Raw genomic sequence first — 57,060 nt, 5'->3', positions numbered from 1 at the left:
ACACGGTGGCGATGCTGGCCGCGGCGGGGGTCGCCGCCCTGATCGCCTACGACTTCCTGGGGGTGCACGCGCTGCGCTGGCGCGGGGTCACCATGGACCGGATCTGGGCGCTGACGCTGGTTCTCGGCGGCCTGTTCGTCCTGTGGTCGGTCCGTTAGGGAGCACTCTGTGACCGACACGGCAGTCGGCGCGTCCTGCCTGGTCACCGGCTTCGAGAACGGTGCCCGGCCCCCGATACGGAGAAGATGCCCGTATCGTCTGAAATCTGGTGAATTCCGTAGGAGTTGACCACTCTGAAGCCCGCGTCGGCAGCCGACAAGCGCGGCCCGGCACGAACGTGGAGGAGCGAGGGGCATGACACACAGAGCCGTACGGCCCGAGCGCCGGTGGTACAGGCTGGCCATCGCCGTGGCCGTCCTGGTCGTGCTGGGCGTCATCGCCGCCGTGGGCGTTCGCTGGCTGTCCCGCAACAGCGACGCCTTCCCCATGTCGACCCCCTGGGGCCCCGACTGCGCGGTGTGGACGGGCGAGGAGCAGGTCCGGCTGGACCGGGACCAGGCCCGGCGGGCCACCACCGCGGCCGCCGTCGCCGTACAGGGCGACGGCGCCCCGCTCGGGGCGCCCGACACCAGCGACATCCCCGATGCCGTGATGACCCTCCTGGAGGAGGGGCCCGAGGAGGACGCCGGACCCTCGCTGACCTGCCGGTCCACCAAGAACCCCGGGCTGGAGGTGCAGGAGGACCTGGAGCCCTCCGGCCTGACCGCGCGCGCCCAGCGCCTCAAGGACGGCCTGGACGAGCACTTCTCCGACCTGAGCCTCGGCGGCTACCATCCGGGCGGCTACGACACCGGGCACGGCGAGGACTCCGCGCACTACGAAGGCCGCGCCATCGACATCTTCTACCGGCCGGTCAACGAGGAGAACCGTCGTGAGGGCTGGGTGATGGCGCACTGGCTGATCGCCCACGCCCCGGACTACGAGATAGACGTGATCATCTTCGACGACAGGATCTGGAGCACCTACTACCCGTCGCTGGGATGGCGCGACTACGAGGCCGCCGACCCGGACAACGAGATCCTGAGGCACCTGGACCACGTACACGTGGACGTGCAGCGCGGCCTGGAGGCCTCGGCCGAGGGTTAGGCCGTGTCCCCGCCACGATCTGCGCGCGGTGGCCGCTCACGCGAGCGGAGCCGTCCCCAACAGGAGGGCCGTCCGCTCGTAGACGAGGCGGGCGAGCCCGTCGTCGCCCGCGAGGGCCGAGGGCGACCCGGGACGGGAGTCGCTGAAGGACCCGCCGTTGGGCTCGGGAGGCGTGTCCGCCACCGCCAGCGCCAACGGTGTCCGCGCACCCTCCCCGACGGTGCGGGACCAGGGGCGCGTCAGCGGGGCGGTCAGCCGCATGAGTCCCCCGGCGCTGCGGTTGACCGCCGTGCCCCGGACCATTCCGGGATCGGCGTTGTAGGCGCGCATGCCGGCGGGCGGGCGGCGCGCGAGTTCGCGGGTGGCCAGCAGGCTGAGGAGCTTGCTGGTGCCGTACACGTGAATCCGGGAGTAGAACCGGTGCCGCCACGAGGTGCCGGCCACGTCGGGGTCGGCCGGGTCGAGGCGGCCGCGGTGACGGCGGCGACCGGGCCGCCACCGCGGCCGCCGTCCCCGGACCGCGGCCCCTCACTCCTCCAGGCGGAACCCCACCTTGAGACCCACCTGGAAGTGCGCGACGTCGCCCTCCTCGATGTGCCCCCGGATCTCGGTGACCTGGAACCAGTCGAGTTCGCGCAGCGTGGCCGAGGCCCGGTCGATGCCGTTGCGGATGGCCTGGTCGATCCCCTGCGGCGAGGTGCCGACGATCTCCGTGACGCGGTAGGTGTTGTGGGACATGTGGGACCCCCTGCGTAGTCGTTTACACGGTCGCGCACGGCGCGACCCCCGATTCCTGCTCTCCCCGCAATCCCACACGGCCACACGGAAGCGCTCTCCGTCCACCCGCCCGGCGCCGTGTGAGCGGGGCCGGACGCTTTGCCGTGTGTCGACGGAGACCAGGGATATGCGTGGGATTACTTTGACCCAGGAAACGTGTGTTACCCCGCGGAACAGAGGGGCACATGTTATGGGCGAAATGTCAGATGAGTCCTGGACTGGGACCTAAGACCCTGCATCGGTGGGACCCTCCCGAGACAACGTTGTAACTGACTCTTGACGTACACCGGGGGGCATCGGTGTACATTGGTTTCTAGCGCTTCGGTCCCCCGTCGAAGCGCGGGTGCGATGTTTCGAGCCCCCGTCGAAACATCGCCTGCGACGCCGGGTGGTTTGCCCCCGTAGCCACCCGGCGTCGCCTTGTGTTCGGCCCAGGTCGCCTTTCCGGTCGACCTGCGGAGAACACCGGCTCGTGCCCGTGGCTTTACCATGGGGACCGTTTCTTCGACTGGGGGGTCAGCATTGGGTAAACCGGACGACCGGCCGCGCTGCTCACGGCGCGACTGCCGTGCCGAGGCGACGTGGGCGCTGGTGTGGAACAACCCCAAGCTGCACACTCCCGACCGGCGCAAGGTGTGGGTGGCCTGCGACGAGCACCGGGAGTACCTGTCCAACTTCCTGGGCATGCGCGGGTTCCTGCGCGAGACCACGCCCATGGACGAGTTCGAGGGCTGACCGGAGCCGCAGGAGCGCTCCCGGCCCGCGGAGCGGTGGCGGGGACGGCCGGAGACCGGGTCTTCCCTTCCTCCTCCGTCCCCGCCGACTCCTGTCGCCCCTACTCCACGGCTATCCGCCATGCCTCCACGCGCACCGCCCCGTGTCCGAGGTCGCCCGCACGGGAGAGCAGCTCCGGCCAGGCCCCGGACCACTCGGTCTCGGTGCCCGCCCGCTCCACGATGCGCAGGCCCACCAGGGCCACCGTCTCCCCCACGGCACCGTCCGTCCGGGCGGCGGTGTCGAAGACGTGGCGCACCACCTCCTCCAGCGTCTCCAGCGGCACGCGGTCCCCGCGGAAGCCGACCATGGACCGCACGAGCCTCTCCGTCCTCCACGTGAGGGCGGGCCGCCGGGCCATGAGACGGGCCGTGAGCAGGATCAGTCCCGCCAGCGACCGGGCGTGGGTCTCTCCCGCGGCCCCGATCCCGGCCCCGATCATCCGGCGGACGACGGCGTCCGCCTCGACGAGGTACTCGTCCCTGGAGGCCAGCAGGCCGAGCACGCTCCTTCGCTGTTCCTCCAGTACGCGGGCGCCGTCCCCGCCGACCGCCGTCGAACCGTGCAGAAGCCGGAGCACCCTCCTCACCCGCCGGTGGGCTGAGTCTCCCCGCTCCCGGTGGGACCGGCGCAGGGGTACCCCGTGCTCGGGGCCGGGGACGGCCGCCAGGAGCCGGCCCAGTATCCCTCTGATCCGGTCGGCGCCCTTCCCCGCGAGGACGAGCGCGCCGAGGGCCTGGATCGCCTGTTCGCCGTCCCGGTCCAGGTCGCACACGGCCTCGACCACCTCGTCGACGTCGTGGTCGGCCCAGGGCGCCCAGCGGCTCGTCCACCCCTGGAACCGCCAGTGGCCGCGTGACGGGGCGGGCAGCGAGGCCACCATCCGCGCGGCGGCCTTCCGCAGCGGCGGCGGGCAGGCCTGGGGCGGCACCCGCAACAGGGCGAACTGGACCTCCACCTCCGTGAACCCGTGGACGTGCCGGACCAGGGCGGGCAGTGCGGCCGGGTGGTCCAGGGCGCGCATGAGCGCGCCCGCCGCGGCCGCGCGCACGTCCCGGTGCTGCCCTCCACCGGCGTCCAGGACGCGGACCAGGCGCTCGATCCCGCCGGGCGGCCGGTGGTGCTCCAGCAGGCGGGCCGCCGCCTTGCGGACGGTGACCTTGGCCGGACCGTCCAGGGCGCGCGCCAGTGCCGGGCCCAGGCGGGAGGGCGCGACGGCCCTCGCGCACCGGGACATCGCGGGTCCGGCGGCCCGGGACCGAGGACCGTCGGCGTGCGCCAGGACCAGGTCCAGGGCGCGGCCCGGGTCGTCGCCGCGGCCGAGGGCGCTCACGGCGGCCTCGCGCAGGACGGTGTCGGGGCCGTCCAGGTAGGGGGCGATCCGGTCGGCCGTGCCGGGCAGGCTCCCCAGCTCGCACAGGGCGTCCTCGCGATCGTCGAGGGCGAGGGAGTGGTCGTCGGCGATCCCCGCCAGGTGGTCGACGACCCGGGCGCGCAGCGGCTCCGGCCAGTCCCGGGCCACACGGCGGTCGGTCCGGGGCACCCACGCCCGGCCGTCGGCGGACCGGTGCTCGGCGGCGTCGAGGGCGGCGCGGAGCGCGGACGGCGTGTGGTGGCGGGCGAGGACCTCCCACACCCGGGGGACGCGGGCGGCGGCCTGATCGGCGTCGAACAGCGCCAGTGCGTCGGCGCGGGCGTCCCGACCTGTCAGGTACAGCTTCGCCGCCTCTCCGGCGGTACCGGTCCCTGCGCTGTCGCTGGCTCTGGTGGTGCCGATGTCACTGGTGGTTTTGGCGTGGTGGAGGACGGCGGCCGCCAGGTGCTCCCTGATCTCGGGGACACCGTGGACCCGGCGGCCGAGTTCGCGTGCCAGGGCGACGACGGGAGAGAAGTCGCCCCGGGCGCGGGCCGCGTCGAGCACTGGGGCGAGCCTCCGGTGGAGTTCGCCCTCCGCGCCCCGGGGCAGTACCTGGTCCAGGGTCGGCTCCGAGTCGGAGGAGGCGGGTGTCCGGTGCGGCCCGCTCCACCACGGAGGGCGTGAGCGCGGACGGCCGCGCTCGCCCAGCCCCCGCGCGCCGAAGCGCGTGACCAGGCCGGTGTAGGCCTCCAGCGCCCACTCCACCGCGTCCGCGTCCTCGCGGGTGCGTGGATGGCGCAGCAGCCGGGCCGCCAGGTCGCGCAGGGACCGGCGGGTGCCCGCCGAGGTGTCGCGGGAGCGCAGGGTGTCGGTGAGCAGCCGGTGCAGCGCGGGAAGGGAGGCCTCGGCGAGCAGTGGCGGGGCGACGGAGGCCAGCGCGCACAGCAGGGAGCGGCGGACCGGGTCGCGTTCGGCCCGGGCGCGCTCGGCGCGCCCGGCGAGGACCCGGGCCAGCAGGCGGGGATCGCCGGTGCGTGCGGTGGCCTCCACCAGCCGGGCCAGGCCTCGCGCCCGGCGGTCGGTGTCCCCGGCCGCGGCGGCGTCGTCGAGCGGGCCGGCCGCCTCTCCGTAGGGCAGGTGGGCGATCGCGTCCAGGTCCTTGTGGGGGTCCGCGTAGCGGGCCCTGCGGCCCTGGAAGACGTTGATCTGCGCCAGGGCGCGGCGGGCCCCGGCCTCGGCCCGCTCCCGGGGCAGCAGTCCCAGGTAGGGCAGGAGCGCGAGTGTGCCGTATCCGCTCCGTTCCTGGACGAACCGGTCCAGGTAGGCGGTGCTCATCGGCTGGGGCATGGCCCGAAGGACGGACAGGGCCGACGGAGGGCTGTGGAGCATCTGCTGGAACAGCTCGCGGACGGAACGTCCGCCGCCGGGCAGGGCCGGGTAGCGGAAGGGGTACTGGTGGCGGTCTCCGTCCCGGTACGGGAGCCGCTGGGCGTGCGGGAGGAGGTGGAGCAGCCTCCGGCCACGGGGTTCGAGTTCCTCGACGAGTGCTCCGGTCCCGGCCGGCCGGACCGGGTCGAGTGCCTGGAGGGCGCGCCGCCAGGCGGGCAGCCGCACGGGCAGGCCCCCGTTCTCCGCGCCCAGTTCCCGGAGGTGGCCCAGCAGGACGTCGGGATGGCGGCGGGCCAGGCGGCGCCAGGAGCGCACGGCGTGCAGGAGGTCGGGCAGGTGGCGGACGACCTGTCCGGGTGAGCAGGCGGGCAGGAGCGCGGCGGCCTCGGCGTCGCCGTACTCCGCGCGGACGCGGGGCAGGAGGGTGTCGGCGGCGCCGGTGCGCCGCGCGTGGAACAGGGCGCGGTACAGGGCACGGCGCAGACCGGTGGGCGCGTCGTCCAGAGCGGGTGCGACGGCCTCGCCCGGGAGGTCGCGGACCGCGCGCAGGGCGGCCCGGCGAAGTTCGTGGTCGGGTCCGGCGAGGTGGCGGGCCAGGGTGCCGGTGTCGCGCGCGACCGTGGCCATGTGCACGGCGAGGCGGCCGTGGCCGGAGGTTTCGAGCTGCCGGAGGATCCCGGCGAGATGGGATGTGCCGGCGTGGTCGCGGGCGTAGAGCGCGAGGACGCGCATGCGCCGGGAGACGGCGCCGTCCTCGAGGGAGTGCAGGAGCCGGGTGGCCGACCCGTACGTCGGCGCGGTGGGGCTCAACGGCCCGGGCGGGTTCCGCCCTTCCTGATCGTCATGGCGGACATCATGGACCACCGGACCGCTGCTCGGCAAGCGGCGGCCCGTTTCAGCCGGCCGGGGGCTCCAGCAGGCGGCGGGCGCGGTCGAGGTCCTCGGGGGTGTCGCAGTCGGCCACGGCCAGGTCGTCGGCCGGCGGCACCGCGCGGGGCCGGAGGGGGCCGAGCAGGCGGTACAGGGACCGGCCCCGGTAGTCGGCGAGGGCGGCGCGGACGGCGTCGGCGCGCCATACCCCTGTGAGCCACTGCTCGTGTCCGGTGGAGTCCACGAACACCGCTCCCGCGTCGTCCTCGCTCAGGGCGGCGGTGAGGGCGGCCAGGTGGCCGGTGTCCAGGTGGGGCAGGTCGGCGGCGAGCAGCGCGAACCAGGGAGTGCGCACGTGCGCCAGGCCGGCGCGCAGGGCGGGCACCGGGCCCGAGCCGGGCGGGTCCTCGCGGACGTAGAGCGCGCGGGGGCTCTCCCGGGTCGGTCCGACCACGATCGTCCGGCCCCCGCCGGCGTCCTCCCCGGCCTCCCCGCGGCTGCCCGCGGTGTCCCGCGCGTCCTCGGGCGTCGCGCCGACGGCCGCCGTGCCGGAGGGAGCCACGGTTCCCGCGCCGTGGACGCGGACCGCGTCGGCGTTGTGGGCGCGGACCACGTCGGTGACCCGCTCCAGCAGTGTCCGTCCGGCCACGTCCAGCCCCGGTTTGTCGACGCCGCCCATGCGGCGGCCCGCTCCCCCCGCCAGCACGACCGCGTCCAGGGGGGCGCCCACCTCGCGGACCATGTCACTCATCCCTCCGCCTCGGCCAGTCCGTCGACCACGTCGTCCAGGACGAACCCGCGGTCCTCCATCGGCATCAGCCGCAGTTCCTTGAGCGCGGGCACGGTGTCCACGCTGGTGCCCTGCGACCCCTGGACCGTGCACACCCGCATGCAGTGCTGGGTGGGCTCCCGCCAGAAGTCGCGTTCGTCGATGGGCGCGATGCGGTACACCGTGGCCGGGTACTGGACCGGTCGGCTCGGCGAGTACCACTGCTGGGTGCGCGCCAGAACGAACCCCGTCAGGAGCGAGTCGAACACCCCGCCGGAGGCGAGGTCCCTCAGGGCCTCGCGGTCGCCCTCACGCTGGCACTCCTCGCAGCCGTCCAGCTCGGCCCGCAGCAGCCATCGGGCCCGTGCGTGGCTCACTTCGGAGTTCTTGAGCTTGCTCGGGTGTCGGTGTCCCATGGGAAGAAGGTTACGCAGGCCGGCGAAGACCTCCGCCGGCCCGACGTGTCAGCCCTTGACGCACACCACCTGGCGCAGGCGGGCGACCACCTCGACCAGGTCGGTCTGGGCCTCGATCACCGACTCCAGGTCCTTGTAGGCGGCCGGGATCTCGTCCACCACACCCGCGTCCTTGCGGCACTCCACTCCCCTGGTCTGCTCGGCCAGGTCGGCCGCGCTGAAGGTCTTGCGGGCCTTGTTCCGGCTCATCCTGCGCCCCGCCCCGTGCGAGGCGGAGTTGAAGGAGGCGGGGTTGCCCAGCCCGCGCACGATGTAGGTCCCGGTCGCCATGCTGCCCGGGATGATCCCGAGCTCGCCCTCCCCGGCGCGGATGGCGCCCTTGCGGGTGACGAGCACGTCCACGCCGTCGTAGGACTCCTCGGACACGTAGTTGTGGTGGCAGGAGATCCACTGCTCGAAGCGGGCTCCCGGGACCTGCTCGGCCACGGCGCGGCAGGCCAGGCCCATCATCACGTCCCGGTTGCGCCGCGCGTACTCCTGGGCCCAGAACAGGTCGCGGCGGTAGGCCTCCATCTCCGGTGTGCCGCCGACGAACACCGACAGGTCCCGGTCGGGCAGGTCCTGATTGTGCGGCAGCTTCCGGGCGCGCTCGATGTGGTGCTCGGCCAGTTCCTTGCCGATGTTGCGCGACCCGGAGTGCAGCACCAGCCACACGGCTTCGTCGTCGTCCAGGCACACCTCCAGGAAGTGGTTGCCGCCGCCGAGGGTGCCCATCTGGTGCCGGGCCCTGGTTCGGCGGGAGTGGACGGCGTCGGCGAGGCGGTCGAACCCGGACCAGAACGCGTCCCAGTCCGTGCTGCGCAGGGCGGGAACGGTGGCGGGGTCGACCGGCTCGTCGTGGGCGTGGAAGCCGACCGGGACCACGGCCTCCAGGGCGGAGCGCAGCCGCCCCAGGTCGTCGGGCAGGCGCTCGGCGGTCAGGTCGGTGCGCACGGCGGTCATCCCGCAGCCGATGTCGACCCCGACGGCGGCGGGGCTGACGGCGTCGCGCATGGCGATGACCGAGCCGACCGTCGCCCCCTTGCCGTAGTGCACGTCCGGCATGACGGCCAGGCCGTGCACCCACGGCACGCGGGTGACGTTGCGCAGCTGTTCCATCGCCGCGGCCTCGACCTCGGCGGGCGCGACCCACATGCGGATCGGAACGCGTTCCCCGGCAACCTCGGTGTAGGGCATGTCAGGCCACCTCCCTTTCCGGACCGGGCCCGTGTGTCGTTCGCGGGAGCACGTACGGGTGCCCCGGGGCGTCCGGCCCCCGAGACGTCAAGCCAGAGCGGAGCGGGGCGTGCAACGTGTTTCCGTGGATACCCGGGATCGCGGGAACGCACCCGTCGCGTGGAACGGGCGACGGGAGGGTGCGGGAGGGTGCGGGGGTCGGTGCGGGGTCAGCCGCCGATCGCCGACATGGGCCGGGACGGCTGTAGGAAACTGGGGTCGTTGATGCCGTGCCCGGGCAGCTTGGTGGCCACGGCGGCGGTCCAGCTCCGGGCGATCTCCTCGTCGGTGGCGCCGCCCCGCAGCAGGGCGCGCAGGTCGGACTCCTCCCGGGCGAACAGGCAGTTGCGCACCTGCCCGTCGGCGGTGAGGCGGACCCGGTCACAGGCCCCGCAGAAGGGGCGGGTGACCGAGCCGATGACGCCGACCGTCGCCTGCTCCCCGTTGGGGAAGCGGGCTCCGCGCACGTGGAAGAGCTCGGCGGGCGCGCTGCCGCGCGTCTCGCTGTCGGCGGCGTCCAGGGTGAACTCGGCCTCGAGGGAGGCGAGGATCTCCTCGGCGGTGATCATGGTGTCGCGCCGCCAGCCGTGCTGGGCGTCCAGCGGCATCTGCTCGATGAAGCGCAGCTCGTAGCCCCGCTCGACGCAAAAGCGCAGGAGGTCGGCCGCCTCGGCGTCGTTGACGCCGCGCATCAGGACGGTGTTGACCTTGACGGGGGTGAGTCCGGCGTCGGCCGCACCCGCCATACCGTCGAGGACGTCGTCGAGTCGGCGGCGCCGCGCCAGGGTCTCGAACACATCCGGTCGGAGGGTGTCGAGGGAGACGTTGACGCGGTCGAGTCCGGCCTCGGCCAGGGCGGGGGCCATGCGGGCCAGACCGATGCCGTTGGTGGTCAGGGCGGTCTGGGGTCGGGGCCGCAGCTCGGTCGTCCCGGCGATGAGGCCGGGCAGTCCGCGGCGGAGCAGGGGTTCACCTCCGGTGAAGCGCACCTCGGTGATGCCGAGGCGGGTCACACCGATGCGGACCAGGCGGAGGAGTTCGTCGTCGGTGAGCAGTTCCGGCTTGGGCAGCCACTCCAGCCCTTCCGGCGGCATGCAGTAGGTACACCTGAGGTTGCAGCGGTCGGTGAGCGAGACCCGCAGGTCAGTCGCCACTCGCCCATAGGAGTCGGCCAGCACGGGCGTCACCCTCTCCAGTCCGAGTTGCCGAGCGGTCGTGCACAGAGGCACCTGCCCGGGAGATACCCATAGATAAGCGTAGAAGATCCCCTTTTAACGATGTGTATTTATGGACACACCATATGCCGCAATTCGTTGCTCAACACGAAAAATTTTCGGCATTCGAGGCGGCCGCGTACGCACACGGGCGTGATCGTTACCTCTCCGATGCACGGGGGTCCCTCAGCGCCGCCCCGATCGCGCCGGTCTTGTACGAAGGTCCAACACCGGCCCCGTGCGTACCGGCCCCGCTCCACCGTAGGGTTCCGGGGACGGTCGCGGACCACCCCGATCGTCGCAGACGAGGCCGCGGGCAAGGAGGCGGAACACGGTGATCACCACACGCGAGTGGGCTCTGGCGGGCGGACCCGACGGTTCGGAGAGGCTGGCGGCGCGGGCGTGGGCCCCGACCGGGGGCGAACCGACCTGGCTGGCGGTGCTGGTCCACGGCTACGGCGAGCACCTGGGACGGTACCAGCAGGTGGCCGAGGACCTGGTCGCGGCGGGCGCGGTGGTCTACGGCGCCGACCACCGGGGACACGGGCGCTCCTCCGGCGAGCGGGTGCTGATCGACGACTACGCGGACGTGGTCGAGGACGTGCACCGGGTCATCACCCAGGCGCGCACGGCCTACCGGGCGCTGCCGCTGGTGCTCATCGGCCACTCCATGGGCGGGCTGATCGCCTCCCGCTACGCCCAGACCCGCCCCGACGAGCTCCGGGCGCTGGTGCTCTCCGGGCCCGTGCTGGGCCGGTGGGCCGACCTGGAGCAGCTCGCCGCCGCCGAGGAGATCCCCGACGTTCCCATCGACCCGTCCACGCTCTCGCGCGACCCCGCCGTGGGCGAGGCGTACGTGGCCGACGAACTGGTCTGGCACGGCCCCTTCAAGCGCGCCACCGTGAAGGCCATGCTCGCCGAGATGGAGCGGGGCCTCGCCGCCGGAAGTGTGGGCACGCTGCCGCTGCTGTGGGTGCACGGCTCCGACGACCGGCTGGTGCCCCTGGAGGGCACGAAGGTGGGCATCACCTCGGTCATGGGCGAGGACTTCACCGCACGGGTCTTCCCCGGCGCCCGGCACGAGGTGTTCAACGAGACCAACCGGGACGAGGTGCTCGGCGAGGTGGTCCGCTTCGCGCGGCGGTTCGCCGTGCCGGCCGGAGGGGCCTGAGGGCTTGTGGGGGCGGCGGCCGCCGCCCTCACACGTACAGCTGTCCCCGGGACTGCGCCGGGTGGGCCAGGGTCTCGGCGTAGGCGGCGGCCAGGCGGTCCACGGCGTCGGCGAGCACGTCCGGCGGCTGGGTGTAGGACAGGCGCAGGTAGCGCTCCAGGGTGCCGTCGTCCCCGAACACCGGGCCGGCCGCGGGACGCACCCCGTGCCGGACGGCGGCCGCGGACAGCGCGCCGGCCATGGGCTGGGGCAGCGCCGTCCACAGCACCAGCCCGCCTCCGGGCACGCTGGACCGCCAGTCGGGCAGCCGCTCCCGCAGCGCGTACAGCAGCGCGTCCCGGTTGCGGCGCAGTTGGCGGCTGCGCTCGGCGCGGATGCGCATCACGTCGGCGAGCAGGTGGGTGGCGGTGAGCTGGTCCAGCACCGCCCCGGCGAGGTCGAAGCGCTGCCGGGCGGCCATCAGACGGGTCACCATCGGCGGCGTGGTGCGCACCCACCCCACCCGCAGGCCGCCCCACAGCAGTTTGGCCACCGAGCCCACCGTCAGCACCCGGCCGTCGGTGTCGTGGGCGGCCACCGGCGCGGGCAGGTCTCCGGAGTCGATGGCCAGTTCCGTGACCGCCTCGTCGATGACCAGGTAGCTCTCCGCCCGGCGCGCCTCGCGCACCAGGACGCGGCGCTCCTCGTCGTCCATCAGGGCGCCGGTGGGATTCTGGAAGTCGGGGACGAGGTAGGCCAGGTCGGGCTTCCACCGGCGGAACGCGTCGACGAGGTACTCCATGTCCCAGCCCTGCGGCGTCACCCCGACGGTGCGTATCCGGGCCCCGCCGCGGCGGGCGGCGTCCAGCGCGTGCGGATAGGTGGGCGACTCCACCAGCATCTCGTCACCGGGCCGCAGGAGCAGGTCCAGGGCCAGCGCGATGCCCTGCTGCGCGCCGTTGGTGACGAAGATCTGCTCGGGGGTGGTGGGCAGCCCGCGCTCCACGTAGCGGCGGGCGATGGCGTGACGCAGCTCGGGCAGGCCGTAGGGGTGGTAACCCAGTCCGCCCACGTGCGCGGAGAGCTGCTCGGCGGCCCGGAGCGCGGCGGCGCGCAACCCCTCCACGGCCGGGGGCGCGGCCACGCCCAGGTCGATGTGCTCGGCGGCGGGGACGAACGGCGAGGGCTCGTCGGTACCGGAGCCCGGCAGGACGGTCCAGCTGCCCGCGCCCTGCCTGCTCTCCAGGAATCCGTGGTCGCGCAGCCAGGCGTAGGCGGCGGTGACGGTGTTGCGGCTGACCCCGAGGGCGGTGGCCAGGTCGCGTTCGGCGGGCAGCCGGGTGTTGCTGGGGACCCGTCCGTCCAGGACCAGCCCGCTGACGGCCCGGGAGACGGCCAGGTAGTAGGGGCGCTCCACGGGCGCCTCGCCGATGAGGCGGGCGAGGAGGCGTCCGTTGATCCGCCGGGTGCCGCTCCCCGGACGCTCCGCCGCGCGGTGGCCGCTCTGCCTCGCCATGCCGTCTCCCGCCGCCGTGTCGCGAACCAGGCCACTTGCCCGTGATTGGCACTTCATTCCCAGCGCCGCATCCGCCACGATACCCAGGTGGCTCCCCCGCCGGACTCCGGTGGCCCCATGACCCGGTTCCACGTTCTCCGGACCACGCCTCCCGGCTCCGCGTCCTTCGCGCGGGCCTTCATCCGATGATCCCAGGTGTGAAGGGAACCCCTGTGAACGCACAGCCCCGTCCCGTCCGCGACGCGGCCGCCGAACTGCTGGGCCGGGTGATGATCACCCCGGCCCTGCCCCGTCCCCGGCTGCGCCGCCTGACCCGGCTGTACGCGGGCCTGACCCTGTACGGGCTGAGCGGCGCCCTGCTCGTCCACGCCGAGTTGGGCGCGATGCCCTGGGACGTGCTCCACCAGGGCCTGTCCCGACAGACCGGGCTGTCCATCGGCACATGGAGCGTGCTGGTCGGCGCGATGCTGATGCTGCTGTGGATTCCCCTGCGCCAGAAGCCGGGCCTGGGCACGCTGAGCAACGTGGTCGTGGTGGGCATGACGGTGGACCTGTTCCTGTGGCTGCTACCCGAGACCGACTCGCTGGTGGTGCGGGTGGCGTTGCTGGGGCTCGGGGTGGTGGTGTGCGCGGTCGCGACCGGGTGCTACATCGGCGCCCAGTTGGGCCCGGGCCCCCGGGACGGGCTGATGACCGGCCTGGCCGCGCGGGGGTGGTCGGTGCGCCTGGCTCGGACCTCGATCGAGGCGGGCGTCGTGGCCACCGGCTTCCTCATGGGTGGGACGGTGGGTGTGGGGACCCTGGTGTTCGCTGTGGCGATCGGCCCGCTGGCCCAGGTGTTCCTGCCCCTGATGCGCATGCCCGACCGGGAGTCCGAGACCAGCGGGCTCCCGGACTCCCGGTGACCCCCGGCGGGCCGGTCCGACGGCACGGCTCCCGTTTCCGCACCACCGTCCCGTCTCGTGCCCGGTCCTTGGAATCGCCTACGCCGCCGGGGTTCCGGCCGTCCGACCACCCTGCTCTCAATGGCCGGAAGTTGGCCCGTGACCGAATATTGGTCACCACGTCGTAACTTCTGAACTGACAAACTCCCTCATTTCCCCACATTTCTCCTTGCACATTCCTATGCACGTGCAAGCGCGGTGGCGTGTCTCCCCCCGAAGAGGGGAAGATGGGGACCGCGGTGAACGGAACGGACCGTGTTCGGGACGGTTCCTGGCCACCGGCCTTTTCGCCTGCCCTCACCTGGGCACATAACCGGGTGGAAGGCATGCGGCGGCTGGTGCGGAGGCAGAACGTGGCCCGAACGGCGCCCCTTCCCGACCACGGGTCCGCTCCCGGTGGCGGGCTGGGTGGGAGGCTCCCGGCGGAGCGTGCGCACGGACGTGCGAGCGTCGGACCGCGAGATCGCGGTGCCGACCCACGAGGCGCCGACCGCAGGAATCATGACGACGTGATGGGGGTGAGCCGCGTGCCCGGCTGGATCGAGGACTACGCAATGATCGGCGACATGCAGACCGCCGCGCTGGTCGGACGTGACGGCTCCATCGACTGGGCGTGTCTTCCCGACTTCGACTCCTCCGCCTGCTTCGCCGCGATGCTGGGCGACGACCAGAACGGCAGTTGGATCCTGCGGCCCGCCGAGGGCGCGTCCCGCGCCACCCGCCGCCGCTACCGGGGCGACACGCTCATCCTGGAGTCGGAGTGGGACACCGGCGACGGTTCCGTCCGGGTCATCGACTTCATGCCGCCGCGCGGCGGCGCCCCGCACATCGTCCGCATCGTGGAGGGACTGGCGGGCTCGGTGTGCATGGAGACCACCATGCGCATCCGCTTCGACTACGGCCACGTCGTTCCGTGGGTGCACCGCGCCGGTACCGAACTGGTGGCCATCGCGGGCCCCGACTCCGTCTGGCTGAGCAGCCCCATCCCCCTGCAGGGCCACAACTTCACCCACGACGCCACCTTCACCGTCACCGCCGGCCAACGGGTTCCGTTCGTGATGACCTGGCACCCCTCCCAGGTGGAGGAGTCGGACCACCTGGACGCGGAGAAAGCGCTCTCCCGCACCGAGCGGTTCTGGGAGAAGTGGGTGAACCAGTGCACCTACGAGGGCCCCTACCGCGAGGCGGTCATCCGCTCCCTCATCGTGCTCAAGGCCCTCACCTACAGTCCCACCGGCGGAATCGTCGCCTCGCCCACCACCTCGCTGCCCGAGCACCTCGGCGGGGTGCGCAACTGGGACTACCGCTACTGCTGGCTGCGCGACGCCACCATCACCCTGGAGGCGCTGATCCGCTCCGGGTACAAGGACGAGGCGCTGGCCTGGCGCGAGTGGCTGGTGCGCGCGGTCGCGGGCGAACCCCAGCTCATGCAGATCATGTACGGCATCCGCGGCGAACGCAGGCTCACCGAGTGGGAGGCCGACTGGCTGCCGGGCTACGAGGCCTCCCATCCGGTCCGGATCGGCAACGCCGCCGTGGGCCAGTACCAGCTGGACGTCTACGGCGAGGTCATGGACGTGCTGCACCTGGCCCGCCGCCACAACATCCGCGGCGGCGACTACCTGTGGGGCCTACAGCGCTCCCTGGTCAACTACCTGGAGTGGTGCTGGGACGAACCGGACGAGGGCCTGTGGGAGGTGCGCGGCCCGCGCCAGCACTTCGTGCACTCCAAGGTGATGGCCTGGGTGGCCGCCGACCGGGCGGTGCGCAGCATCGAGGAGTTCGGCAAGGAGGGCCCCATCGAGCGGTGGAAGGCCCTGCGCGACACCATCCACGCCGAGGTGTGCGAGTACGGCTACGACCCCCAGCGCAACACCTTCACGCAGTACTACGGCAGCAAGGAGCTGGACGCCGCGCTGCTGCTCATCCCCGAGGTGGGTTTCCTGCCCTACGACGACCCGCGTGTGGTCGGCACCATCGAGGCGATCCGCAAGGACCTGATGGTGGACGGGTTCGTTCTGCGCTACCGCACCGACCTGGACGACTCCGCGGACAAACTGCCCGGTGACGAGGGCGCCTTCCTGGCGTGCAGCTTCTGGATGGCCAACGCGCTGCTGTCCATCGGCCGCCAGGACGAGGCCCGCGACCTGTTCGACCGGCTGCTGTCGCTGCGCAACGACGTGGGCCTGCTGGCCGAGGAGTGGGACCCGCGCGAGAACCGCCAGGTCGGCAACTTCCCCCAGGCCTTCAGCCACGTGCCGCTGGTGACCACCGCGCTGAACCTGAGCACCCGCCAGGGAGGCTGGCGCGCCGAGTAGGGCCTCCGCGACCGGCTCGACCGGCCTCCGCACGATCCTCCTCCCCCGGCACGTCCCCCGCCCCGCACCACCCCCCACCGGAACGGACCGGCCACGGCAGGCAGGACAGGCCGGAGCACACGGCGCCCCCGCGGGCCGAGCGGTCCGCGGGGGCGCCGCCGTGTCCGGTGCCTGCGGTCTCAGCCCCTGCCGAGCACGGGATCGGCCCAGACCGGGTAGATGCCCCTGTCGTCGCTCTCCACTTCCAGGCGCAGGCGCAGGGCGTCGGAGACGTCGACCTCGATATCCATCATCTCGCCCAGGCGCAGCGTCTCGGTGACCTTGGCCTCGCCGTCCACGTGCACGGTGAACGTGGTGGTGGCCCCGGCGTCGGAGGTGTCGTCGACACCGATGGTGGAGGTGAACGTCGTCCAGTCACGGCCGAGGTTGTAGTCGATCCAGCCCGTGCACTCGGAACTGTGCTCGGCACAGAAACCGGAGACGATGGCGCGGCTGTAGGACTCTCCGTCGAGTTCCGCGCGTCCGGTCTCGGGGCGCCAGTAGTCCGTGGAGGCCCCGTCCACGATCTCCATCTGGGTCAGCAGGGTGGACTCCGCTCCGGTGCCCCCGGGTGAGGCGGGCACGTCGGACTCCCCCACCGGGGGCTCCCCCTCCTCGGAGGCCGAGTCCCGGACGGGGTCCTCGGCGGCCTCCGGGGCGGCGTCGGTGTCGGCCCCGCCCGGGTCCTCGGCGGCGACGGTGGTGGTCGCGAAGCGGTCCATGACCACGTAGGTGCCCGTCGCACCCGCGACGACGCACAGCACCCCGAAGATCGAGAGCCCGATGAGCACGGGCTTGCGCGACCTACGCTTCCTGGGCTTCTCGGCCTCCGCGGACGCGGGGCCCTGCGCGGCCGTGTGCGGGAGGGCACCGGTGGCGTTGGGCCGGGAGGGGTCGTTCCATCCGGGCCGCGGGCCGGTGGCGTGCTGGAAGTGCCCCGGACCAGCCGGACCGGAGTAGGCGGCGCCGGGTGCCGGAGCGCCGGGCATCGGCGGCTGTTGGGACGCCGGGCCCCGCGGGGGTGCTCCCCGAAGCGGAGGCCTGGCCTGCGGCCTCGGCCGGGGCCCGCCCTGGACAGGTCCGCCCGGCTGCGGTCCGCCCTGGGCGGGGCCGGCCTGCCCGGGGCCGGCCTGCTCCGGCGGCGGCCCGGCCGGGGACGCGTCACGGGGGCCGCTGGTGGGCGGCGGCACCGCCTGGCTCGGCCGGCCGCGCATTCCGCCTACCGGGCGCGGGGACATGCTCTGGGCATCCGGCACCGGGGCGCTCTCCGGCGGCGGACCGGACACCCGGTCGCCCCGTGGAGGGGAAGAGGCCTCCACGGCGGCCCCCTCGGGCGGCGGCGCGGAGGGCTCGGAGCCCTCGGCCGCGGCCGCCGCGAGGACGGAGCCGCCCGGTTCGGACACGGGTCCCGTCCACGGCACCGACGTGGCCAGGGAGCGCAGCGCCCGGATCCAGTCCGAGGTCTCGGGGCGCTCCCCGGGTTCGGCGGAGAACATGGACATGACCAGCCCGTGCTGGCGCTCACCGGCACCCGCCACCAGCGGCAGCGCGCCGAAGCGCTCACGCAGCTGCTCGGGCGCGGGCGGCGGGTCCTCACCGGTCAGGGCGAAGAAGGCGATGGCGCCGAAGGCGTAGCGGTCGGTCGCCGCCGAGTACTCGCCGTTGAAGATCTCCGGAGCCGCGTAGCCGGGCGTGAACCAGGGACGGGCGGTCATGTGGCGGGCCGCGATCCGGCTGAGCCCGAAGTCGACCAGCGTGGCCTGGCCCTCGTCGCTGATCATGATGTTGCCGGGCGACAGGTCGCCGTGCACCACCACCCGCTTGGACGGGGTGGCGCGGCCCGAGTGCAGCATGTCCAGCACCAGCGCGATCTGCTCCAGGTAGCGCAGCACCTCGCGCTGGCCGCGCGGCCCCTCCACGGCGTGCTCGGCCCGCCAGTCGCGCAGGTCCACGCCCTGTACGTAGTTCATGACCAGGTACAGGGCGCGGTCGGTGTACTCCCCCGCGCCGTCGGCCGGGTGCTCGGGCACCCCCTCGAAGTGCTCGCGGACGCCGACCACTCCGAGCCGGTTGATGAAGCGCAGCAGTTCGGCCTGCTCGCCCCACTTCGCGCTCAGCTCGGCGAACTGCTCCTCGTTCGCGGTCACGTCGGAGTTGAGGACCTTCACCACGACCGGCTCGGTCTGTCCGGCCAGGCTCACTTCGGCCAGGTAGAGCGTGGCCTCTCCACCACGCCCCACGGACCGGACGAGACGGTACTTGTCCGGTTGGGAGTCCGGACCTACGTAGAGATTCAGGCTCACGGCTCTGATACTCGTTTCCACACGGGGGTCGGGGATACAAGGCCCAGAACTCGGGGGTTTCGGTCCTGGGGTGAAAGACCACACTAACGCGGACGGCTGTACCCTTACGCCCGGTACGACCGCGACGGCCGACAGTGGCCACGGGGATCGGGCGCGAACGCGGACGCTGACGGTGAGGGGCTTCGGTGGCCGAGGAACGGGTGCTGGGCGGCCGCTACCGTCTGCTCTCCCAGCTGGGCAGGGGCGGCATGGGCGAGGTCTGGCAGGCGGTGGACGAGCTCCTGGACCGGTCCGTCGCGGTCAAGCTGATCAGGGCGGGCCGTGCCGGTTCGGAGGAGGTGGCCGCCCGCTTCCGCCGCGAGGCGCGGCTCACCGCCCGTCTGGCGGGCCACCCCAACGTGGTGATCCTGCACGACTTCGGATACGACGGGGCCCACGGCGGTTCCGGACCGGTGTACGCGGTGATGGAGCTGGTGGCCGGACGGTCGCTGACGGCCGTGCTGCGCGAGAGCGGACCGATGCCGGTTCCGCGCGCCGCCGATCTGGTCTCCCAGGCCGCGTCCGGGCTCGGCGCGGCGCACGCGGCGGGGATCGTGCACCGCGACGTCAAGCCGGGCAACCTGATGGTGGTCGAGGAGGGCTCCGGGGGCGGCACGGTGAAGGTGCTCGACTTCGGGATCGCGGCGCTCACGGCGGCCACGCAGAGCCGCCGTATCACCCGGACGGGCCAGGTGATCGGCACTCCCCTGTACATGTCACCCGAGCAGGTGCGCGGCGAGCGGGTCGAACGTGCGGGCGACCTGTACTCGCTGGGCGCGATCCTGTACCAGTTGCTGACCGGGCAGCCGCCGTTCGCCTCCCAGGACTCCCTGGCGGTACTGCACCGGCACCTGGTGGAGGCCCCGCGCCCGGCCGCGCAACTGCGCCCGGAGGTGCCGGAGCCGCTGTCGGAGCTGGTGGGGTCGATGCTGGCCAAGCGCGCTCAGGAGCGGCCCGCGACCGCCGAGGAGGTGCGGGACCGCCTGGCGCCCTTCCTGGCCTCCGGTCCCATCCGGCCCTCGCGTCCCCGGTCCGAACCGCGCACCGGCACCCCCGCCCCCGTTCCGCCGACGCGGCCCTACACCCGGGTGGCCACCACCCGGCCGGAGACGGTCGGGCCGGAGGATCCCGGACGGCTGCTGGCCCTGGTGGACGGTGCCCGGGCCACGGCCGACGCCGGGCAGTTCGCCGCCGCGGCACGGGAGCTGCGCGGACTGCTGCCCCGGCTGCGGTCCACGTTCGGGCCCGAGCACCCGGACACGCTGCGGGCCCGGCGCCGGGAGGCCTACCTGACCGGGAAGAGCGGAGAGCACCGGCGGGCCGTGGAGCGGCTGGACGCGCTGCTGGCCGACCTGGCACGCCTCCACGGCGCCCGGCACCCCGAGGCGCTGGCCGTGCGCCACTACCTGGCGACGAACGCGGGCCGGGCGGGCGACCACGCGCTGGCCGCGCGGGTGCACGGTGACCTGGTGCCCGACCTGGTGGCCCTGCACGGGCCGGACGCCGAGCGCGTACTGACCACGCGGCTGTACCTGGCCTTCGAGGCCGGCGAGGCCGGCGGTCCGGAGCGGGCGGTGGAGCTGCTGGAGGAGCTGGTACCGGACCTGACCCGGGTGCTGGGTGAGGACGACCCGTCCACGCTGCGGGCCCGCCACTACCTGGCCGCCTACCTGGGCCACTCGGGCCGGCCCGCCGAGGCGGCGCGCCGCTACCACGCCCTGCTCGCCCACCACACTCGGGTGCACGGCGCGCAGAGCGCCGAGGCGGAGCGCATCCGCGCCCACCTGCGCCAGTGGCAGGACCGCGCCCGGGGATAGCGGGGACGCGCGAACGCACTGGACGCCCGACTCCGGAACACGGTCTTGTCGTTCTGCTGCGCCGGACCCGTGCCTCGGCCTAGTCTCAGGCGCTATGGGACAGACCAACAGCCCGCCTGACCATGTCTTCCTTCTCGGGCGAGAGATCGGCACGGACGGGGACGTCCTCTCGATCCGTGATCCGGCACTACGTGTGCTCACCGTGGAACGTGTGCCCTGCGGTGTGGAACTCGGTGTGGCCCTTGCCCTACTGGAGTCCACCGGGGCGGAGGATTCCCACCAGGTGCTCTTGGAGGTCGTCCGTCCCTCCGGGGTGGTCGCGCTGTCGATGACCGGAACGATCGACACGGCACCGTCCGACCGCACCGGCGTCTGGGCCCGCGCCCTGCACGTGGTGATCGACGAGACCGGTGAGTGGACGGTCAGCGCACAGGTGGGCCGGATCCGGGCCGTGCGCGTGATCGACGTCGTGTCGAAGGCGGCGGAGTAGATGCCTCCCCGTCTGACCGCACACCTTCGCGAGAGGATGCGGCGACGGCACATCACGGAAGAAGACGTTCTGGCGACGCTGCGACGCCCTCTGGAGGAGAAGCACGACTTCGAGAACAACTCCTACAAGTTGTACGGACACACCGGCGACGGCAGGAAGATCTATGTCGCGGTGAAGGACACGACCTGGGGAACGCAGGACCCTGTGATCAAGACGGTGGTGGAAGTATCGTGACCCCTATGGCAGCGCCTCGGAGAGTGACGATCGACCAGGAAGCGGACGCCGGTTACCTGACGCTTACCGACGCCCCCGTCGAGAAGACCGTCGACCACGGTGCGTTCATCGTGGACTACTCCGTCGACGGCCGACCGGTGGGAGTCGAGGTGCTCACCCTGGGGCGCCCTCTGGACGCCACGGCCGTCCTGCGTGTCCTGGAAGAGGCCGGAACAGCACCGGACGTGGACACACGCGCCTGGGTGAACGCGTTCGCCGCCCAGATCCTGGGCCTCGACGACCAGGTGCCCTCGACCATCCCGCCGCTTCGACATGGATCGAAGGAACCTCCGGAAGAGGTGCGCTTCCTGACGGCCGCCGAGGTCGCCTCGATCATGCGGGTGTCGAAGATGACGGTGTACCGGATGGTGCACTCGGGAGTCCTCCCGGCCATCCGTGTGGGACGCTCCTACCGGGTCCCCGAACGCGCCGTGCACGACTACGCGGACGAACTGGACGCCCGGCTCCGGGTCCTCGGGTGAGGCCACGCGCCCGGGAGGCACTCCGAAGGCCCGAAGCGGCCGTGGATGTCGCCCCGTGGCGCTAGTGTTCTGGCCATGCCCAAGGACCTGAAAGAAATCATGGAAGCCGGCTGGGCCGAGGCCCTGGAGCCGGTCGCGCCGCAGATCGCCGCGATGGGCGAGTTCCTCCGGCAGGAGGTCGCGGAGGGCCGCACCTACCTGCCCGCCGGGGAGAACGTCCTGCGCGCCTTCCAGCAGCCCTTCGACGACGTGCGCGTGCTCATCGTGGGCCAGGACCCCTACCCGACCCCGGGCAACGCGGTGGGCCTGAGCTTCTCGGTCGCCCCGGACGTGCGCCTGCCCGCGAGCCTGCGCAACATCTACAAGGAGATGGTCGACGACCTGGGGGTCCCCATGCCCTCCAACGGCGACCTGACCCCGTGGACCCACCAGGGCGTGCTGCTGCTCAACAGGGTGCTGACCGTGGAGCCGGGCAAGGCCGGGTCGCACCGGGGCAAGGGCTGGGAGGCCGTCACCGAGCAGGCCATCCGCGCTCTCGCCGACCGGGACAAGCCGCTGGTGGGGATCCTGTGGGGGCGCGACGCCCGCAACCTGCGGCCCATGATGCCGGGTGTGCCGTGCGTGGAGTCCGCGCACCCGAGTCCGCTCTCGGCCAAGAACGGGTTCTTCGGCTCCAAGCCCTTCAGCCGCGCCAACGAGCTGCTGAAGGAGCAGAACTCCGAGCTGGTGAACTGGGAGCTGCCCTAGCCGGTCCCGCACCGGCCACGAGCACGCCCCCACACCTTCCTGGACCACGTTGACCTGCGGACTCGGCACCTCCCCCGGTGCCGGGTCCGACCCGTGTGCGCACCCCCGAAACCGGAGAGGCCCCCCGATGGCGAAACGGCTCACCTACGCGGACGCCCTGAAGATCCTCGGCCAAGGCGACTCGGAGGTGACGGGCCTCGCCGAGAGGCTGGCCGACGGCGGCCTGGGACTGGTGGGGGTGCCGGACCTCTTCGGGATACGGGGAGCGCTGGTGAGCGGGGGGCGCCGGGCCATCGAGGGGATCCGGGACAAGATCAGCGGTGAGAGCCGCATGTCTCGGACGGAGAAGATCGAGGCGGCGCACCAGATCCTGGTGGTCGTCGCGTTCTTCGAGGCGGTGGAGGAGTCCCTGACCGCGCTGGAGGCCCCCTTCACCCTGGCCGACCTGGAGTTCACCAGGGAGGAGCAGGCCGGCCTGATGGACCGCGTCCTCGCGCACTCCGTGTCCGCCCCGGCCATGTCCCTGGGCCCGGCCTGGGCCCCGCGCTTCTTCTCGGACTTCCTGTTCAGGGACTTCGCGGCGGCCCTGACCGGGCTCGCGGTGGCCGAGCGGCACGGAGTCACCTCGGACGACCACCCCCTCCTCAGGAACATGCGGAGCCTCGTCCCCGAGTACGCCTCCAACCGGTACCGGGAGTCCTACCGCCAGCTCTCCGCCGACATCCCCGAGTTCGGGATGTGGGCGCACCTGGCCGAGCACGAGTACACGCGCGAGGTCGTCGGAACCGGGCTCGGGGAGCTGCGGCGGCACCTGGAGGAGATCGGCTCCCGTCGCGCGGTGGACGTCCGGCGGCGGGAGCTGTCCGCCGGGTACCGGGCGGTCCTGCGCCAGCCCGTGCTGCGTTCGGACGACATCCCCGCCGGGCTCTCCCTGCCCCCGCTGGAGGAGGCCTACATCCCGCCGCGCGGCCGCGCCGCCTACGCGGTGCACAGCGGCACCCCCTCCTCCGAGGGGTGGTGGGAGCGGCTGCCCGTGGTCGGCGACCTCCAGCCGGTCATCGCCGCCCACCTCGTCCACCCGCTCGCCACGGAGGTCCCCACGGTCATCCTGGGCCACCCCGGCGCGGGCAAGTCCAAGTTCACCGAGATGCTGGCGGCCAACCTGCCCGTCGCCGACTTCCTCCCGATCCGGGTGGAGCTGCGCTCGGTCCAGCCGAACGCCCCCATCCACGCGCAGATCGAGGAGGGACTCGCCGCGACGCTCCACACGCGGGTGTCCTGGCGCGAGCTCGCGGAGTCGGCGGACGGGGCGCTGCCCGTCGTCATCCTGGACGGCTTCGACGAACTCCTCCAGGCGACCGGGGTGGACCGCTCCGACTACCTGGAGCGGGTCCAGGAGTTCCAGCACCAGCAGGAGGCGCTGGGCCAGCCGACGGCGGTGATCGTCACCAGCCGCACGGTGGTGGCGGACCGGGCCCGCTTCCCCGACGGCTCCATGGTGATGCGGCTGGAGCCCTTCGACGACGCACAGATCGGCCGGATGCTGGAGGTGTGGAACCGCGCCAACTCCCACGCGTTCGCCGCCTCCGGCACGGGGCCCCTCACCACCGACGTCCTCGTGCGGTACCGCGAGCTGGCCGAGCAGCCCCTCCTCCTGCTGATGCTGCTCATCTACGACGCGGAGGGCAACGCCCTGCGGCAGGCCTCGGACACCCTCTCCCACGGCGAGCTGTACGAGCGCCTGCTGACCATGTTCGCCAAACGCGAGGTGGACAAGCACCACTCCTCCCTGAGCACGGGCGGCTTCGAGGACGCGGTCGAGGACGAGCTGCGCCGCCTGGAGGTCGCCGCCCTGGCGATGTTCACCCGGCGCAAGCAGAGCGTGAGCGCCGAGGAGCTGGAGCAGGACCTCGAGGTCCTCATGCCCGACGCGGCGGTGCGCGCCCCGGACGCGGACCTGCACGGCCGGATCGACCCGGCCCACCAGGTCCTGGGCAGGTTCTTCTTCGTCCACGAGTCACGGGCGCAGGTGAGCGACGGCACGGCGAGCGTGTTCGAGTTCCTGCACGCCACCTTCGGCGAGTACCTGGTGGCACGGGTCGTGATCGCCGCTCTGGAGGAACTGGACGAGTCCCGTTCACGCGCCTCCCGGCGCCGCAGGAGGAACGCGCGCCCCGACGACGGCGAGCTGTACGCCCTGTCCTCCTTCGCCGGCTACGCGGGCCGGGAGAAGGTCGTGGACTTCCTCGCCGAACTCCTGGAGCGCCGGTTCGCCGAGGAGCCGGAAGCCCGCGCGGACTACGCGGACCTGCTCGTGGAGCTGTTCCAGGAGGCGCCCTTCCCCGCTCCCAACCGCTCCTACACCGACTACGAGCCCGTGCGCCTGCCGCTGACCCGCCGCGAGGCCAACTACACCAGCAACCTCGTGATCCTGCTGTGCCTGGTGCGCGAGGAGCCGGTCGACGTCAGCGAGCTCTTCCCCGACGCCTCCGAGCCCGACCAGGCCCTGCAGGGCACGGCCGCTCTGTGGCGCACCCTGTCCGGATCCGAGTGGTTCAGCATCATGGGCGCGCTCCGTGTCCGCCACCTGAACGGGTGGGACGAGAACGGACCGGTCACCGTCATCGGGCGTGAGGACGGCTCGCCGGTCGACGTCGGGGAGAGCATCGGGTTCGAGCTCCGGTCGAGCACGGGCGCCCGCCCGGACGTGACCGACCCGTACGGGATCACCGTGCCGTACGAGTCGACCACCTCCCGACTGCTGCGTTCACTGGCCATGCGGGTCAACGGGACCGCAGGGCGCTTCTCCCTGGGGCTGCTCCCCTACCTGCGCCACGTCTCCGACGACCTGGCGACCTGGTACCAGGACACCGGGGACGACAGACCCGGGTGGACCGAGACGCACGAGGTCCTGCGGCTGCGCCTGGAGCCCGTGCACCACGATCCCGAGGGGCGCCTGGACAGCTACCGCAGGCTGCTCTCCACGTCACTCCTGGGACGCCTGGAACTCCTCGTACTGAGACAGGCCTCGGAGGACCTCCGTGTGTACGGCTCCGATCCCTCGCTGGGGGGCATGCGCACGGCGTTGGAGGAGCTGGTGAGGGCCTACCTCGGCCGGCTGGAGGACGTGGTGGAGGGCGAGCAGCTCAGCGCGGAGAGGGTCGAGCCGGTGCTGCGCTCCCTGCCGGAGGACCTCGGGACGGGAGACGGACTCACGGACCGCGTGCTCCGCGTCCTGCGCGGCCCCGCCCCGGCGATCCGGTCCGTGCCCGCCGACCGCGTGGCCTACCAGCGGCAGGACCAGCGGCAGGGCCACCCGGCCATGAACGCCTACGGCAGCGCGGGCCGGGACCGCTAGCACCGTCTGCGCCGTGAGCCCTCGCCGGATGATCTTGCTCCCAGCGGCACTCTCGGCCACCGACGGTGTCGCCAAGAGCAAGATCACCGGGGTTCAGGGGGCTCCCACCACACCGGCGACGTTTCCGGCCGGCCCGTCAGGCCTGCGCCGCGCGCACGCGCTCCACCAGGGCGGGGACGGCCTTCCCGATGGGGTCGCGCAGGACCACGGCGGCGAAGTCGTCGTAGGGCGTGGGCTCGGCGTTGACGACGACCAGGCTGGCGCCCGACATCATGGCCACGTCGCACAGCCCCGCCACCGGGTGCACGGTCAGCGAGGTGCCCACGGCCAGGAACACGTCGCACTCGCGGGCGGCCCGCGTGGCCTCCTCGACGACGTCCGCGTCGAGCCGCTGGCCGAAGGAGATGGTGTCCGACTTCTGGATGCCCCCGCACTCCACGCACCGGGGGTCGGACTCCTCGTCCAGGCGGGCCAGCACCTTCTCGCTGGGCGTGCGCAGCCCGCAGGCCATGCACACCACCCGCAGCAGGGTGCCGTGCACCTCGACGACCCTGTCGCCGGTGACCCCGCCCACCTGGTGCAGGCCGTCGACGTTCTGGGTGACCAGCGCCCGCAGCCGCCCCGTGGCCTCCAGCTCGGCGAAGGCGCGGTGCGCGGCGTTGGGCCGGGCGCGCCACATCCGGTGGGCGCGGCGCTGCGTCCACACCTCGCGGCGCACGTCCACGTCGCCCATGTAGGTGTCGATGTCCGACAGGGCCTGCGCGCCCGGATCGGTCGTCCACACCCCCTGCGGGCCGCGGTAGTCGGGGATCCCGGAGTCGGTGGACACTCCCGCGCCGGTGAGCACCGTGACGCGTTCGGCGGAGACCAGCAGGTCGGCGGCCCGTTCGAAGTCCTCGGGGTCGACGAAGGAGGCGGAGTCGGTGGTGGTCGAGGCCATAATCCCATTCTTACAGCGACTTGGTGACCGCTTTCCCCGTCTTTGGCCCCGGACGAGTGCTTCCACCCGCCGACACACCGTAGTCTCGAAGGCGTGTGGGGTGCAGAGGCGAAATCCCCGGCCGATGCACACGAGATGGGCAAAGGGTGCAAAAATCAACACAATCATGAAGCAGCCGTCCTACATTCTCGTGGTCAACGGGACCAAGGTCCAGCGTCCGGTGTTCGTGCTGGGCGCTCCCCACTCGGGGGTCGCCAGGATCTCCCGTGCCCTGTCACGTGTTCCCGGGTTCCACATCGGCTCGGGTTCGTCGGGCGTGCTCAACGCGGTCTACGCCGTGGCCAGGCGGCCCTCCCTCGCCCTGGAGAAGGCCGCGGGAACGGCGAGCCTGCTGCGTGAGGCCTACGCCGAGGCCTGGCAGCTCACCCCCCTGACCTGCCCCCGGTGCCCGGGGCCGCGGGCGCGCGTGCCCGCCAACGTCTCCGCCGAGCCGTGCGAGCACAGCGCGGACGTGCACCGCTACGGCGACGCCAGCCCCGACCTGCTGTTCAGCGCCACCGCCCTGCACGCGGCCTTCCCCGACGCGCTGTTCGTACAGGTCATCCGGGACGGCCGCGACGTCATCGCGGACATGATGGAGGACGAGCACTCCCTGGGCTGGCTCAAGCCGAGCTTCATGAAGCTGGACCACGAGTTCCCCAACCACTTCTTCGGGCTGGAGGAGGAGTCGGACCTGACCGCGTTCACGGAGGGGTCCACGGCCGCCAAGTGCGCGATGCGGTGGCGGGGCGCGGTCCGCATGTCGGCGCTGCTGCGCAACAGTATCGGCGCCGGGCAGTTGCTGACCCTGCGCTACGAGGACGTGCACGGCGGGGAGGTGGACACCGCCGAGCGGCTGCGGGAGTTCACCGGGGCCCGGGTCTCGGCCTCGGAGCTGCTGACCGAGGAGTCGTGGGGCGTGGGCTCCTGGCGCGAGCGCCTGTCCCGCGAGCAGTACGGGGACGTGCACGAGGTGGCGGGCGTGGAGCTGTCCCGGCTCGGCTACCGCTGAACACGGTCGGGCCTGGCCGGGTCGGCCCGGGTCGGCCCCGGCCCGGCCCGGAGGAGGCACGGCCCCGAGCACGCCTGACGAAGCTCCTCAGGCCGCGCCGTGGACGGTCATCAGCGCGTCGGCGGCGGCACGGGCCGTGCGTGCCGCGTCCGTCACCCCGGTGACGTTGCGGGCGACGACGGCTCCCTCGTGCAGCATGGCCAGCGCGTCGCCGAGAGCCGCCGGATCGCCCGCCCCGGCCCGTTGGGCGAGGTCGGCGTACAGGTCGCGCAGCCCTCGCTTTTGCTCCTCGGCGACCGCGCGGCCGGGGTGCTCGGGGTCGGAGAGCTCGGCGTAGGCGTTGACCATGGCGCAGCCGCGCGGGTTCTCCGCGCCCATCCAGTCGTCCAGGGCGTCGAAGGTGGCCGCCACCCGTGCGCGCGGCGTGTCGGCCCGCCCGAGGTAGGCGTGGAGGTGCTCGCGCCAGCGGGCGTCGCGGGCGCGCAGGTACTGCACGACGAGCTCCTGTTTGGAGCCGAAGCGGTCGTAGATGGTCTTCTTGGTGACCCCGGCCCGCTCGGCGACCAGCTCCATGCCCACGGTGTTGATCCCGCGCGTGTAGAACAGCTCGGTCGCCACGTCCAGGACGCGGCGCGCGGCCGGGGTCATCGGCCTGGTCCCGGTGTCGGCCATGGTGTCCACTCCCCTGTCTCCCTGGTTCTCCCGTCCGGCTCCGCGGCTTCGCGGCCGGTGACTACATTGTGAGTATACCGACCGGTGTGTTTACCTGACGGCATGGAGCACAGGAAAGCGCACACGTTCCGTTCCCTGCCGCCCCTCCTGCTCGCCGCGGGGCTGGTGGTGATGTGGAGTTCCGGTTTCGTCGGCGCCGAACTCGGTACCGCGTACGCGCCCGCGACGACCCTGCTGGCCTGGCGCTTCATGGCCGTGGCCGCGCTGCTGGCGGCGTGGTGCCTGTGGCGGCGGGCCCGGATGCCGCGGCGGGACCTGGCGGCGCACGCCGTACTCGGGCTGCTGTCCCAGGCCGGGTTCCTGTACGGGGTGGTCGCGGCCGCGCAGGTGGGCGTGGCCGCGGGGACGAGCGCGCTGGTGGCCGCCCTCCAGCCGCTGGTGGCGACGGCGCTGGCGGTCCCGCTGCTGGGCGAGCGGGTGCGGCCGCGCCAGTTGGCGGGACTGGCCACGGGACTGGCCGGTGTCGGCCTGGTGGTGTACGCCGACCTGCTGCGGCCGGGCGCCGCACCCTGGTGGGGGTACCTGCTCCCGTTCGGGGCGATGCTCTCCCTGGTGGCCGCGACCCTGCTGGAGCGCCGTGTACGGCCCGGAGGCTCACTGGTGGAGGCCCTGGCGGTGCAGTGCACGGTGAGCGCGGTGCTGTTCACGGGACTGGCCGCCGGTACCGGAACACTCGCCCCGCCCGCCGAGCCGGGGTTCTGGGCGGCGGTGGCCTGGGTGGTGGTGCTGTCGACGCTGGGCGGCTACGGCCTGTACTGGGCCAACCTGGCCCGGACGGGCGTGACCCGGGTGTCGGCCCTGCTGTACCTGACCCCGCCCACCACGCTGGTGTGGTCCTGGCTGATGTTCGGCGACCCCGTGGGGCCGGGCGCCCTGGCGGGGATGGCGGTGTGCACGGTGGCCGTGGTGCTGGTGAGCACCGGAGGCGTCAAGGAGAGCGCCGAGGGGCCCGACGGTGGGAGGACGGATGGAAGCGCTCCCGCCCGGGCGTACCGCCAGGGGCGTCGGGAGCGCCGGGGACGTCCTCGTCCCGCGCATCACTGACCAGGGTGTCCTCCACCTCCTCGACCAGCTTCCAGGTCTCCTCGGCGCGCATGGGCCCGCTCTCGGGCACCTCCGGGACCACGGCGGTGCACAGCACCTCCACCAGGGCGTCGGGGTCCAGGAGACCGGTCACGCCCAGCACCGTCATCGGCGGGTAGAAGCGCCCCATGTAACGGCGGTAGACCGCGCCGACGGTCCCGCTCTCGGCCCGGTAGGCCGGCATGTCGGTGGTGAAGACACGCATGTCCACCACGTGGGCGGGGTCGGCGCCCGCGGCGCGCAGCGCCTCCACCATGTTGGCGAGGGCACGGTCGAACTGCTCCACCACGCCCGCGCCGACCACCGTGCCGTCGGAGCGGCGCGCGCACTGCCCGCCGACGTGGACGACACGCCCGGGGCTGACCACGAGCGCGTGCGAGAACCCCACGGGTTCGTTCAGGGACAGCGGATTGACGATCTCGTGCGGTGTCCGTCCCATCGACGGCCCCTCCTGACTGGCGGCGCGCCCTCCGCCCGTCCGGCGGCCCCGCGAGGGACCGCCGGACGGGCGGCTACGATGAGCGCATGTCGATCACTTTCCTGCTGTCCGTCATCGCCCTCGTCGCCGTGCTCGGGGTGGTCGCCGCCATCTTCGTCGCGGGCGCCGTCTACGTCCGGCGTGTCCGCCGTGACGGCACCGACTCCGTCCTGGCCGGTGCCCGCAGGCATCGGGAGCTGCGCGACTAGGACCTTCGGGAGCTCCCCCTCCGGGAAGGGCCCGGGACGTGTCCTAGACGCCGTCGAACTCGTCGGGGTCGGGACCGAAACGGCTGTCGGTGTTGAGCCCGCTGATGCGGTCCATCTCCTCGCCGGAGAGCCCGAACTCGAAGATCTGGAAGTTGGACCGGATCCGCTCCGGGGTCACCGACTTGGGGATCACCACGTTGCCCAGCTGCAGGTGCCAGCGCAGCAGCACCTGCGCGGGCGTGCGCTCGTGGTCCTCGGCGATCGCGGTGATCGTGGGGTGGTTCAGGAGCTTGCCGTGGCCCAGGGGGCTCCACGCCTCGGTGACGATGCCGTGCTCGGCGTCGAAGGCGCGCATGGCCTCCTGGGTGAGCAGCGGGTGCAGCTCGATCTGGTTGACCATGGGCGTGATCCCGCCCTCCTCCATGACCCGTTCCAGGTGCGGCCGCTGGAAGTTGGAGACCCCGATGGCGCGGACGCGTCCCTCGGCGTAGAGGCGCTCCAGCGCCTTCCACGTGGGCACGTACTGGTCGCGCCCGGGCAGGGGCCAGTGGATGAGGTACAGGTCCAGGACGTCCAGCCCCAGGCGCCGCAGGCTGGCGTCGAAGGCTCTCAGCGTGGCGTCGTAGCCCTGGTCGGAGTTGGACAGCTTGGTCGTGACGAAGACGTCGCCGCGCTCCAGGCCCGAGCGGCGCAGCGCCTCGCCGACCCCCTCCTCGTTGTCGTAGGCGGCCGCGGTGTCGATGCTGCGGTAGCCGGCGTCGAGTGCCGTGGAGACGGCCGTCACCACCTCGTCCGGGGGCACCTGCCACACACCGAACCCCAACTGCGGAATGCGTAGCCCATTACCCAGGGTGAGTTCGGGAACTGTCATCTGCTTCATCTGTCTCATCCCCCGTTAGCGCTGAACGGTACTGCTCGTTCTCACGGTGTGCGGCCTTCCGCAGTCGCATACTGCCATGTTCGTGCTGGTCACCGCCCCGGGTGCGCACAGCTGTGCGCGCTTTTTACCGTTCGCACCCGCCGACGGACGGCGGGGAGGACACCCCCGCCGGAACGGGGACGCCTTCGCGTGCGCGAGCGTCCGCGGCGGCGTTCCCCTGATCCGCTCCCCGCCCCCGACGACACCTCCCATCAGCGGTCCTCTCCCCCACCCCCTACCCCGGCGGGACCCGAAGCTCCCACGGCGCGGGGCGCGGGGGCTCCCGATAGGCTGCCCGGGCCGGGGCTGGAGGTGGGATGGGATACGAACAGCGCGCCCTGGTCGGCGCCGAACTGGCACGGGACCGGGCCGGACTGGTGGAGCGGATCGTCTCCGAGGTGCACGCCGAGGTCCCCGCCTACCGGGCTCTGCACGGGTCCCAACTGGCGGAGGTACGGGCGATCACGGGGTGGCTGGTGAGCCGCTCGCTGGAGCTGTGGGCGGCCGGAGCGACGCGCCTGCCGCCGGGGGACGTGGAGAGGCTGCGCGGCATCGGGCGCTCCCGGGCCGCCGACGGGCGCTCGATCGGCGCGGTGGTGCGTGCGCACCGGGTGGGATCTGCGGCGGCGGTGCGGCTGGTGTCGGAGGCGGCGTCCGACCGGCTCGACGCCGCCGACGTGTTCGCTCTGAGCGAACTGTGGCTGACCTCGATCGACCAGATCTGCGAGAGCCTGTCCGCGGGCCACGCCGAGGCCGCGCACCGGCTGGACGCCGACCTGGAGCGGGCCCGCCGGGCGTTCCTGGACGACCTGCTCATCGGAAGGCAGGCCTCGCGCGGGGCGATCCGCGACCGGGCGCGGACCCTGGGCATCACGCCGCCCGACCCGGCGGTGCTGGTGGTGGCCGAGGCCCGCGCGCACCCCTCCGGCGAACCGCCACAGGCGGTCACTCTGACGGCGGGGATGGAGCTTCTGGGCCTGGTGGAGCCGGCGGGCGCCGACCCGCTGCTGACGACGCGCTCGGGGCGGGCGGTGGTGCTGCTGTCCCCCGGCGACGGCGCCCGGATGGCCGCCGTACTCGGCCGGGAGCCCTGGCGCGGGTGCGTGCTGGCGCCGCGCGCGCTGACCGACATGTCGGCCGCCTACCGGCTGGCGGACGACGCGCTGGATACCGCTCCGCCGCACGCGTTCGGCGCCCGGAGGCTGTTGGGGGACGCGGACGCGTGCGTGCTGGCGCTGCTCAACGGCGGCCCCGTCACCCCGGCCGCGGTCCGCCGCGCCGTTCTGGGACCGCTGCTCTCGGAGGGCAACGCACACCTGCTGGAGACGCTGCGGGCCTACCTCCGGGAGGGCGCGGCGACCACCGCCGCCGACGCGCTGCACGTCCACGCGCAGACACTGCGCTACCGGCTGCGCCGGGTCCGGGAGCTGACCGGGCACGACCCGCACCGGCCCTGGCCCCGGTTCGTCCTGGAGACCGCCTGCGCCATCGCCCCCTGACCGGCACCGCCGGAGGAACCCGCTCCCGTGCCCGCCGGAGGAACCCGGGACACGGCGCACCGCTCCCGTGCCCGCCGGCGTACCCGTGAGGAGGAGCACCCGACAGCCGCCCCTGGTCGGGGCGAGGTTAGGCGTTCGTCGGCGGTGGGTAGCCGAGTCTGGCAGACACAACGTGCGGCGGCCCGCGTCCGCGGCCGCGACACGAAGGTCACATCGACTGGAGGGGGACCAGACGTGACGACAGACCACAAGGCCGGAACGGCGCCCAAGCCCAGGAGCAGCCAACCGTGGCTGCACCAGAGCGGCGAGGAGATCCAGGAGTTCGGGACGGTCCGCCAGTTCCCGGTCGGACTGTCCTACGACACACGTATGTACTCCTGCCAGCGGCTCAACCAGGTGCTGTGCGACACGCGCATCCTGCACGACCTGTACAAGAAGCACCACTGGCTGATGCGGGGGCAGACCTTCTACCAGCTGCACCTGCTGATGGACAAGCACGCCGGTGAGCAGACCGCGCTGATCGACAGCATCGCCGAGCGCGTGCAGACCCTGGGCGGTGTGGCGGTCGGCGACCCCCGGCACGTCGCGGAGATCACCAACATCCCGCGCCCGCCGAACGGTGTCGAGGAGGTGCCCGCGATGCTCTCCCGCCTCCTGGAGGGGCACGAGACCATCCTGGAGGACTGCCACGACGCGGCCGCGCGTACGCAGGAGCTGGGGGACGACGGCACGAACGACCTGCTGGTGTCGGAGGTGATCCGCACCAACGAACTACAGGCCTGGTTCGTGGCCGAGCACCTGGTGGACACACCGCTGGTGCGCGCCTAGGACCTGACGCGCGGTGGGCCGGTCAGCGACCGCTGGCCGGCCCACCGTCGTGTGCGCGCAACACGCTGCCCCGCCGCCCTGCCCGCCTCCGGTCGCACACCGCCCGAACGCGGGCCGGTTCCACGCCTCGGGCTACAAACGCTTGCTGTATACCGCTTCGCGGGGCAGCAGCCACCCGGCTCCCCTCCTGCCGCGACTCCGGCGAAGCCCCGACAACCCCCCTGGAAATCGAAGTCGGGGGTTGACGGAGTGTTCTCAGATCAGGGAAAGTCATGCAATCGGTTGCAGAAACATCCCCGACTTTGGGAAAGCGCTTCCCGCACGAGAGGGACCACCCCCATGATCCGCCGCAGCTTCCTCACCGCCTCCGCGATCACCCTCGGACTCCCCCTGTTCGCCACCCCCTCCTGGGCGAGCTCCGCCGACCGGGCCCCACGCGTCTTCGTGGCGGGCGACTCCACGGCCTCCACCTACGCCGCCCGTGAGGCCCCGAGAGCCGGATGGGGACAGGCCCTCGGGCTCTTCCTCGGCCACGGCGCGAGCGTGGACAACCGGGCGCTGTCCGGCGCCAGTTCCAAGAGCTTCGCCGACCTGGGCCTGCTGGACGGCGTCCTCGACGACATCCGGCCCGGCGACCACCTGCTGGTCTCCTTCGGGCACAACGACGCCAAGGACGAGGACCCGGACCGCTACACCGAGCCGTGGAGCACCTACCAGCGGCAGTTGGGCGCCTACCTCGACGGCGCGCGCGAGCGCGGTGCCCACCCGACCCTGGTCACCTCGGTGGAGCGGCGCCGCTTCACCGCCGAGGGCACGCCCCGCGAGTCCCACGGCGACTACCCGGAGGCCATGCGCGAGCTGGGCGCGCGCGAGGGCGTGCCCGTCGTGGACCTGACCGCGCTCAGCCTCGGCCTGTGGGGTGAGCTGGGGCCGGAGGGCACCAAGAGCCACTTCCTGTGGCTGGAGCCGGGCGAGCACCCCGGCCATCCCGACGGCGTCGAGGACAACACGCACTTCCGGGCGCACGGCGCGATCGAGGTGGCCCGGCTCGTGGCCCGCGAGCTCAAGCGGCTCCGTGCGCTGCCGCCCCGGCTCGTCCGCCGCCTCGGCGACTCCTTCCCCGACGCCGAGGGCGCCCTGCCCTGGCCCGAGGAGCGCCCGGTCTGATCCCGGGCCGGTGGCGCGGTCCCCGGCCCCCGAAGGCACCCGCGGCGACCGCGCCACCCCCGGGGACTCCCGTCCCACGCACGGCCGGCCCGCCCACGAGAGACGGTCACCCCACGAGAAAGGGAGAACACCCGTGAGAGACCACCCGACCCCGCCCCGGGCGCACGCCACCATGGCGGTCGCACTGGCGGGGCTGTTCACCGCCGCGCTCACCGCCATGCTCACCACCGCGCCCGGCGACGCGCACGCCGGCACCGGCTCCTCCGACCGCCCCCACGACGCGGAGGGACCCGTGATCACCGTGGCCGCCGACGGCTCCGGCGACCACACCGGCGTCCAGGCCGCGGTCGACGCCGTCCCCGAGCACAGCGCCGAACGCGTGACCATCCGCGTCAAGGCGGGAACCTACTACGCACCGGTGGTCATCCCCCCGGACAAGCCCAACATCACCCTGGTCGGCGCGACGGGCGACCCGCGCGACGTGGTCATCACCTACGACCGGGCGTCGGGCACCCCCAAGCCCGGCGGCGGCACCTACGGCACGTCCGGCAGCGCCAGCGTCGTCATCTCCGGGGACGACACGCACGCCTACGACCTGACCTTCGAGAACTCCTGGAAGCGCGCGGAGCACCCGGAGATCACCTCGACCCAGGCGGTGGCGGTACGCACCACCGGGGACCGGCTGGTCTTCGACAACGTGCGCTTCCTCGGCCACCAGGACACGCTGTACGCGAACTCGCCCGGTGTGGACACCCCCTCGCGGCAGTACTACAGCGACTGCTACGTCGAGGGCGACGTGGACTTCGTCTTCGGCCGGGGCACGGCCGTCTTCGACGGGTGCGAGATCCGCTCCCTGGACCGGGGCAGCGACACGACCAACGGCTACGTGAGCGCGCCGAGCACCCCGCCCGGCCAGGAGTTCGGCTTCCTGTTCACCCGAAGCTGCTTCACCAGCGACGCCCCGGCCGGAACCGTCTACCTGGGCCGCCCCTGGGTGCCCAGTTCACACCCCGACGCCGAGCCGCAGGTGCTGGTCCGCGACTCCTGGATGGGCCGCCACTTCCGTGAGGAGGGCTGGATCGAGATGTCCTCCGGGCACGACTGGCGCCGGTTCCGGATGCGCGAGTACGACAACTTCGGCCCCGGCGCGCTGGTCACCGAGGACCGTCCGCAGATGGACCGGTCCGACGCCGCCCGCCACACCGCACGCGCCTACCTGGCCGGTGGGGACGGCTGGGACCCGGTGCGGGACCGCACGCGGCGGCCGGTGTGCACCGCGCGCGGGCGCTGACCGAAGATCCGCAGGCGGTCGGCGCGCGGCGGCCCGTGGTCGGAAGGGCCGGCCACGGGCCGCCGCGCGCCGACGTGCCCCGGACCCGGCCACAGGGGTCAGGAGGCGCTGACGCCCCAGCGCCGGCGGATGGAGCGGTCGGCCCAGTTGAAGAACACGTCGATGACGATGCCCACGCACAGCACGATGAGGACGTAGGCCAGCAGGCCCTCGGAGTCGTTGAACTGGCGTGCCTGGCTCAGCGCCCAGCCGATGGAGTTCTGCTGGTTGATGATGACCAGCAGCTCGCCCGCCATGAGCGAGCGCCAGGCGAAGGCCCACCCCTGTTTGAGGCCGGAGACGAACATCGGCAGGGCGGCCGGGACGATCAGCAGCGTGTACCGCTGGACACCGCGCAGGCCCATGGCCTGGCCCGCCCGCATCAGCTGCGGGGACACGTAGTCGATCCCCGAGGTCAGGCCGCCCGCGATGGAGGGTGCGGCGCCCAGGACGATCACGAACATGATGGCCGACTCGCTGATGCCGTAGAGCAGCATCGCGAAGGGGAACCAGACGATGGACGGCATGGTCTGCAGGCCCGTGATGAGGGAGCCGATCGCCACGCGCAGCAGCCGGAACCGCGTCACGGCCAGGCCGAGGAGCACGCCCACGGTGAGGGCCAGCGCGAAGCCCGTGAGGGCGCGGCGCATGGTGACCCGGAAGGCCTCCCAGAACTCGGCGGAGGCGACCTCGGTGAACAGGCGCGGCAGGACCTGGTCGGGACCGGGCAGGACGTAGACCGGCCGCCACCCGCTCCACACCACGGCCTGCCAGGCCACGAGCACGATGGCCACGGCGGCCAGCTTGGGCCAGGTGGCCGCCCACGCCCTGGCCGCCACCCGCACGGCCGCGGGCCGGTCGGACCGCCGCGGCGGCGCCATCTCCAGGGCGTCCAGGCCCTGGACCTGGCGGTCCTGCACGCTGGGGTCAGCCGGCATGGCGCGACACCTCCACCTTCAGCCGGTCGGTGATCTCGGCCGCCTGGGAGGCGATCCGGGCGGAGTCGATCCGGCGGGGCCGCTCGCCCTCCACCGCGAACTCCTCGATGACGCGGCCGGGGCGGCTGGAGAGCAGGATGACCCGGTCCCCCAGGCGCACGGCCTCGCGCACGTTGTGCGTGACGAACATGATGGTCAGCGACTTCTCGCGCCAGATCCGCTCCAGTTCGTCGTGGAGGATGTCGCGGGTCATGGCGTCCAGCGCGCCGAAGGGCTCGTCCATGAGCAGCACGTCGGCGTCCTGGGCCAGGGCCCGGGCCAGGGCGACGCGCTGGCGCATGCCGCCGGAGAGCTGGTGCGGGCGCTTGCGGGCGAAGCCGCTCAGGCGCACCAGGTCGAGCAGTTCGGCGACGCGTTCCCTGCGCCGGGCCTTGGGCACCCCGTTGACCCGCATGGGGACCTCGATGTTGCCGCCGATGGTGAGCCAGGGGAACAGGGACGACTCCTGGAACATCATGGCCACGCGGTGCCCGCCCACGTCCACGGTTCCGGTGGTGGGCCCCGCCAGGCCCGCCACGAGTGAGAGCAGGGTGCTCTTGCCGCAGCCGGAGGCGCCCACGATCGCGACGAACTCCCGTGCCCGCACCGAGACGGACATGCCGTCGATGGCGGTCACGGCGCCCGTACCCTCGCCGAACACCTTGGAGATGTGGTCGATCTCGATGGCGGAGGCGCGCGCGGTGCCCGTACTGATGCTCTCGGTCGTGGCTGTCACTGTTCCTCCTGTGGTCCGGCGACCTCGTCCCGCCCGGCCTCCCGCAGGAGGCCGTTGAGCGGGTCGAGGGCGTAGATGCCGTTCAGGTCGACCGGGTCGATCAGGCCCACGGTCTGGGCGTGCTCGGCTCCGGCGGCCAGGGACGGGGCGATCGGGTCGACGGTGAAGGTCATGTTGTCGAAGGCCGAGGCGACGACCCCGGGTTCGGGCCGGCTGCCGGTCAGGTCTGCCAGGTGGGCGGCGGCGGCCCTTCGCGCGCCCTCGGGGTGGTGGTTGATCCAGTCGACGGTCTCGACGTGGCCCCGCAGGAGGCGCTCGACCTCCTCGGGGTGGGTGTCGAGGTAGTCGGCGTTGACGATGAGGTGTGTGGTGACGAAGTCGCCGCCGGTCCCCGGCCACTGCTCGGCCTCGTCGAGCAGCAGCTCGCCCCCGGCCTCGGTGACCAGCCGGCTCAGGTAGGGCTCGGGGACCCAGGCGCCGTCGATCTCGCCGAGCGTGAAGGCGTTCACGGTCTCGGCGTTGTTCTGGGGAAGGATCGACAGGTCCCCGCCGCCCTCGGTGTCGACCCGCCAGCCCTGCTCCCGGGCGAACCAGCGCAGCGCCACGTCCTGGGTGTTGCCCAGTTGAGGTGTGGCCAGGGTGGCGCCGGGCAGGTCCTCGACGCCGTCGATGCCGGGGCGCACGACCAGGCCGGCGCCGCCCGAGGTCGACCCGGCGATGACGCGCAGCGCGGCGCCCTCGGACTGCGCCCAGCCGTTGACGGTCGGGCTGGGGCCGATGAAGGCGGCGTCGATCTCGCCGGAGAAGACGGCGTTGATCGCGTCGGGGCCCGCGTTGAAGGTCTGGGTGGAGAGCGGGGCGGCCTCGCCCAGGGCTTCCTCGAGGAGGCCCTTCTCCACGCCCACCAGCGCCGGAGCGTGGGTGAGGTTGGGGAAGTACCCGAGTGTGAGTCCGCGGTCGTCGCCTCCGCCCCCCACGGCCCCGCACGCGGTGGTCACCACGGCCAGGACCAGGGCCGCCGCGGTGGCGCGGAGCGGGGACGTGCGCGGGGACATCGGGATCCTCTGGTTTCGGGGCTGCCGGACCGGCACCCCAAACTCTACTTAATGAGTAGGTTTTGTGGAAGCCGGATACTCCGACCCCCTTTCCCCGGATGACCGGCCCAAACGGGAGGTGAAGGCCCCCGAAACGGCGCCGGATCGGAGGGAAGGCGCAGCTCAGGCGGCCGCACGGAGGACGGTGCCCGGAGTGTCGCGTTCCACCGCCCCTCGGCCGCCTCCGGCGTGTGACGCGGATCACCACGGACGGCCCGGGCATGTCGGGGCGCCCCGACGGCGTGAGGGCGGCGGAGCCGGAAAGCTCCGCCGCCCTCGTGATCGGCCGGTGTGTACGGACAGGACGCGCGACGGGCCGGCCCGTCGCGGGCGCCGGCCCCCGCCGCTACTTCCGGTCGCCGCCCTTGTCGTTCTTGTCGCTCTTGTCGTCGTCGGCGTCCGAGTCCGTGCTCTCGTCGGCGGCGCCGGCGCTCCCGGTGCCGGACTCGACGATGGCGCCCTCGGCGTCGACGGGCAGGACGATGCCCTTCCAGGTCTCCTGGACGTACTCCAGGACCCGCTCGTCGTGCAGCAGCTCGGCCAGCAGTTGGACCTGCTCGTCGTCGGCGTTCTCCGCCAGGGTCACCAGGCCGTTGGCGTAGGACTCGACGTAGTCCTCACCCTGGGGCTCCCAGGCCAGGACGTTGGACTCCTCGGGCAGGTTCCTCTCGATGGCGTAGTTGCCGTTGACGACCGCGGCGTCCACGTCGGCGATCGAGCGGGGCAGCTGCGCGGCCTCCAGCGGGGTCACGGTGAGGTCGTGCGGGTTCTCGACGATGTCGTCCTCGGTGGCGGACGCACCGGCCTCCGGGTCGATGGTCACCAGGCCCTCGGCCTCCAGGACGCCCAGGGCGCGGGCGAGGTTGGCCGGATCGTTGGGAACCGCGATCTCGGCGCCGTCGGGCAGGTCGTCGATGCTCTCGACGCTCTCCGAGTACAGGCCCAGCCGCTCGATGTGGACGTCGGTGAGGTAGGTCAGTTCGGCGTCCGGCCCGTTGGACACCCACTCGTCGAGGAAGGCGCGGTGCTGGAAGTAGTTGGCGTCCAGCTCCCCCTCGACCAGGGCGGTGTTGGGGATGTTGTAGTCCGAGATCTCCTCGATCTCCAGGTTCAGGCCCGCCTCCTCCGCGAGGTTCTCGTCGATGAAGGAGAGGATGTCGCCGTGCGGTACGGGGCTGACGCCCACCCGCAGCACGTTCCCCTCGCCGCCGGAGTCGGCGGCCTGCTCGCTGGGCGCGCCGCAGGCGGTGAGCGCCAGGGCGAGGGTGGCTGCTCCGAGGACGGCCGGGGTCGTGCGCATGGTGCGCTCCTTCGTGATCGTGGAGTGGAGGATCGCGGCGGCCGGTGTCCGGCGACCGCGCGGCTCGCGGCTCGCGGCCCCTGTGGGGCACCGCCGAGCTGGTCAGAGCCTATCCAACCTGTTTGGTAGGAATTGTGGCTCCACCCCTCCGGCGCACGTGGGATCGGACACATGCCCCGGCCCTCGCGCCGGCACGGGAGCCGCCGGGACCGGCGGTGGCTCCCCGCCTGGCGCGTCGGGACGGGCGCGTTCCCTCTGGCAGCGCTTTCCAGTCCCACCCTCCATCCCCTAGGTTGTGAAGGTTGCCACCCCACCTGCCCTCACGGAGTGAAACGATGCCCCTGGTCGCCGGAGTCGACAGCTCGACCCAGTCCTGCAAGATCGTGGTCTGCGACGCCGACAGCGGCGCGGTCGTGCGCGAGGCGCGCGCCCCGCACCCCGACGGAACCGAGGTCCACCCCGACGCGTGGTGGTCCGCCCTGACCCAGGCCTCCTCCGGCCTGCTCGACGACGTGGCCTCCATCGCCGTCGCCGGACAGCAGCACGGCATGGTCGCCGTCGACGAGCTCGGCTCGGTGGTGCGCCCGGCCCTGCTGTGGAACGACACCCGCTCGGCCGGGGCCGCGCTGGACCTGGTGGAGGAGCTGGGCGGCCCCGCGGAGTGGGCCGGGGCCGTGGACAACATCCCCAACGCCAGCCTGACCGTCAGCAAGCTGCGCTGGCTGGCACGGCACGAACCGGACCACGCCGCGCGCACGACCGGCGTGATGCTCCCCCACGACTGGCTCACCTGGCGGCTGACCGGCGCGGGGGCCGAGCCCACCACGGACCGGGGCGACGCCTCCGGCACCGGCTACTGGTCGGCGACCGAGAACGCCTACCGTCCCGACCTGCTGGCGAGGGCCTTCGGGCGCGAGATCCGGGTGCCGAGGGTGGCCGAGCCGGCCGAGGCCGTGGGCCGCACCCCGTCGGGCGCGCTGGTCGCCCCCGGAACCGGCGACAACATGGGCGCCGCCCTGGGCCTGGGGCTGCGCCCGGGCGACGCCGTGGTCTCCCTGGGCACCAGCGGGACCGTGTTCGCCGTCAGCGAGGGCCCCACACGGGACCCCAGCGGGATCATCTGCGGGTTCGCCGACGCGACCGGCCGGTACCTGCCGCTGGTGTGCACCCTGAACGCGGCACGGGTGCTCAGCGCCACCGCCGCGATGCTGGGCGTGGACCTGGCGGGGCTGGACGAGCTGGCGCTCGCCGCCGAGCCGGGCGCCGAGGGGGTCGTGCTGCTGCCCTACCTGGACGGCGAGCGCACCCCGGTGCTGCCCGACGCCGCGGGTTCCCTGCACGGCCTGCGCCGTTCCAACATGCGCCCGGAGAACATCGCGCGCGCGGCGGTGGAGGGGATGCTGTGCGGGCTGGCCGACGGACTGGCCGCGATGACCGACACCGGCGTCCCGGTCAACCAGGTCATGCTCGTGGGCGGGGCCGCGCGGTCGGCCGCCGTGCGCGCGGTCGCCCCGACCGTCCTGGGCGCGCGGGTGGTCGTGCCGCCGCCCGCCGAGTACGTCGCGCTCGGTGCCGCCAGGCAGGCGGCGTGGACGCTGGCGGAGACCGCCGAGCCGCCGGCCTGGGGCACCGGTGAGCCCGAGGCCGCCGCCGACCCCGTGGACGTGCCGCACGTGCGTGAGCGCTACGCCGAGGCGCGCCGGTCCACGCACGGCGTGTAGGGCCCGCCCTGCCGTGACACTCCGGCGGGGAGGAGAACGATGGCCTCCCCGCCGCCCGCTGGCCTAGCCTGTCGACCGCACGCATCCGGCACCCGACAGGACACGGTGATCATGAACGACGTCCAGCTCCGCCGCCTCGGCCGCTCCGACCTTCGAGTGTCCCCCCTGTGCCTGGGCGGGAACGTCTTCGGCTGGACCGCCGACGAGCGCACCTCGTTTCGGATCCTGGACGCCTACACGGCGGCGGGGGGCAACTTCGTCGACACCGCCGACTCCTACTCCGCCTGGGTCGAGGGGCACCGGGGCGGCGAGTCCGAGCGGGTCATCGGCCGCTGGCTGGCCTCCCGCGGACGCCCCTCGGACCTGGTCATCGCCACGAAGGTCAGCCGGCACCCCGACTTCCCCGGCCTGTCCGGACCCAACGTCAAGGCGGCCGCCAAGGCCTCCCTGGCGCGGCTGGGCGTGGAGACCATCGACCTGTACTACGCGCACTTCGACGACCCCGAGGCCCCGCTGGCCGAGAGCGCGCGGGCCTTCTCCGAGCTGGTGGACGAGGGCAGGGTGCGCTACGTGGGCCTGTCCAACCACGGCCCCGACCGCATCCGCGAGTGGCTGGACGTCTGCGAGCGGGAGGGGCTGCACGCCCCGGTGTGCGTGCAGCCCCCGTACAACCTGATGGAGCGCGGGGTCGAGTCCGACCTGGTGCCGCTGGCCCGGGAGCGCGGCCTGGCCCTGCTGCCCTACTTCGGCCTGGCCCGCGGCTTCCTCACCGGCAAGTACCGTCCGGACGCCGCCGAGGTCGACAGCCCGCGCGCGGGCAAGGCCCGCGCCTACCTGGACGACCCGCGCGGTGAGCGGGTGCTACAGGCGCTGGACACCGTCGCCGAGCGCGGCGGCCTCTCCCAGGCGGCCGCCGCTCTGGCGTGGCTGGCGGACCGGCCCTCCGTGGTGTCGGTGCTCGCCAGCGCCCGCAGCCCCGAGCAGCTCGCGGACCTGCTGCCCGTCAACCGCGTGCGACTGGGCGACGAGCCCGTGTCCCTGCTCACCGAGGCCTCCGACCCCGCGCGTTCCGCGGCCCTCTGAGGCCCCGCCGGACGCGTTCGGACGGGATCCGTACGAGGAGGCCCGGGTGGGGCGGGCGGGGATGCGGGGCAGGCCCCGTCCGTGTCAGTCCTGGTCGGCCAGGAGTTCGCGGACCAGGGCGCAGACCTGGTCGTCCTCGACGAGGAACCCGTCGTGGCCGTGCGGTGAGGTGATCACCCGCGCCCGCCCGGGCACGGGCAGGCTGCGGGCGATCTCGTCCTGCTGCCGCAGCGGGTAGAGGTGGTCGCTGCTCACCCCCGCCACGATGGTCCGCTCGGGCATCCGGCGCAGGGCCTCGGCCGTACCGCCCCGTCCCCGTCCCACGTCGTGGCCGTTCATCGCCTCGGTCAGCAGTACGTAGCTGGCCGCGTCGAAGCGGCGGGACAGCTTGCGCGCGTGGTGGTCGAGGTAGGACTCCACCGCGAAACGGCCGCCCGCCCCGGGGTCCTCCCCGTCCTGGGGACGGCGGCCGAACCGGTCGTCGAACTCGTCCGCGCCCCGGTAGGTGACGTGCGCGATCCGCCGCGCGACCCCCAGTCCGGCGCCCGGGAACCGGCCGGTGTCGTGGTAGTCGCCGCCGCACCAGTCCGGGTCTGCGCGGATGGCGTGCAACTGGGGCGCGGCCCAGGCGATCTGCCAGGCGGTGGTGGCCGCCGGGCAGGCCAGGAGCAGGAGCCGGCGGACGCGTTCGGGGAAGGTCGCCGCCCACTCCATGGCGCGCATGCCGCCCATGGAGCCGCCGATCACCGCCGCCCAGGAGTCGATCCCCAGGGCGTCCGCGAGAACCTCCTCGGCGCGCACCGTGTCGCGGATGGTGATGCTCGGGAACCGGCTCCCCCACGCCCTTCCGTCCGGCGCGGCCGTGGAGGGGCCGGTACTGCCCTGGCAGCCGCCCAGCACGTTGGGGGCCACCACGAAGAACCGGTCGGTGTCCAGGGCCAGTCCCGGACCGACCAGCCCCTCCCACCAGCCGGGGCTGGGATGGCCGGGTCCCGCCGGGCCGGTGACGTGGGAGTCACCGGTGAGCGCGTGCAGCACGAGGACCGCGTTGGTGCCGCGGGCGTCGGGCGTGCCCCAGGTCTGGTAGGCGATGCGCGCGCCGGGCAGGCTCCGCCCCGACTCCAGTTCCAGGGGCGCGTCCCACCCCGCCCAGAGCCGCTCGCCCACGGGGTCGCCGTCCCGCCACCCACCGGTGGCGGAACGGCTGGGAGCCTCGGTCACTGCTGCGCCTTCGCGGCCCGAAACCCCAGTTCCAGGTCGGCCTTGAGGTCGTCCACGTGCTCCAGGCCGACCGCGAGCCGGATCAGCCCCGGGGTGACTCCGGAGACGGCCTGCTCCTCGGGGGAGAGCTGGCCATGCGTGGTGCTGGCGGGGTGGACGATGAGGCTGCGCACGTCACCGATGTTGACCAGTTGGCTGAACAGCTCGGTGCCGTCCACGAAGGCACGTCCGGCGTCGACGCCGCCGTGCAGGTCGAAGGAGACGACGGCGCCCGCGCCCCGGGGCAGGTACCGGCGCGCCTGCTCGTTGGAGGGGCTGGAGGGCAGGCCCGCGTAGTAGACCTTCTCGACCTCGTCACGCGACTCCAACCACTCGGCGAGTGCCTGGGCGTTGGCGACGTGGCGCTCCATGCGCAGCGACAGGGTCTCGATGCCCTGGAGGATGAGGAAGCTGTTGAGCGGGGCGATGGCCGCGCCGGTGTCGCGCAGCAGCTGGACACGCAGCTTCGCCGCGTAGGCGCCCGGGCCGAGGGCCTCCCAGTACTTGAGGCCGTGGTAGCTGGGATCGGGCTCGACGAAGCCGGGGAACCGGTCGCCGTGGGCCCCGAAGTCGAAGGTGCCCGCGTCCACGACCGCACCGGCGACGGTGGTGCCGTGCCCGCCCAGGTACTTGGTGGCCGAGTGCACGACGATGTCGGCACCGTGCTCGATGGGCCGCAGCAGATAGGGGGTGGGCACGGTGTTGTCGACGATGAGCGGCACGCCCTCGGCGTGCGCGGTGTCGGCGACGGCGCGCACGTCCAGGACGTTGCCGCCGGGGTTGGCGAGGGTCTCGGCGAAGTAGAACCCCGTCTCGGGGCGGGTGGCCGCGCGCCAGGCCTCGGGGTCGTTCTGGTCCTCGACGAAGCTGACCTCGATGCCGAGCCTGGGCAGCGTGTAGCGGAAGAGGTTGTAGGTGCCGCCGTAGAGCAGGGGGCTCGCGACGGCGTGACCGCCCGCGCCGACCAGGTTGAGCACGGCGGCGGTGACGGCGGCCGCTCCCGAGGCGAAGGCGACGGACGCGACACCGCCCTCCAACGCTGTCATGCGCTGCTCCAGCACATCCTGCGTGGGGTTCATGATCCGCGTGTAGATGTTGCCCGGTTCGGCGAGGCTGAAGAGGTCGGCGCCGTGCTGGGTGTCGCGGAAGACGTAGGAGGTCGTCTGGTAGATGGGCGTGGCCCGGGCGTTGGTGGTGGGGTCGGGCTGGGCCCCGGAGTGGATCTGCCGGGTCTCGAAGGACCAGGCCTGCTCGGGAGTGGCGTCGGCGGTCATGGCTCAACCTCTGTCCGGTGGTCGGATCGGAAAATCAGGGCTCTGGGACGGTGGGGCGGCCCCCGCCGCCCACCGAGGTGTCAGGGCCTACAGAGCATGCTGGCCACCCGCGCGTGGTCGACGTGGAGTCGTCGGATGAGCACGGTCATGGGATGAGATTAACATCCCGTATCAACAGGTGACCAGCGCTTCTCACATCATGGACATCCGTCACACGCCGGCCGGGGAGACCGCGCTCCCCGCCGCGCGTTCGGGCACGGCGGGCCTCCCCCGCCGCCGCGGCGTGTTATCCCCCACCGGACCCGGGTAGCGGGCCGGGACGGGGTGCCCGGCCCGGCGCGGGTCCCCTGACGCGAACCCGGTGCGGGCGGGCGGCGGCCCTCGCGCACGTTCCGTCCCCCACACCGGAGGGCGTTACCGGCCAATCCACGGTCATTCACCTAGGGTGAAAAGGCCACTACTGAACGCACGGGGGACGAGACGAGATGACCAACGACTTTCCCGAAGACCGCGGCAGCGACCCGGGGTCGTTCGACGAGTTCCTGGCGCGCTTCCTGGGGGCACGAGGACCGATCCGCCGCGTGGACCTGTCCAAGCTCATGAGCCCCGAGGCCCAGCAGGTGGCCGACGCCGCGGTACGCAGCGCCCTGGAGACCGGCGGCGCCGACGTCGACACGGTCCACCTGCTGTGGTCGCTGCTGCGGTACCCGCCCACACGGGAGCTGCTGGAGCACACGGGGTCCGACACCCGCCAGATCATCGACATCACCGACCAGGCGGTGGCCCAGGCCCCGAGGTCGGTGCGCGGTTCGGCCCGGCTCACGCCCGCCGCCAAGCGCACCCTGCTCGACGCCCTGCAGATCGCGCGGGCCACGGGCAGCTCCAGCATCACGCCCGAGCACCTGCTCTTCGCCCTGGCGGTCAACACCGACAACGCCGTCGGCCAGCTCCTGAACAGCTCGGGGATCAACCCCCAGTCCCTGCAGAAGGCGGCCGGGACCCCGTCCACCGCCGGCCAGGCCGAGGAGGAGCCCTCGCCCACCCCGACCCTGGACGAGTTCGGCACCGACATGACCTCGATGGCCCGCGAGGGCCGCCTGGACCCGGTGGTCGGCCGCGACGACGAGGTCGAACAGTGCATCGAGGTGCTGGCCCGGCGCCGCAAGAACAACCCGGTCCTCATCGGCGACCCGGGCGTGGGCAAGACCGCGATCGTGGAGGGCATCGCCCAGCGCATCTTCGACGACGACGTCCCCGAGATCCTGCGCGGACGCCGCCTGGTCCAGCTCGACCTGTCCGGGGTCGTGGCGGGCACGCGCTACCGGGGCGACTTCGAGGAGCGGCTGAACAAGATCGTGGAGGAGATCCGCAGCCAGTCCGACCAGCTACTCATCTTCATCGACGAGCTCCACACCATCGTCGGCGCCGGTGCCGCCGAGGGCTCCACGAGCGCCGGGAACATGCTCAAGCCCGCGCTGGCCCGCGGGGAGCTGCACATCATCGGCGCGACCACCGTGGACGAGTACCGCAAGAACGTCGAGAAGGACGCGGCCCTGGAGCGCCGGTTCCAGCCGATCCTGGTGCCCGAGCCGTCGGTGGAGGACACCGTCGAGATCCTGCGCGGGCTGCGCGACCGCTACGAGGCCCACCACCAGGTGAGGTTCAGCGACGAGAGCATGGTCGCGGCGGCCGAGCTGTCGGACCGCTACATCACCGACCGGTTCCTCCCGGACAAGGCCATCGACCTCGTCGACCAGGCCGGCGCGCGGGTGCGCCTGCGGCTGAAGACCTCCAGTTCCTCGCTGCGCGAGCTGGAGGGCAGGCTCAGGAACCTGGAGAAGGAGAAGGAGAAGGCGGTCCAGGAGGAGGACTACGAGCGCGCGTCGGCGCTGCGCGACGAGATCGCCGACGCCAAGGGGGCGATCCACCAGGCGCGCGGCACCGGTTCGACGGTGCCGGAGGTGACCGGCGCCGACATCGCCGAGGTGGTCTCCCGCAGCACCGGCATCCCGGTCGCCCAGCTCACCCAGGAGGAGCGGGACCGCCTGGTCAACCTGGAGGAGGTGCTGCACGGTCGGGTGATCGGCCAGGACGAGGCGGTCACGGCCGTCGCGGAGGCGATCCGCCGGTCGCGGGCCGGTCTGGGCGACCCCGACCGTCCGGTGGGCAGCTTCCTGTTCCTGGGCCCGACCGGTGTGGGCAAGACGGAGCTGGCGCGGGCGCTGGCCGAGGCCCTGTTCGGGTCCGAGGACTCCATGGTCCGCATCGACATGAGCGAGTTCCAGGAGCGGCACACCACCAGCCGCCTGACGGGTGCTCCCCCCGGGTTCGTGGGGTACGAGGAGGCGGGCCAGCTCACCGAGGCCGTGCGGCGCCACCCGTACTCGGTGCTGCTGCTGGACGAGGTCGAGAAGGCCCACCAGGACGTGTTCAACCTGCTGTTGCAGCTGCTGGACGACGGGCGGCTGACCGACGGCCAGGGCCGCACGGTGGACTTTCGCAACACGGTGGTCATCATGACCAGCAACCTGGGGTCGGAGGTGATCACCGGCGGCGGCCCGATGGGCTTCACCGGCGGCGGCCAGGTGGACCCCGACACCGAGCAGCGGGTGATGCGGCGGCTGCGTGAGGAGTTCCGCCCCGAGTTCATCAACCGCATCGACGAGGTCATCGTCTTCAAGCAGTTGAACGAGGAGGAGCTGAGCCGGATCACCCGGCTGATGCTGGAGCGCACCGAGAAGCGGCTGCGCGCGCAGGACATCACCGTGCGCTTCACCGACGAGGCGGTGAAGTGGCTGTCCGAGCGCGGCTACCAGCCCACCTACGGCGCCCGGCCGATGGCGCGCACGATCCAGCGCGAGGTCGGCAACCGGCTCTCGCGCATGGTGCTGGACCAGCAGGTCGTGGCGGGCGACCACGTGCTGGTGGACGTGGACGACACCGGGGAGCTGCGGATCTCCACCGCGCCCGCGCCCGCGACCGCGCCCTGAGCCGTGGGCCGGGCGGCCCGCTCCGTGCGGGGCGGGCCGCCCGGCCGATCCGGTCAGCCGGACGGACGATGGGTCAGCCGGTCGGTCTGTCCAGTAGGCCTGGTCAGCAGGCTCCGACGTCCCTCCAGACACCCCATTCACCCGTGGTGCCCGGTTCCTCGCCGCTGGTCCACCACTGGGCCTCGTACAGGCGTCCTCCGTGGCCGACCCGGTCCCCGCCGGTGTACACCTCCCCCGAGGACCAGGCCGGGGCCTCGCACCCGTCGGGATCGGTGGGCGGCTCCGTGGGATCGGTGGGGTCCGTGGGCGGGGCGTCCCCGCTCTCGCGGATACGGTCGCGGATCCACTCCCCCGCCGGCTTGAGGGAGTCCGTGCCGGTCCAGGGCCCGTCCGCGGCGCAGGTGCCGGGCTCGAAGACGGCGCCGGAGCGGAAGTCGTCGGAGAAGTTCCAGTTCACCCAGCTGATCCGCTCCTCGGCCATGAGGTCGAGGTAGGCCTGGGCGGAGGCGAAGTCGTCGGGCCCGTCCCCCGTGGCCTCCTGGGTGCCGAACTCGGTGACGAACAGCGGCAGGTCCCGCGCCGCGGCCCGCAGGCCCTCCCGGTGGAAGTCGCCGTGCGTGGCCGCGTAGAAGTGGAAGACGTACATGATGTTGTCGGCGTCGACCGGGTCCGCGGTGATCTCGGTGTGGTCGGAGCCCTCGGACAGGCCCAGGGAGGACCAGCCCCGGGTGCCGACCAGGACGACGGCCTCGGGGTCCTCGGCGCGCACGACCGGGATGATCTCCTCGGCGTAGCTCCGGATCGCGTCCCAGGAGACGCCGTGGGGCTCGTTGGCGATCTCGTACAGGACGTTGTCCTTGCCGGCGTGCGCGGCCGCGATCTCGGAGAAGAAGGTGCGCGCCAGGTCGGTGTTGTGGTTCGGATCGCCGGGCGTGAGCATGTGCCAGTCGACGATCACGTACATGCCGCGCTCGGTGCCCTCCTCGATGAGCTCGTGGACCCGGTCGGTGAAGCCGCGCGGATCGGTCTCGTAGCCGCCCTCCTGGACGTACATGGACACGCGCAGCACGTCGGCGCCCCAGTCGTGGGCGAGCGCGTCCAGGGAGCCGTCGGTGAGGCAGTCGCCGTACCACTGCAGGCCGTGGGAGCTCATCCCGGTGAGCTGGACGGTGTCGCCGCTCTCGTCGCAGAGCTTGAGGCCGCAGACCCTCAACCGGCCGTGCGCCTCCACCGGGCCGGCCGCGGCCTCCCGGGCGGCCGCTCCGGTCCCGGACGCGGTGGGAGTGGTGTCGGCCGGGCCCTGTGCGGACGCGGGAGCGGTGAGGGAGGGGACGGTGAGAAGTGCGCCCACGAGGGCGGCCGCGGCCAGGACGGTGCGGCCTCGGGCGGGGGGCGGGGGTGGCGCCACGGTTCTTCCTCCGGCGGGTGGCGGCTCGGCACCGCGCACAGTGGCCGAACCAGAAGGAGTCTTTCCTTTTTCTGGCAACGTAGGCCCACCGTCACCCAGGGGGCAAGCCCCCCTACGGAACGGATCCGTGCCGCCCACGGCGGGACCGGCTCCGTCCGCGTACACGGGGAGCCGGACGGCGGCGGAGGGCGGGGCCGCTCGGAGGCTCCGGCGGCCGTGGAGGACGGCGCCGCGGTGGAGGACGAAGCGGCCGGGGGACGCAGCGGTCGCGCAGAACCCGGCGGACGTGGACGAGGGAGCCGCGGTGCAGGACGAAGCGACGTACGCGGTCGGATCTCGGGGCCCGACGGATGGAAGACCCCCGCCGGACACACGCGTCCCACGGGGCGCACAGATCCCGTGCGTCCCGCGTCTCTGCCGCACCGGTGTTCCCGGCGGTCCTCGTCTCAGACGGGCACGGCAGCCTCAGACGGGCGCCGTGCGCTCAGGCGGGCTCTGGCTCGGGTTCGGGACCGGGCGGCTCGGGGAAGGGCTCCCGTCCGGGCGGCTCGGGTTCCGGCTCCGGCGGAGGCTCCGGCATCGGGGTCGGGGGAAACGGGTCCGGCGGCATCGGATCGGGCTCGCGCAGGGTCCCGTCACGGGTACGGGTGCTCATGTCTCCTCCTCGCTGGGCGGTGCGCGGGAGGCCGCGCACCGCTTCCGGTTCAGGCCTCGGCCCGGAGCCGAGGCAGGACCTCGTTCGCGTAGAACTCGAAGAAGCCCTCCTGGTCGTCACCGACCTGGCAGACGTAGACCTCGTCCACGCCGGTCTCCAGGTACGGCCTGATCGCGGCCACGTGCACCTCCGGGTCGGGGCCGCAGGCGACCTCGTCGGCCACCATCTCCGGGGTGACCAGGCTCTCGGTGAGCTGCGCGAAGTGGCGCGGCAGCGGAAGCAGCTGGGGAGCCTCGCCCGCCAGCGCCTCGGTGGGCCACCTCTCGTACGCCACGCGCCGGGCCTCCTCCTCGGTCTCGGCCCAGCAGACCTTGAGCCCGCCCTGGACGGTCTTGTCGGTACCGCCCTCGGCGCGGAAGTGCTCGATGGTCTCGCGGCTGGGCGCCACCTGGATCAGGCCGTCGGTCTCACTGGCGGCCAGCCTGGTCGCCTTGGGGCCGAACGCGGACATGTAGATCCTCGGCGGTTCCTCCGGCAGCGTGTACAGGCGCGCGGTGTCGACCTCGTAGTACTCGCCCCTGTGGTTGACGAGCTTGCCGGTCCACAGCTTGCGTATCACCTCGATGGCCTCCTCCAGCATCGACAGACGCCGGGAGGCGGGCGGCCAGGGCTGGCCGAGGATGTGCTCGTTGAGCGCCTCGCCGGTGCCCACGCCCAGGGTGAATCCGCCCCTGACCATCTCCGCCGAGGTCGCGGCCGCCTGCGCGACCACCGCCGGGTGCACGCGTGTGGTCGGGCAGGTCACCGCGGTGGTGATCGGCAGGGACGTCACCTGCCCGATCGCGCCGACCACCGACCACACGAACGGGCTCTGCCCCTGGGAGTCCAGCCACGGGTGGTAGTGGTCGGAGATCCACAGGGCGTCGAACCCCGCCGCCTCCGCCGCCTGGGCCTGGCGGACCAGCTCCCTGGGCCCGTGCTCCTCACAGGCGAGAAAGTATCCGAAACGCGTCACGTCGCAACCCCCGATCGCCGCTGTCTCCGTGCTCTCACCGCCGTCTCCCCCGCCTCGCGCCGATCACCGGCCCGGCGCTTCCGGCCCCTCGCCACGGGGCTCCTGTCTGGGCGGCCCCTCGCCGCCGGGCCCCTGGTTGAGGCGTTGGCCGGCGCCCTCGTTGAGTGCCGTGGGCAGTTTCAGCGCGCGGTTGACGGCCTCGTCGTCCACCTCTCCCCCGGTCCGCTCCTCCGCGTGCTCGGACGGTTCGGGCAGCACCCTGTTCATGACGCGCGTCACGCCCTGGACGAGGGAGGGGCACAGTCCCCGGGTGATGATGACCATCCTGGCCAGCGGCGTGAGCACGAGGTAGCTGTGCCCCCGGGCGGCGGACTCCACGATCCTGCGTGCCGCGCGCTCGGCGTTGACCGAGACCAGGGGCAGTCCGGCCCCCAGGGAGAACCAGGTGTACTCGCGTTCGGACCTGCCCGAGAACATCGCGGCCTTGTGGGAGCCGGTGCGCATCAGCCCCGGGACCACGGTGGTGACCCGCACGCCCCGGCTCGCGACCTCGGCGCCCAGCCCCTCCGACAGCCCGACCTCGGCGAACTTGGCGCAGGAGTAGGGCAGCAGGTGCGGCACGCTCAGGTGGCCGCCGATGGAGGTGATGTTGACCAGGGAGCCGCCCGTCTCGCCCAGCGGGCCGAGCGCGGTCCGTGAGATGCGCAGCGGCGCCCAGAACATCGTCTCCATGGCGTCGCGGAAGCGGCTCTCGGAGAGCGTCTCCTGCGGTCCGACCTGGATGATGCCGGCGTTGTTGACGACGAAGTCCAGGCGGCCGAAGGCCGCGGCGGCCTCCTCCACCAGGCTCTCGGCCTGGTCGAGGTCGCGGATGTCGCACTGGACGCCGTGCGCGCGCACGCCCCTGCCCTCCAGGTCGGTCAGCGCACGGTCGAGCTCGTCCCGGTCGCGCGCGCAGACCACGACGGACGCACCGCGCGAACCGAACTCGCGGGCCAACTGGAGTCCGAGCCCGCGGGAGCCGCCGGTGATCAGCGCGACCTTGCCGGGCAGCCGGGTGACGCGCCGGGGCCCGCACAGCGCCGCGGTACCGACGCCCAGGGCGGCGCCGGCCACGGCGTAGGAGACCGTGCCGCCGCGACGGCCGCGCACGGGTTCGGGCTCGTTCCTGCCCCGCAGTCTGGACACCGCCCAGCCCGCGGCGGTCAGGGCCAGAGTCGCCTTGCCTCGCATCACCGGCTGCTCCGTCCGTCGTGGCCGAGGGCCCGGCGCGCGTTGGGTGCCACCACCATGTCACTCCCTGTTCGTCGAGAAAACGGTCCAGGAGGGATGTGTGGGGGTACGGCTACCCGAGGTGAACGAGCCGAAAACCGGACATGGCAGCACATGGACTGATCCAGACCCCGCCGTCACGGTCGGGGTGCCCCCGGGTGCGTGTACGCGCCCCGGGGGCACCTCTCCAATCCCGGTCCCGCGCCGGGGCCGCGGTCCCGGGGGCCTTCAGCCCCGGCTGTCCTGGAGGGTGAGCCGCCGCAGGTCCTCGGGCAGGGCCTGGCGGACCTTGTCCATGACTCCCCCGGTGGTGGCCTCGTCGAGCACGTCGAACACGGCGTGGGCGCTGTGGGCGGCCGCCGTCGGCTCGCTGTGCGCCCGCTGCGCCACCCTGCTGAGGAACTCCTGCTGGTCGAAGCCCTCGGCGCCGGGGCCCTGCTCCGTCTGACGGGTCACCCGGCGCATGTTCTCCCCGATCTCACGCGGCAGCTGCGCGGCGAGGTCCTCGCCCAGGCCGGGGTCGACCCGCTCGGCGAGGGTCTCCAGCGTGGCCCTCGTGGCCTCCTCCGCGGCGCCGCGGCTGTCCAGGCGGGCACGTGCCTGGACCTGTCCGATGAAGGTGTCGTGCTGCATGGTGCTTCCCCCCTTCTGGCGTCGCCGCGGCACCGTGGCGGTGCGGGGAGGAGCCCCGTCGTGAACGGACTCCCTCAGCGTCACGCGCACGGGGTACCGCGGCGGACACGGCCTCCCGCCCCGCGGGGCGGGGCGGGCCGCCTCATTGTTGGTCGCCCTTGGGTTTGGCGGGCTGGTTGGGAACGCCGTGCGGCGGCGGACTCGACGCGGGGGCCGCGGTGTCCGCGCTCACCGGTGAGCCGCCGGCCGGCGGACCGGGACGCTCGGGTTGGAAGTCCTGTGCGCCCCCGGAGGGCTCGGCGCCCTCCTCCAGGTCGTGGAGCCGGTGGCGCAGGATCTCCAGGACCCCGGCGCGGTTGGCGTGGCTCTCCTCGTAGTCGACCAGCCGGCGCATCTGCTCGGTGTCGAGCGAGCGGACGCGGTGCTGGAGCGTCCCGACCGGAAGTCCCTCATAGCCCTCGATCGGAGGTGTGGTCTCGTGCATCGACGTTCCCTCCCTGCTGCTCCGTACGACGGTGGGGTGTAGGGGCACAGCTACCCGTGAGGCCGGGCGCGAAACAGCAGGTGAAACGGGCTTTGGTGACGGTCCGGGGCCGGTCGGCGACGGGCGCGCCGTTGATGCTCCCGCCCCGCGGGAGTAACGTCGGCGCGTGGCCCTCCCCCCGTACGCCGGGCGCGCCTTCGCCGGGCGCCACGGCCCCTCCCCCACCACCCCCTCTCCCCCCGCAGCCGTCCCCCGCCCCGCACGGGTCCTGCCGTGACCCCGCCGCTGCCGCGTACCCGGCTCCTGGGGTACGGGGTGGGCTCGGTGGGCACCGGCGTCTTCTCCGCCCTGCCCGGCCTGCTGCTGCTCTACTACCTCACCGACGTCCTGGGCGTCGCCGCCGGGCTCGCCGGGCTGGTGCTGGTCCTGCCCAAGGTCTGGGACATGCTGGTCGACCCCGTGATCGGAGTGGCCAGCGACCGCGAGGCCGTGCGCACCGGCCACCGGACCCGGCTCATGCTCACCGGAGCGCTCACCCTGCCGGTGCTGTTCGCCGCCATGTTCGCCGCGCCCGCGCTGGCCCCCGTGTGGTCGGCGGTGTGGGTGGGATGCGCGTTCACGCTGGCCACCACGGCGTTCAACCTGTTCCAGGTCCCCTACGTCGCCCTGCCCGCGGAGATCTCCCCGCGCCGCGACCAGCGCGCCCGCGCCATGTCGTGGCGGGTGGTGTGCCTGACCCTGGGCGTCCTGGCGGCGGGCGGCCTCGCGCCCGCCGTGGTGGAGTCGGCCGGGGGCGGGCGCGCCGGCCACCTGGTGATGGGCGCGGCCATCGGCCTGGTGCTGGGCGCTGCGCTGGCGGCCTCCACCGCCGGCACCCGGTGGATCATCGGCCGTCCCGGCCCGCGCACGCTCGGACCCGTGGCGGCCCTGCGCGCCGCGCGCGGCAACAAGGCGTTCTTCCGCCTGGCCCTGGCCTTCGCCCTCCAGGCCCTGGCGGTGTCGGTGATGCTCGCCGCCGCCCCGTACGTGGCCGCCTACCGCCTGGACGACTACGGGCTGACCTCGGCCATGTTCGTGTGCGTGGTCGGCCCCAGCCTGGTGGCGGTCCCCGCCTGGTCCGCCGCCGCCCGCCGGTTCGGCACGGTGCGCTGCTACCTGGCGGCGGTGGCCGCCATGACCGCCTCGGCCCTGCTGCTCCTCCCCGCGGTGCTGAGCGAGCGGGCCGTGCCCGTGCTGGCGGCGACCGGCCTGGTGGGCCTGTGCTACGCCGGCCTGCAACTGCTGCCGCTGTCCCTGCTCCCCGAGACCGTGCGCGAGGACGCCGGGCGCAGCGGACAGGCCCAGGCGGGCACGTTCACCGGGATGTGGACGGGCCTGGAGACCGGCGCGATGGCCCTGGGACCGGGGCTGTTCGCGGCGGTGCTGGGCCTGACGGCGTTCCGCTCCGCCGAGGCGTCGGTGGCGGTGGCCCAGCCCGCCGGCGCCCTGGCCGGCATCGGAGCGGGCTTCACCCTGCTGCCCGCCGCGCTGTTCCTGGCGAGCCTGCCGCCGCTGCTCGCCTTCCGACGGGGGAACCCGGGCGACCACCCCCTCGGACGCACCGGCCCCGCCCCCGAGACCGAACCCGGCCACGAGCCCGACACCGACCCCGGAGACCGCAGTGCTACCTGAGTCCGGACGCTCCACCGACGACCTGCTCGCCGAACTCTCCCGCCTCCGGGAGGGCGACCTGCCCGTGCGCGAGGGGCGGGTGGCCGCCTACGTGTACGACCCGGGCCGACCGGGGGTGCGCGAGGCCGGGCACCGCGCGTACATGGAGATGGTCGAGGTCAACGGCCTGGACCCCACGGCCTTCCCCAGCACCGTGGCCCTGGAGCGACGGGTGGTGGGCGCGGTCGCCTCCGTCCTGGGCGGCGACGCGTCCACACCCGGGATCTTCACCAGCGGCGGCACCGAGTCGATCATGCTGGCGGTCAAGGCCGCCCGCGACACCCGCCCCGTCCGGGGACGCGGCGAGGTCGTCCTCCCCGTGACCGCGCACCCGGCGTTCCGCAAGGCCTGCCACTACCTGGGACTGGACCCGGTGACCGTCCCGGTGGACCCCGAGAGCCTGCGGGCGACCCCCGGGGCCGTGGCCGAAGCCCTCACACCGCGCACCGTGATGGTGGTGGCGTCGGCGCCGTCCTACCCGCACGGCGTGGTCGACCCGGTGGCGGAGATCGCCGCGCTGGCCGCCGGGCGGGGCGTGCTCTGCCACGTGGACGCCTGCGTGGGCGGCTGGATACTGCCGTGGCTGGAGAAGGGCACGGTGCCCCCGTTCGACCTGTCCGTTCCCGGGGTCACGTCGCTCTCCTGCGACCTGCACAAGTACGGGTACACGCCCAAGGGCGCCTCGGTGGTGCTGTTCGCCGACGGGCGGCTGCGCAGGGGCGCCTACTACGCCGGCGCCGACTGGCCCGGCTACACGGTCATCAACTCCACCGTGCAGAGCAGCAAGGGCGCCGGGCCCCTGGCCGGGGCCTGGGCCACCCTGAACGCGCTGGGCGCCTCGGGATACCGGGAGCTGGCCCGGGAGGCGATGGACGCGGCGCGCCGCCTGCGCGAGGGCGTGGCGGGGATCCCCGGACTGCGGGTACTGGGCGATCCGGACGCGCCGCTGGTGGCGCTGGCCTCGGACGAGGTGGACGTGTTCGTGCTCGCCGACGAGGTGGCGGAGTCGGGCTGGTTCCTGCAGCCGCAACTGTCCTACGCGGGGATCCCCGCCAACCTGCACCTGACCCTGACCGGGGTGTCCCTGGCCGGGGTGGACGCGTTGCTGGAGGTGCTCGCCGGAGCGGTCGCGGCGGTCAGGGGAGTGCGCCCGCCGGTACCCGAGGGCCTGGCCGAGGCGGTCTCCGCCCTGGACCTGTCCGCCCTGGAGGACCGGGAGTTCGTGGAGCTGCTGGCCTCGGTGGGGGTGGACCTGGCGGCCCCCGGAGGTTCGGGGACGGCGGTGGTCAACACGGTGCTGGACGGCCTCGAACCCCCGCTGCGCGAGGCCCTGCTGCTGCGCTTCCTCTCCGCGCTGCACTCTCCGCACGCCGACCGGCCGGGCGCCGCCGGCTGACGGGTCCCTCGCACGCCGTTCACCGCGGGGACCGGTTCCACGGGATACTGCGACCGCGCGGCTTCGGCCGACGCACGGACCCCGGCGGGGAAGCGCCCCGTCCGCGCTCCGACGAGCGCACAGCCACAGGAGAGAGAAGGACACATGACCTACGTCGCCGCCCCGACGCGGTACGAGACGATGCCCTACCGAAGGTGCGGCCGCAACGGCCTGCGCCTGCCCGCCCTGTCCCTGGGCCTGTGGCACAACTTCGGCCACGACCGCGGTATCGAGGTCCAGAGCGACATCATCCTGCGTGCGTTCGACCTGGGGGTGACCCACTTCGACCTGGCCAACAATTACGGTCCCCCGCC

At 73.0% G+C, this 57,060-nt stretch carries 50 protein-coding genes and 1 pseudogene (2 of these 51 only partly in view); 26 read left to right on the top strand and 25 right to left on the bottom strand.

Annotated elements, in window-relative coordinates; translation table 11 throughout:
• Both NOSIN_RS06030 and NOSIN_RS06025 read left to right on the top strand, forming a co-directional pair.
• A protein-coding gene (locus NOSIN_RS06030; protein ID WP_077689790.1) for a cell wall anchor protein crosses the window boundary here: on the top strand, positions 1-158 show its 3' portion. 601 nt of this gene lie to the left of the window's left edge; only the last 158 of its 759 coding nucleotides appear in the window; its start codon lies off the left edge, out of view; it ends in the stop codon at positions 156-158.
• Between the two features lie 196 nt (positions 159-354).
• On the top strand, positions 355-1,146 hold the full coding sequence (locus NOSIN_RS06025) for a hypothetical protein (protein ID WP_077689789.1): 792 nt from the start codon (positions 355-357) through the stop codon (positions 1,144-1,146).
• Between the two features lie 36 nt (positions 1,147-1,182).
• On the opposite strand, the gene NOSIN_RS06020 is transcribed toward NOSIN_RS06025, so the two are convergent.
• On the bottom strand, positions 1,183-1,590 hold the full coding sequence (locus NOSIN_RS06020; RefSeq protein WP_077689788.1) for a Rossmann-fold NAD(P)-binding domain-containing protein: 408 nt from the start codon (positions 1,588-1,590) through the stop codon (positions 1,183-1,185).
• 84 nt (positions 1,591-1,674) lie between these two features.
• On the bottom strand, positions 1,675-1,884 hold the full coding sequence (locus NOSIN_RS06015; protein WP_077689787.1) for a dodecin: 210 nt from the start codon (positions 1,882-1,884) through the stop codon (positions 1,675-1,677).
• Positions 1,885-2,445: 561 nt separating this feature from the next.
• On the opposite strand from NOSIN_RS06015, the gene NOSIN_RS06010 reads away from it, so the two are divergent.
• Positions 2,446-2,658, top strand: a complete 213-nt coding sequence (locus tag NOSIN_RS06010) for a hypothetical protein (protein ID WP_077689786.1) — start codon at positions 2,446-2,448, stop codon at positions 2,656-2,658.
• 100 nt (positions 2,659-2,758) lie between these two features.
• Here the strand turns inward: NOSIN_RS06010 and NOSIN_RS06005 are convergent, their stop codons facing one another.
• From NOSIN_RS06005 to moaA, 5 genes are all read right to left on the bottom strand, one after another.
• Positions 2,759-6,253: a hypothetical protein gene (locus NOSIN_RS06005; protein WP_077689785.1), complete on the bottom strand. Its 3,495-nt coding sequence runs from the start codon at positions 6,251-6,253 to the stop codon at positions 2,759-2,761.
• Positions 6,254-6,338: 85 nt separating this feature from the next.
• The gene (gene mobA, locus NOSIN_RS06000) at positions 6,339-7,043 is read right to left on the bottom strand and encodes a molybdenum cofactor guanylyltransferase (RefSeq protein WP_143833023.1); all 705 of its coding nucleotides are present in this window, start codon (positions 7,041-7,043) and stop codon (positions 6,339-6,341) included.
• A 17-nt stretch (positions 7,044-7,060) separates the two neighbouring features.
• Positions 7,061-7,498, bottom strand: coding sequence for a hypothetical protein (locus NOSIN_RS05995; RefSeq protein ID WP_077689783.1), 438 nt, complete (start codon positions 7,496-7,498; stop codon positions 7,061-7,063).
• Positions 7,499-7,546: 48 nt separating this feature from the next.
• A complete protein-coding gene (locus tag NOSIN_RS05990) occupies positions 7,547-8,734 on the bottom strand; it encodes an RtcB family protein (RefSeq protein WP_077689782.1) in 1,188 nt (395 codons plus the stop codon).
• A 209-nt stretch (positions 8,735-8,943) separates the two neighbouring features.
• The gene (gene moaA, locus NOSIN_RS05985; protein ID WP_077689781.1) at positions 8,944-9,951 is read right to left on the bottom strand and encodes a GTP 3',8-cyclase MoaA; all 1,008 of its coding nucleotides are present in this window, start codon (positions 9,949-9,951) and stop codon (positions 8,944-8,946) included.
• A gap of 370 nt (positions 9,952-10,321) precedes the next feature.
• Here moaA and NOSIN_RS05980 point away from each other — a divergent pair, with 370 nt between their 5' ends.
• Positions 10,322-11,158 carry an alpha/beta hydrolase gene (locus NOSIN_RS05980; protein ID WP_077689780.1) on the top strand — a complete coding sequence of 279 codons (837 nt, stop codon included), beginning with the start codon at positions 10,322-10,324 and terminating at the stop codon, positions 11,156-11,158.
• Between the two features lie 28 nt (positions 11,159-11,186).
• Here NOSIN_RS05980 and yczR read toward each other — a convergent pair whose 3' ends face one another.
• Entirely contained in the window at positions 11,187-12,653 is a 1,467-nt protein-coding gene (gene yczR, locus NOSIN_RS05975; protein ID WP_077689779.1) for a MocR-like transcription factor YczR, read from the bottom strand.
• A gap of 212 nt (positions 12,654-12,865) precedes the next feature.
• Between yczR and yczE the strand changes: the two genes are divergently transcribed.
• Together yczE and NOSIN_RS05965 are read left to right on the top strand one after the other, a co-directional pair.
• Positions 12,866-13,558, top strand: coding sequence for a membrane protein YczE (yczE, locus tag NOSIN_RS05970; RefSeq protein ID WP_077689778.1), 693 nt, complete (start codon positions 12,866-12,868; stop codon positions 13,556-13,558).
• A 551-nt stretch (positions 13,559-14,109) separates the two neighbouring features.
• Positions 14,110-15,915 (top strand): glycoside hydrolase family 15 protein, encoded by a 1,806-nt coding sequence (locus tag NOSIN_RS05965; protein WP_227014554.1) that lies wholly within the window; start codon positions 14,110-14,112, stop codon positions 15,913-15,915.
• A 179-nt stretch (positions 15,916-16,094) separates the two neighbouring features.
• On the opposite strand, the gene NOSIN_RS05960 is transcribed toward NOSIN_RS05965, so the two are convergent.
• Positions 16,095-18,257 carry a protein kinase domain-containing protein gene (locus NOSIN_RS05960; protein ID WP_077689777.1) on the bottom strand — a complete coding sequence of 721 codons (2,163 nt, stop codon included), beginning with the start codon at positions 18,255-18,257 and terminating at the stop codon, positions 16,095-16,097.
• Between the two features lie 185 nt (positions 18,258-18,442).
• Between NOSIN_RS05960 and NOSIN_RS05955 the strand changes: the two genes are divergently transcribed.
• The 7 genes and pseudogenes from NOSIN_RS05955 to NOSIN_RS05930 all read left to right on the top strand — a co-directional run bounded on the left by NOSIN_RS05955 (position 18,443) and on the right by NOSIN_RS05930 (position 25,463).
• Positions 18,443-20,113, top strand: a complete 1,671-nt coding sequence (locus NOSIN_RS05955; protein ID WP_077689776.1) for a serine/threonine-protein kinase — start codon at positions 18,443-18,445, stop codon at positions 20,111-20,113.
• 94 nt (positions 20,114-20,207) lie between these two features.
• Entirely contained in the window at positions 20,208-20,603 is a 396-nt protein-coding gene (locus NOSIN_RS05950; RefSeq protein WP_077689775.1) for a hypothetical protein, read from the top strand.
• The gene (locus NOSIN_RS05945) at positions 20,604-20,837 is read left to right on the top strand and encodes a DUF4258 domain-containing protein (protein WP_227014536.1); all 234 of its coding nucleotides are present in this window, start codon (positions 20,604-20,606) and stop codon (positions 20,835-20,837) included.
• A 5-nt stretch (positions 20,838-20,842) separates the two neighbouring features.
• Positions 20,843-20,980 (top strand): annotated as a pseudogene (locus NOSIN_RS27655) (DUF2283 domain-containing protein); the annotation flags it as partial.
• A gap of 153 nt (positions 20,981-21,133) precedes the next feature.
• A complete protein-coding gene (locus NOSIN_RS27650) occupies positions 21,134-21,358 on the top strand; it encodes a helix-turn-helix domain-containing protein (protein ID WP_236743456.1) in 225 nt (74 codons plus the stop codon).
• Between the two features lie 75 nt (positions 21,359-21,433).
• On the top strand, positions 21,434-22,105 hold the full coding sequence (locus NOSIN_RS05935; RefSeq protein ID WP_077689773.1) for a uracil-DNA glycosylase: 672 nt from the start codon (positions 21,434-21,436) through the stop codon (positions 22,103-22,105).
• Positions 22,106-22,232: 127 nt separating this feature from the next.
• Positions 22,233-25,463, top strand: coding sequence for an NACHT domain-containing protein (locus NOSIN_RS05930; RefSeq protein WP_077689772.1), 3,231 nt, complete (start codon positions 22,233-22,235; stop codon positions 25,461-25,463).
• Positions 25,464-25,599: 136 nt separating this feature from the next.
• On the opposite strand, the gene NOSIN_RS05925 is transcribed toward NOSIN_RS05930, so the two are convergent.
• The gene (locus tag NOSIN_RS05925; protein WP_077689771.1) at positions 25,600-26,403 is read right to left on the bottom strand and encodes an SIR2 family NAD-dependent protein deacylase; all 804 of its coding nucleotides are present in this window, start codon (positions 26,401-26,403) and stop codon (positions 25,600-25,602) included.
• 166 nt (positions 26,404-26,569) lie between these two features.
• Between NOSIN_RS05925 and NOSIN_RS05920 the strand changes: the two genes are divergently transcribed.
• Positions 26,570-27,454, top strand: coding sequence for a sulfotransferase family protein (locus tag NOSIN_RS05920; protein WP_077689770.1), 885 nt, complete (start codon positions 26,570-26,572; stop codon positions 27,452-27,454).
• Positions 27,455-27,541: 87 nt separating this feature from the next.
• Here NOSIN_RS05920 and NOSIN_RS05915 read toward each other — a convergent pair whose 3' ends face one another.
• Entirely contained in the window at positions 27,542-28,126 is a 585-nt protein-coding gene (locus NOSIN_RS05915) for a TetR/AcrR family transcriptional regulator (protein ID WP_171986558.1), read from the bottom strand.
• Between the two features lie 102 nt (positions 28,127-28,228).
• On the opposite strand from NOSIN_RS05915, the gene NOSIN_RS05910 reads away from it, so the two are divergent.
• On the top strand, positions 28,229-29,230 hold the full coding sequence (locus NOSIN_RS05910) for a DMT family transporter (RefSeq protein WP_143832861.1): 1,002 nt from the start codon (positions 28,229-28,231) through the stop codon (positions 29,228-29,230).
• Here NOSIN_RS05910 and NOSIN_RS05905 read toward each other — a convergent pair.
• On the bottom strand, positions 29,115-29,708 hold the full coding sequence (locus NOSIN_RS05905; RefSeq protein ID WP_077689768.1) for a RidA family protein: 594 nt from the start codon (positions 29,706-29,708) through the stop codon (positions 29,115-29,117). The genes NOSIN_RS05910 and NOSIN_RS05905 overlap by 116 nt on opposite strands.
• Positions 29,709-29,794: 86 nt before the next feature.
• Between NOSIN_RS05905 and NOSIN_RS27130 the strand changes: the two genes are divergently transcribed.
• Complete coding sequence (locus NOSIN_RS27130; protein WP_170293678.1) at positions 29,795-29,956, top strand: hypothetical protein; 162 nt, start codon at positions 29,795-29,797, stop codon at positions 29,954-29,956.
• Between the two features lie 43 nt (positions 29,957-29,999).
• Here the strand turns inward: NOSIN_RS27130 and NOSIN_RS05900 are convergent, their stop codons facing one another.
• On the bottom strand, positions 30,000-30,827 hold the full coding sequence (locus tag NOSIN_RS05900) for an aldo/keto reductase (RefSeq protein WP_077693433.1): 828 nt from the start codon (positions 30,825-30,827) through the stop codon (positions 30,000-30,002).
• Between the two features lie 365 nt (positions 30,828-31,192).
• Between NOSIN_RS05900 and NOSIN_RS05895 the strand changes: the two genes are divergently transcribed.
• The 4 genes from NOSIN_RS05895 (at position 31,193) to NOSIN_RS05880 (ending at position 35,660) form a co-directional block, all read left to right on the top strand.
• Positions 31,193-32,374, top strand: coding sequence for a PucR family transcriptional regulator (locus tag NOSIN_RS05895; protein ID WP_077689767.1), 1,182 nt, complete (start codon positions 31,193-31,195; stop codon positions 32,372-32,374).
• Positions 32,375-32,608: 234 nt separating this feature from the next.
• Entirely contained in the window at positions 32,609-33,202 is a 594-nt protein-coding gene (locus NOSIN_RS05890) for a Dps family protein (protein ID WP_077689766.1), read from the top strand.
• 339 nt (positions 33,203-33,541) lie between these two features.
• Complete coding sequence (locus tag NOSIN_RS05885; RefSeq protein WP_077689765.1) at positions 33,542-34,369, top strand: rhamnogalacturonan acetylesterase; 828 nt, start codon at positions 33,542-33,544, stop codon at positions 34,367-34,369.
• A gap of 133 nt (positions 34,370-34,502) precedes the next feature.
• Positions 34,503-35,660, top strand: coding sequence for a pectinesterase family protein (locus NOSIN_RS05880; protein WP_236743309.1), 1,158 nt, complete (start codon positions 34,503-34,505; stop codon positions 35,658-35,660).
• A 98-nt stretch (positions 35,661-35,758) separates the two neighbouring features.
• Here the strand turns inward: NOSIN_RS05880 and NOSIN_RS05875 are convergent, their stop codons facing one another.
• The 4 genes from NOSIN_RS05875 to NOSIN_RS05860 form a co-directional block, all read right to left on the bottom strand.
• Positions 35,759-36,637 (bottom strand): ABC transporter permease, encoded by an 879-nt coding sequence (locus tag NOSIN_RS05875; protein WP_077689764.1) that lies wholly within the window; start codon positions 36,635-36,637, stop codon positions 35,759-35,761.
• A complete protein-coding gene (locus NOSIN_RS05870) occupies positions 36,627-37,412 on the bottom strand; it encodes an ABC transporter ATP-binding protein (RefSeq protein WP_077689763.1) in 786 nt (261 codons plus the stop codon). The genes NOSIN_RS05875 and NOSIN_RS05870 overlap by 11 nt, the downstream gene beginning before the upstream one ends.
• Positions 37,409-38,467: an ABC transporter substrate-binding protein gene (locus NOSIN_RS05865; RefSeq protein ID WP_077689762.1), complete on the bottom strand. Its 1,059-nt coding sequence runs from the start codon at positions 38,465-38,467 to the stop codon at positions 37,409-37,411. Before NOSIN_RS05865 ends, NOSIN_RS05870 begins: the two co-directional genes overlap by 4 nt.
• Before the next feature lie 385 nt (positions 38,468-38,852).
• Positions 38,853-39,806, bottom strand: a complete 954-nt coding sequence (locus NOSIN_RS05860; protein ID WP_077689761.1) for a MetQ/NlpA family ABC transporter substrate-binding protein — start codon at positions 39,804-39,806, stop codon at positions 38,853-38,855.
• 335 nt (positions 39,807-40,141) lie between these two features.
• On the opposite strand from NOSIN_RS05860, the gene xylB reads away from it, so the two are divergent.
• Together xylB and NOSIN_RS05850 are read left to right on the top strand one after the other, a co-directional pair.
• Complete coding sequence (gene xylB, locus NOSIN_RS05855; RefSeq protein ID WP_077689760.1) at positions 40,142-41,527, top strand: xylulokinase; 1,386 nt, start codon at positions 40,142-40,144, stop codon at positions 41,525-41,527.
• A 111-nt stretch (positions 41,528-41,638) separates the two neighbouring features.
• Positions 41,639-42,610, top strand: a complete 972-nt coding sequence (locus NOSIN_RS05850; RefSeq protein ID WP_077689759.1) for an aldo/keto reductase — start codon at positions 41,639-41,641, stop codon at positions 42,608-42,610.
• Positions 42,611-42,694: 84 nt separating this feature from the next.
• Here NOSIN_RS05850 and metX read toward each other — a convergent pair whose 3' ends face one another.
• Together metX and NOSIN_RS05840 are read right to left on the bottom strand one after the other, a co-directional pair.
• Positions 42,695-43,831, bottom strand: a complete 1,137-nt coding sequence (gene metX / locus NOSIN_RS05845) for a homoserine O-acetyltransferase MetX (protein WP_077689758.1) — start codon at positions 43,829-43,831, stop codon at positions 42,695-42,697.
• Positions 43,828-45,144 (bottom strand): bifunctional o-acetylhomoserine/o-acetylserine sulfhydrylase, encoded by a 1,317-nt coding sequence (locus tag NOSIN_RS05840; RefSeq protein WP_077689757.1) that lies wholly within the window; start codon positions 45,142-45,144, stop codon positions 43,828-43,830. The genes metX and NOSIN_RS05840 overlap by 4 nt, the downstream gene beginning before the upstream one ends.
• 485 nt (positions 45,145-45,629) lie before the next feature.
• On the opposite strand from NOSIN_RS05840, the gene NOSIN_RS05835 reads away from it, so the two are divergent.
• On the top strand, positions 45,630-48,134 hold the full coding sequence (locus NOSIN_RS05835; protein WP_077689756.1) for an ATP-dependent Clp protease ATP-binding subunit: 2,505 nt from the start codon (positions 45,630-45,632) through the stop codon (positions 48,132-48,134).
• A 103-nt stretch (positions 48,135-48,237) separates the two neighbouring features.
• On the opposite strand, the gene NOSIN_RS05830 is transcribed toward NOSIN_RS05835, so the two are convergent.
• The 6 genes from NOSIN_RS05830 to NOSIN_RS05810 form a co-directional block, all read right to left on the bottom strand.
• Positions 48,238-49,542: a cellulase family glycosylhydrolase gene (locus NOSIN_RS05830; protein ID WP_077689755.1), complete on the bottom strand. Its 1,305-nt coding sequence runs from the start codon at positions 49,540-49,542 to the stop codon at positions 48,238-48,240.
• Between the two features lie 484 nt (positions 49,543-50,026).
• On the bottom strand, positions 50,027-50,197 hold the full coding sequence (locus tag NOSIN_RS27125; protein ID WP_170293677.1) for a hypothetical protein: 171 nt from the start codon (positions 50,195-50,197) through the stop codon (positions 50,027-50,029).
• A 49-nt stretch (positions 50,198-50,246) separates the two neighbouring features.
• Positions 50,247-51,212: a TIGR03557 family F420-dependent LLM class oxidoreductase gene (locus tag NOSIN_RS05825; protein WP_077689754.1), complete on the bottom strand. Its 966-nt coding sequence runs from the start codon at positions 51,210-51,212 to the stop codon at positions 50,247-50,249.
• A gap of 63 nt (positions 51,213-51,275) precedes the next feature.
• Positions 51,276-52,445, bottom strand: a complete 1,170-nt coding sequence (locus NOSIN_RS05820; protein WP_077689753.1) for an SDR family NAD(P)-dependent oxidoreductase — start codon at positions 52,443-52,445, stop codon at positions 51,276-51,278.
• A gap of 267 nt (positions 52,446-52,712) precedes the next feature.
• A complete protein-coding gene (locus NOSIN_RS05815; RefSeq protein ID WP_077689752.1) occupies positions 52,713-53,117 on the bottom strand; it encodes a DUF2267 domain-containing protein in 405 nt (134 codons plus the stop codon).
• Positions 53,118-53,259: 142 nt separating this feature from the next.
• A complete protein-coding gene (locus tag NOSIN_RS05810) occupies positions 53,260-53,601 on the bottom strand; it encodes a hypothetical protein (protein WP_077689751.1) in 342 nt (113 codons plus the stop codon).
• A 273-nt stretch (positions 53,602-53,874) separates the two neighbouring features.
• Here NOSIN_RS05810 and NOSIN_RS05800 point away from each other — a divergent pair, with 273 nt between their 5' ends.
• The 3 genes from NOSIN_RS05800 to mgrA form a co-directional block, all read left to right on the top strand.
• Positions 53,875-55,272, top strand: a complete 1,398-nt coding sequence (locus NOSIN_RS05800; RefSeq protein ID WP_077689749.1) for an MFS transporter — start codon at positions 53,875-53,877, stop codon at positions 55,270-55,272.
• Positions 55,262-56,707: a pyridoxal phosphate-dependent decarboxylase family protein gene (locus NOSIN_RS05795; RefSeq protein WP_077689748.1), complete on the top strand. Its 1,446-nt coding sequence runs from the start codon at positions 55,262-55,264 to the stop codon at positions 56,705-56,707. Before NOSIN_RS05800 ends, NOSIN_RS05795 begins: the two co-directional genes overlap by 11 nt.
• 144 nt (positions 56,708-56,851) lie before the next feature.
• On the top strand, positions 56,852-57,060 hold the start of the coding sequence (gene mgrA / locus NOSIN_RS05790) for an L-glyceraldehyde 3-phosphate reductase (protein WP_077689747.1). Its footprint extends 787 nt past the window's final position; 209 of the gene's 996 nt are visible here — the first part of the coding sequence; it begins with the start codon at positions 56,852-56,854; the stop codon falls past the right edge of the window.

Origin of the sequence: Nocardiopsis sinuspersici (genome assembly GCF_001998325.1) — a bacterium.
GTDB lineage: Bacteria > Actinomycetota > Actinomycetes > Streptosporangiales > Streptosporangiaceae > Nocardiopsis > Nocardiopsis sinuspersici.
This window is presented reverse-complemented; position numbering and strand designations above follow the sequence as displayed.

Coding starts and splice junctions, on each gene's coding strand:
- NOSIN_RS06025 (WP_077689789.1), top strand. CDS start 355: ATGACACACAGAGCCGTACGGCCCGAGCGCCGGTGGTACAGGCTGGCC.
- NOSIN_RS06015 (WP_077689787.1), bottom strand. CDS start 1,884: ATGTCCCACAACACCTACCGCGTCACGGAGATCGTCGGCACCTCGCCG.
- NOSIN_RS05995 (WP_077689783.1), bottom strand. CDS start 7,498: ATGGGACACCGACACCCGAGCAAGCTCAAGAACTCCGAAGTGAGCCAC.
- NOSIN_RS05990 (WP_077689782.1), bottom strand. CDS start 8,734: ATGCCCTACACCGAGGTTGCCGGGGAACGCGTTCCGATCCGCATGTGG.
- yczR (WP_077689779.1), bottom strand. CDS start 12,653: ATGGCGAGGCAGAGCGGCCACCGCGCGGCGGAGCGTCCGGGGAGCGGC.
- NOSIN_RS05965 (WP_227014554.1), top strand. CDS start 14,110: ATGGGGGTGAGCCGCGTGCCCGGCTGGATCGAGGACTACGCAATGATC.
- NOSIN_RS05950 (WP_077689775.1), top strand. CDS start 20,208: ATGGGACAGACCAACAGCCCGCCTGACCATGTCTTCCTTCTCGGGCGA.
- NOSIN_RS05945 (WP_227014536.1), top strand. CDS start 20,604: ATGCCTCCCCGTCTGACCGCACACCTTCGCGAGAGGATGCGGCGACGG.
- NOSIN_RS05935 (WP_077689773.1), top strand. CDS start 21,434: ATGCCCAAGGACCTGAAAGAAATCATGGAAGCCGGCTGGGCCGAGGCC.
- NOSIN_RS05930 (WP_077689772.1), top strand. CDS start 22,233: ATGGCGAAACGGCTCACCTACGCGGACGCCCTGAAGATCCTCGGCCAA.
- NOSIN_RS05925 (WP_077689771.1), bottom strand. CDS start 26,403: ATGGCCTCGACCACCACCGACTCCGCCTCCTTCGTCGACCCCGAGGAC.
- NOSIN_RS05920 (WP_077689770.1), top strand. CDS start 26,570: ATGAAGCAGCCGTCCTACATTCTCGTGGTCAACGGGACCAAGGTCCAG.
- NOSIN_RS05915 (WP_171986558.1), bottom strand. CDS start 28,126: ATGGCCGACACCGGGACCAGGCCGATGACCCCGGCCGCGCGCCGCGTC.
- NOSIN_RS05910 (WP_143832861.1), top strand. CDS start 28,229: ATGGAGCACAGGAAAGCGCACACGTTCCGTTCCCTGCCGCCCCTCCTG.
- NOSIN_RS05905 (WP_077689768.1), bottom strand. CDS start 29,708: ATGGGACGGACACCGCACGAGATCGTCAATCCGCTGTCCCTGAACGAA.
- NOSIN_RS27130 (WP_170293678.1), top strand. CDS start 29,795: ATGTCGATCACTTTCCTGCTGTCCGTCATCGCCCTCGTCGCCGTGCTC.
- NOSIN_RS05900 (WP_077693433.1), bottom strand. CDS start 30,827: ATGACAGTTCCCGAACTCACCCTGGGTAATGGGCTACGCATTCCGCAG.
- NOSIN_RS05895 (WP_077689767.1), top strand. CDS start 31,193: ATGGGATACGAACAGCGCGCCCTGGTCGGCGCCGAACTGGCACGGGAC.
- NOSIN_RS05885 (WP_077689765.1), top strand. CDS start 33,542: ATGATCCGCCGCAGCTTCCTCACCGCCTCCGCGATCACCCTCGGACTC.
- NOSIN_RS05875 (WP_077689764.1), bottom strand. CDS start 36,637: ATGCCGGCTGACCCCAGCGTGCAGGACCGCCAGGTCCAGGGCCTGGAC.
- NOSIN_RS05865 (WP_077689762.1), bottom strand. CDS start 38,467: ATGTCCCCGCGCACGTCCCCGCTCCGCGCCACCGCGGCGGCCCTGGTC.
- NOSIN_RS05860 (WP_077689761.1), bottom strand. CDS start 39,806: ATGCGCACGACCCCGGCCGTCCTCGGAGCAGCCACCCTCGCCCTGGCG.
- xylB (WP_077689760.1), top strand. CDS start 40,142: ATGCCCCTGGTCGCCGGAGTCGACAGCTCGACCCAGTCCTGCAAGATC.
- NOSIN_RS05850 (WP_077689759.1), top strand. CDS start 41,639: ATGAACGACGTCCAGCTCCGCCGCCTCGGCCGCTCCGACCTTCGAGTG.
- NOSIN_RS05840 (WP_077689757.1), bottom strand. CDS start 45,144: ATGACCGCCGACGCCACTCCCGAGCAGGCCTGGTCCTTCGAGACCCGG.
- NOSIN_RS05835 (WP_077689756.1), top strand. CDS start 45,630: ATGACCAACGACTTTCCCGAAGACCGCGGCAGCGACCCGGGGTCGTTC.
- NOSIN_RS27125 (WP_170293677.1), bottom strand. CDS start 50,197: ATGAGCACCCGTACCCGTGACGGGACCCTGCGCGAGCCCGATCCGATG.
- NOSIN_RS05820 (WP_077689753.1), bottom strand. CDS start 52,445: ATGCGAGGCAAGGCGACTCTGGCCCTGACCGCCGCGGGCTGGGCGGTG.
- NOSIN_RS05815 (WP_077689752.1), bottom strand. CDS start 53,117: ATGCAGCACGACACCTTCATCGGACAGGTCCAGGCACGTGCCCGCCTG.
- NOSIN_RS05810 (WP_077689751.1), bottom strand. CDS start 53,601: ATGCACGAGACCACACCTCCGATCGAGGGCTATGAGGGACTTCCGGTC.